The sequence below is a fragment of the Streptomyces sp. NBC_01198 genome, from assembly GCF_036010485.1.
In the GTDB taxonomy this organism is placed as follows: Bacteria; Actinomycetota; Actinomycetes; order Streptomycetales; family Streptomycetaceae; genus Actinacidiphila.
Genome location: NZ_CP108568.1, coordinates 6,767,178 through 6,823,493, shown reverse-complemented (window position 1 = coordinate 6,823,493; position 56,316 = coordinate 6,767,178). Strand labels below are relative to the sequence as shown.

Annotated in this window: 51 protein-coding genes, 1 pseudogene and 1 riboswitch (2 of these 53 running past the window's edge); of the genes and pseudogenes, 5 read left to right on the top strand and 47 right to left on the bottom strand. The window is 73.2% G+C overall.

Annotated features, from left to right (window positions below):
* The 10 genes from OG702_RS30390 to OG702_RS30345 all read right to left on the bottom strand — a co-directional run.
* A protein-coding gene (locus tag OG702_RS30390; RefSeq protein WP_327292139.1) for a hemolysin family protein crosses the window boundary here: on the bottom strand, positions 1-1,172 show its 5' portion. 160 nt of this gene lie to the left of the window's left edge; the window shows 1,172 of its 1,332 coding nt (coding positions 1-1,172); its start codon is at positions 1,170-1,172; its stop codon lies beyond the left edge, outside the window.
* A gap of 185 nt (positions 1,173-1,357) precedes the next feature.
* Positions 1,358-1,870 (bottom strand): PH domain-containing protein, encoded by a 513-nt coding sequence (locus tag OG702_RS30385; protein WP_327292138.1) that lies wholly within the window; start codon positions 1,868-1,870, stop codon positions 1,358-1,360.
* Complete coding sequence (hisG, locus tag OG702_RS30380; RefSeq protein ID WP_327292137.1) at positions 1,867-2,715, bottom strand: ATP phosphoribosyltransferase; 849 nt, start codon at positions 2,713-2,715, stop codon at positions 1,867-1,869. Before hisG ends, OG702_RS30385 begins: the two co-directional genes overlap by 4 nt.
* A 122-nt stretch (positions 2,716-2,837) precedes the next feature.
* The gene (locus OG702_RS30375) at positions 2,838-3,110 is read right to left on the bottom strand and encodes a phosphoribosyl-ATP diphosphatase (protein ID WP_327292136.1); all 273 of its coding nucleotides are present in this window, start codon (positions 3,108-3,110) and stop codon (positions 2,838-2,840) included.
* A 33-nt stretch (positions 3,111-3,143) separates the two neighbouring features.
* Positions 3,144-3,629 carry a 6,7-dimethyl-8-ribityllumazine synthase gene (gene ribH / locus OG702_RS30370; protein ID WP_327292135.1) on the bottom strand — a complete coding sequence of 162 codons (486 nt, stop codon included), beginning with the start codon at positions 3,627-3,629 and terminating at the stop codon, positions 3,144-3,146.
* Between the two features lie 2 nt (positions 3,630-3,631).
* The gene (locus OG702_RS30365; protein WP_327292134.1) at positions 3,632-4,963 is read right to left on the bottom strand and encodes a bifunctional 3,4-dihydroxy-2-butanone-4-phosphate synthase/GTP cyclohydrolase II; all 1,332 of its coding nucleotides are present in this window, start codon (positions 4,961-4,963) and stop codon (positions 3,632-3,634) included.
* Positions 4,960-5,652, bottom strand: coding sequence for a nicotinamide mononucleotide transporter family protein (locus tag OG702_RS30360; protein ID WP_327292133.1), 693 nt, complete (start codon positions 5,650-5,652; stop codon positions 4,960-4,962). The genes OG702_RS30365 and OG702_RS30360 overlap by 4 nt, the downstream gene beginning before the upstream one ends.
* Positions 5,649-6,296, bottom strand: a complete 648-nt coding sequence (locus OG702_RS30355; RefSeq protein WP_327292132.1) for a riboflavin synthase — start codon at positions 6,294-6,296, stop codon at positions 5,649-5,651. Before OG702_RS30355 ends, OG702_RS30360 begins: the two co-directional genes overlap by 4 nt.
* A gap of 1 nt (position 6,297) precedes the next feature.
* The gene (ribD, locus tag OG702_RS30350) at positions 6,298-7,575 is read right to left on the bottom strand and encodes a bifunctional diaminohydroxyphosphoribosylaminopyrimidine deaminase/5-amino-6-(5-phosphoribosylamino)uracil reductase RibD (RefSeq protein WP_327292131.1); all 1,278 of its coding nucleotides are present in this window, start codon (positions 7,573-7,575) and stop codon (positions 6,298-6,300) included.
* A 188-nt stretch (positions 7,576-7,763) separates the two neighbouring features.
* A riboswitch (FMN riboswitch) is annotated at positions 7,764-7,894 on the bottom strand.
* Between the two features lie 682 nt (positions 7,895-8,576).
* Positions 8,577-9,752, bottom strand: coding sequence for an ROK family transcriptional regulator (locus tag OG702_RS30345; RefSeq protein ID WP_327292130.1), 1,176 nt, complete (start codon positions 9,750-9,752; stop codon positions 8,577-8,579).
* Positions 9,753-9,820: 68 nt separating this feature from the next.
* Between OG702_RS30345 and OG702_RS30340 the strand changes: the two genes are divergently transcribed.
* Positions 9,821-11,029: an MFS transporter gene (locus tag OG702_RS30340; protein WP_327292129.1), complete on the top strand. Its 1,209-nt coding sequence runs from the start codon at positions 9,821-9,823 to the stop codon at positions 11,027-11,029.
* A gap of 285 nt (positions 11,030-11,314) precedes the next feature.
* Here the strand turns inward: OG702_RS30340 and OG702_RS30335 are convergent, their stop codons facing one another.
* Complete coding sequence (locus tag OG702_RS30335) at positions 11,315-12,157, bottom strand: helix-turn-helix transcriptional regulator (protein WP_327292128.1); 843 nt, start codon at positions 12,155-12,157, stop codon at positions 11,315-11,317.
* Between the two features lie 146 nt (positions 12,158-12,303).
* Between OG702_RS30335 and OG702_RS30330 the strand changes: the two genes are divergently transcribed.
* Complete coding sequence (locus OG702_RS30330) at positions 12,304-13,011, top strand: DUF5995 family protein (protein ID WP_327292127.1); 708 nt, start codon at positions 12,304-12,306, stop codon at positions 13,009-13,011.
* On the opposite strand, the gene OG702_RS30325 is transcribed toward OG702_RS30330, so the two are convergent.
* From OG702_RS30325 to rpe, 8 genes are all read right to left on the bottom strand, one after another.
* Entirely contained in the window at positions 12,972-14,675 is a 1,704-nt protein-coding gene (locus tag OG702_RS30325) for a flavin monoamine oxidase family protein (protein ID WP_327292126.1), read from the bottom strand. The two genes, OG702_RS30330 and OG702_RS30325, sit on opposite strands and share 40 nt — an antisense overlap.
* Positions 14,672-15,436, bottom strand: a complete 765-nt coding sequence (locus OG702_RS30320) for a carbon-nitrogen hydrolase family protein (protein ID WP_327292125.1) — start codon at positions 15,434-15,436, stop codon at positions 14,672-14,674. Before OG702_RS30320 ends, OG702_RS30325 begins: the two co-directional genes overlap by 4 nt.
* Before the next feature lie 242 nt (positions 15,437-15,678).
* Entirely contained in the window at positions 15,679-16,668 is a 990-nt protein-coding gene (locus OG702_RS30315; protein WP_327292124.1) for a PRC and DUF2382 domain-containing protein, read from the bottom strand.
* Positions 16,669-16,798: 130 nt separating this feature from the next.
* Positions 16,799-17,254: an Lrp/AsnC family transcriptional regulator gene (locus tag OG702_RS30310; RefSeq protein WP_327292123.1), complete on the bottom strand. Its 456-nt coding sequence runs from the start codon at positions 17,252-17,254 to the stop codon at positions 16,799-16,801.
* Positions 17,255-17,275: 21 nt separating this feature from the next.
* On the bottom strand, positions 17,276-18,724 hold the full coding sequence (locus OG702_RS30305) for a GuaB1 family IMP dehydrogenase-related protein (protein ID WP_327292122.1): 1,449 nt from the start codon (positions 18,722-18,724) through the stop codon (positions 17,276-17,278).
* Between the two features lie 86 nt (positions 18,725-18,810).
* Positions 18,811-19,110, bottom strand: a complete 300-nt coding sequence (locus OG702_RS30300) for a barstar family protein (protein ID WP_327292121.1) — start codon at positions 19,108-19,110, stop codon at positions 18,811-18,813.
* 90 nt (positions 19,111-19,200) lie between these two features.
* Positions 19,201-20,187, bottom strand: coding sequence for a sugar-binding transcriptional regulator (locus OG702_RS30295; RefSeq protein ID WP_327293431.1), 987 nt, complete (start codon positions 20,185-20,187; stop codon positions 19,201-19,203).
* A gap of 117 nt (positions 20,188-20,304) precedes the next feature.
* Positions 20,305-20,970, bottom strand: coding sequence for a ribulose-phosphate 3-epimerase (gene rpe, locus OG702_RS30290; RefSeq protein ID WP_327292120.1), 666 nt, complete (start codon positions 20,968-20,970; stop codon positions 20,305-20,307).
* 204 nt (positions 20,971-21,174) lie between these two features.
* On the opposite strand from rpe, the gene OG702_RS30285 reads away from it, so the two are divergent.
* Positions 21,175-23,280 (top strand): MMPL family transporter, encoded by a 2,106-nt coding sequence (locus OG702_RS30285; RefSeq protein ID WP_327292119.1) that lies wholly within the window; start codon positions 21,175-21,177, stop codon positions 23,278-23,280.
* A gap of 203 nt (positions 23,281-23,483) precedes the next feature.
* On the opposite strand, the gene OG702_RS30280 is transcribed toward OG702_RS30285, so the two are convergent.
* The 3 genes from OG702_RS30280 to def all read right to left on the bottom strand — a co-directional run bounded on the left by OG702_RS30280 (position 23,484) and on the right by def (position 26,561).
* Positions 23,484-24,935: an RsmB/NOP family class I SAM-dependent RNA methyltransferase gene (locus tag OG702_RS30280; protein WP_327292118.1), complete on the bottom strand. Its 1,452-nt coding sequence runs from the start codon at positions 24,933-24,935 to the stop codon at positions 23,484-23,486.
* A gap of 116 nt (positions 24,936-25,051) precedes the next feature.
* On the bottom strand, positions 25,052-25,984 hold the full coding sequence (fmt, locus tag OG702_RS30275; protein ID WP_327292117.1) for a methionyl-tRNA formyltransferase: 933 nt from the start codon (positions 25,982-25,984) through the stop codon (positions 25,052-25,054).
* Positions 25,985-26,015: 31 nt separating this feature from the next.
* Positions 26,016-26,561: a peptide deformylase gene (gene def, locus OG702_RS30270; protein WP_327292116.1), complete on the bottom strand. Its 546-nt coding sequence runs from the start codon at positions 26,559-26,561 to the stop codon at positions 26,016-26,018.
* Positions 26,562-26,723: 162 nt separating this feature from the next.
* Between def and OG702_RS30265 the strand changes: the two genes are divergently transcribed.
* Positions 26,724-27,176 carry a hypothetical protein gene (locus OG702_RS30265; RefSeq protein ID WP_327292115.1) on the top strand — a complete coding sequence of 151 codons (453 nt, stop codon included), beginning with the start codon at positions 26,724-26,726 and terminating at the stop codon, positions 27,174-27,176.
* Positions 27,177-27,238: 62 nt separating this feature from the next.
* Here OG702_RS30265 and OG702_RS30260 read toward each other — a convergent pair whose 3' ends face one another.
* The 15 genes from OG702_RS30260 to pyrR form a co-directional block, all read right to left on the bottom strand.
* The gene (locus OG702_RS30260; RefSeq protein WP_327292114.1) at positions 27,239-29,302 is read right to left on the bottom strand and encodes a primosomal protein N'; all 2,064 of its coding nucleotides are present in this window, start codon (positions 29,300-29,302) and stop codon (positions 27,239-27,241) included.
* A 298-nt stretch (positions 29,303-29,600) separates the two neighbouring features.
* The gene (metK, locus tag OG702_RS30255; protein ID WP_327292113.1) at positions 29,601-30,815 is read right to left on the bottom strand and encodes a methionine adenosyltransferase; all 1,215 of its coding nucleotides are present in this window, start codon (positions 30,813-30,815) and stop codon (positions 29,601-29,603) included.
* Between the two features lie 210 nt (positions 30,816-31,025).
* Entirely contained in the window at positions 31,026-32,294 is a 1,269-nt protein-coding gene (coaBC, locus tag OG702_RS30250) for a bifunctional phosphopantothenoylcysteine decarboxylase/phosphopantothenate--cysteine ligase CoaBC (protein WP_327292112.1), read from the bottom strand.
* 140 nt (positions 32,295-32,434) lie between these two features.
* Complete coding sequence (rpoZ, locus tag OG702_RS30245) at positions 32,435-32,707, bottom strand: DNA-directed RNA polymerase subunit omega (protein ID WP_033174507.1); 273 nt, start codon at positions 32,705-32,707, stop codon at positions 32,435-32,437.
* Between the two features lie 70 nt (positions 32,708-32,777).
* On the bottom strand, positions 32,778-33,401 hold the full coding sequence (gene gmk / locus OG702_RS30240) for a guanylate kinase (protein WP_327292111.1): 624 nt from the start codon (positions 33,399-33,401) through the stop codon (positions 32,778-32,780).
* Positions 33,402-33,438: 37 nt separating this feature from the next.
* Entirely contained in the window at positions 33,439-33,759 is a 321-nt protein-coding gene (locus OG702_RS30235) for an integration host factor (RefSeq protein WP_327292110.1), read from the bottom strand.
* A protein-coding gene (locus OG702_RS30230) for an IS5 family transposase (protein WP_442814681.1) occupies positions 33,756-34,549 on the bottom strand; the annotation gives its coding sequence in 2 pieces (ribosomal slippage) (positions 33,756-34,217 and positions 34,220-34,549; 792 coding nt in all). Before OG702_RS30230 ends, OG702_RS30235 begins: the two co-directional genes overlap by 4 nt.
* Positions 34,550-34,937: 388 nt before the next feature.
* The gene (gene pyrF / locus OG702_RS30225; protein ID WP_327292109.1) at positions 34,938-35,786 is read right to left on the bottom strand and encodes an orotidine-5'-phosphate decarboxylase; all 849 of its coding nucleotides are present in this window, start codon (positions 35,784-35,786) and stop codon (positions 34,938-34,940) included.
* Complete coding sequence (locus tag OG702_RS30220) at positions 35,783-36,892, bottom strand: quinone-dependent dihydroorotate dehydrogenase (protein ID WP_327292108.1); 1,110 nt, start codon at positions 36,890-36,892, stop codon at positions 35,783-35,785. Before OG702_RS30220 ends, pyrF begins: the two co-directional genes overlap by 4 nt.
* A 430-nt stretch (positions 36,893-37,322) precedes the next feature.
* Positions 37,323-40,634 (bottom strand): carbamoyl-phosphate synthase large subunit, encoded by a 3,312-nt coding sequence (gene carB, locus OG702_RS30215; RefSeq protein ID WP_327292107.1) that lies wholly within the window; start codon positions 40,632-40,634, stop codon positions 37,323-37,325.
* On the bottom strand, positions 40,627-41,760 hold the full coding sequence (gene carA / locus OG702_RS30210) for a glutamine-hydrolyzing carbamoyl-phosphate synthase small subunit (protein WP_327292106.1): 1,134 nt from the start codon (positions 41,758-41,760) through the stop codon (positions 40,627-40,629). Before carA ends, carB begins: the two co-directional genes overlap by 8 nt.
* Positions 41,757-42,389, bottom strand: coding sequence for a PH-like domain-containing protein (locus OG702_RS30205; RefSeq protein WP_327292105.1), 633 nt, complete (start codon positions 42,387-42,389; stop codon positions 41,757-41,759). The genes carA and OG702_RS30205 overlap by 4 nt, the downstream gene beginning before the upstream one ends.
* Positions 42,386-43,672, bottom strand: coding sequence for a dihydroorotase (locus OG702_RS30200; protein ID WP_327292104.1), 1,287 nt, complete (start codon positions 43,670-43,672; stop codon positions 42,386-42,388). Before OG702_RS30200 ends, OG702_RS30205 begins: the two co-directional genes overlap by 4 nt.
* Positions 43,673-43,674: 2 nt before the next feature.
* Positions 43,675-44,658, bottom strand: coding sequence for an aspartate carbamoyltransferase catalytic subunit (locus OG702_RS30195; protein WP_327292103.1), 984 nt, complete (start codon positions 44,656-44,658; stop codon positions 43,675-43,677).
* A 90-nt stretch (positions 44,659-44,748) separates the two neighbouring features.
* Complete coding sequence (pyrR, locus tag OG702_RS30190; protein WP_327292102.1) at positions 44,749-45,345, bottom strand: bifunctional pyr operon transcriptional regulator/uracil phosphoribosyltransferase PyrR; 597 nt, start codon at positions 45,343-45,345, stop codon at positions 44,749-44,751.
* Between the two features lie 185 nt (positions 45,346-45,530).
* Between pyrR and bldD the strand changes: the two genes are divergently transcribed.
* Positions 45,531-46,031 (top strand): transcriptional regulator BldD, encoded by a 501-nt coding sequence (gene bldD / locus OG702_RS30185; RefSeq protein WP_033174517.1) that lies wholly within the window; start codon positions 45,531-45,533, stop codon positions 46,029-46,031.
* Positions 46,032-46,545: 514 nt separating this feature from the next.
* Here the strand turns inward: bldD and fusA are convergent.
* The 10 genes and pseudogenes from fusA to aroC all read right to left on the bottom strand — a co-directional run.
* Positions 46,546-48,606 (bottom strand): elongation factor G, encoded by a 2,061-nt coding sequence (gene fusA / locus OG702_RS30180; protein ID WP_327292101.1) that lies wholly within the window; start codon positions 48,604-48,606, stop codon positions 46,546-46,548.
* Positions 48,607-48,936: 330 nt separating this feature from the next.
* Positions 48,937-50,388, bottom strand: a complete 1,452-nt coding sequence (locus OG702_RS30175) for a pyridoxal phosphate-dependent decarboxylase family protein (protein ID WP_327292100.1) — start codon at positions 50,386-50,388, stop codon at positions 48,937-48,939.
* A 112-nt stretch (positions 50,389-50,500) separates the two neighbouring features.
* A complete protein-coding gene (gene nusB / locus OG702_RS30170) occupies positions 50,501-50,926 on the bottom strand; it encodes a transcription antitermination factor NusB (RefSeq protein ID WP_327292099.1) in 426 nt (141 codons plus the stop codon).
* 2 nt (positions 50,927-50,928) lie between these two features.
* The gene (gene efp, locus OG702_RS30165; RefSeq protein WP_251490973.1) at positions 50,929-51,495 is read right to left on the bottom strand and encodes an elongation factor P; all 567 of its coding nucleotides are present in this window, start codon (positions 51,493-51,495) and stop codon (positions 50,929-50,931) included.
* Between the two features lie 55 nt (positions 51,496-51,550).
* Positions 51,551-52,657 (bottom strand): M24 family metallopeptidase, encoded by a 1,107-nt coding sequence (locus tag OG702_RS30160; RefSeq protein ID WP_327292098.1) that lies wholly within the window; start codon positions 52,655-52,657, stop codon positions 51,551-51,553.
* A gap of 222 nt (positions 52,658-52,879) precedes the next feature.
* Positions 52,880-53,746 (bottom strand): annotated as a pseudogene (locus OG702_RS30155) (AAA family ATPase); the annotation flags it as partial.
* Positions 53,691-54,131 (bottom strand): type II 3-dehydroquinate dehydratase, encoded by a 441-nt coding sequence (gene aroQ / locus OG702_RS30150; protein WP_327292096.1) that lies wholly within the window; start codon positions 54,129-54,131, stop codon positions 53,691-53,693. The pseudogene OG702_RS30155 and the gene aroQ, both read right to left, overlap by 56 nt.
* Complete coding sequence (gene aroB / locus OG702_RS30145) at positions 54,128-55,234, bottom strand: 3-dehydroquinate synthase (protein ID WP_327292095.1); 1,107 nt, start codon at positions 55,232-55,234, stop codon at positions 54,128-54,130. The genes aroQ and aroB overlap by 4 nt, the downstream gene beginning before the upstream one ends.
* Complete coding sequence (locus tag OG702_RS30140) at positions 55,231-55,758, bottom strand: shikimate kinase (protein WP_327292094.1); 528 nt, start codon at positions 55,756-55,758, stop codon at positions 55,231-55,233. The genes aroB and OG702_RS30140 overlap by 4 nt, the downstream gene beginning before the upstream one ends.
* Positions 55,755-56,316 carry the end of a chorismate synthase gene (aroC, locus tag OG702_RS30135; RefSeq protein WP_327292093.1) on the bottom strand. Its footprint extends 623 nt past the window's final position, so 562 of the gene's 1,185 nt are visible here — the last part of the coding sequence; the start codon falls outside the window, past its right edge; its stop codon occupies positions 55,755-55,757. The genes OG702_RS30140 and aroC overlap by 4 nt, the downstream gene beginning before the upstream one ends.

Below are 56,316 nucleotides of genomic sequence, written 5' to 3'. Positions count from 1 at the left end.
GCGACGGTCTCGTACGGTCCTTCCGGCGCGTCGAGGCCGATCCGGGCCAGGGTGTCGATCCGGCAGCCGCCGTCGGCGTCCCAGGCGGGGTGGCCGTTCTCCGGCGGGGCCTGCGCGAGGTCGGGCAGGTCGACGGCGTCGTGCTCGTCGCGCACCTCGCCGACCAGTTCCTCGACGATGTCCTCCAGGGTGACCACCCCGGCGGTGCCGCCGTACTCGTCCACGACGACCGCGATGGGCTGCTGGCTGCGGAGCAGGTCGAGCAGCGGCTGGGCGGCCAGCGTCTCGGGGACCAGCAGCGGCACGACCGCGATCCGGCCGACCGCGGTGCGGTCGCGCACCTCGGCGGGCACCGCGAGGGCGTCCTTGAGGTGGACCATGCCGACGATGTCGTCGAGCCGGGAGCGGTAGACCGGGAAGCGGGACAGGCCGGTGGCGCGGGTGAGGTTGAGGACGTCGGCCGCGGTGGCGGTGTCCTCCAGGGCGCTGACCCTGACCCGGGGGGTCATCACGTTCTCCGCGGTGAGGTCGGCGAGCGACAGGGTGCGGACGAACAGGTCGGCGGTGTCCTGCTCCAGCGTTCCGGCCAGGGCGGAGTGCCGGGCGAGCGAGACCAGCTCGGTGGGGGTGCGCGCGGAGGCCAGTTCGTCGGCGGGCTCCACGCCCAGCATCCGCACCAGGTGGTTGGCGGCGGAGTTGAGCAGCTCGATGACCGGCCGGAAGGCGCGGGAGAAGGCCCGCTGGGGTCCGGCGACCATCCTGGCGACGGCCAGCGGCCGGGAGACCGCCCAGTTCTTCGGGACCAGCTCGCCGATCACCATCTGGACGGCCGAGGCGGCCATCATGCCGCCCACGACCGCGACCCCGGGGGCCGCGCCGTCCGGTATCCCGGTGGCGCTGACCGGCCCGGTGAGCAGGTCGGCGAGTGCGGGTTCGGCCAGCATGCCGACGACGAGCGAGGTGATGGTGATGCCGAGCTGGGTGCCGGACAGCTGGAAGGACAGCTTGCGCAGGGCGGCGACCACGCCGGCCGCCCGCCGGTCACCCTCGGCGGCGGCGCGTTCCGCGGCCGGGCGCTCCACCGTCACCAGGCCGAATTCGGCGGCGACGAAGAAGCCGTTGGCGAGGATCAGGACGAAGGCGGCTGCGAGCAGCAGCAGTGACGTGCTCATGAGGCCGCCGCTCCATGGAACGGGGCGGGAGGGGCGGCGCAGGTATTACCGGACGGTTCGTCCATCGGGGTGTGAGTGTCACTCCTCGGTAGGTCGGGCGGTTCGGCGGGCGGCGCCGTCGTGGCACCGCCCGGATCCAGAGTAGCCAGTGCGGTCGCGGCCGCGTAGGACGGCAGGCGCCACTTTCACCCGGGACCGGCCCCGTCGCGCGGGTCGCGGTCCCTGGCCTCGCCGAGCGCTTCGACCAGGGCGCGCAGCCGCCGGGCGTCGCTGACGGCCTGCCGCCTGGCGATCCCCGGCTGGATGCCCATCACGGCCAGCGTGGTGCCGTCGGCCAGGTCCAGATGGACCCAGGCGTCGCCGGCCCGCAGCCGCACGGCCAGCACTTCGGCCCAGGCCAGCCGTCGCTTGACCGTGAGGTTCACCACGGTCAGGCCGCCGGCGTCCGCGACCGCCTTGGGGCGGCTGAGCAGCGTCAGCAGGGCCAGCGAGAGCACCCCGACGACCACCACGGTGATCCGGTCGCCGCTGCTCCACGGGGACGCCCCCTCGTGCGGCATCACCACCGCGAGGGTGCTGAGCGTGCCGAGCAGCAGCGTCCCCATGGTGAGCAGCACCACACGGGTGACCAGCGGCCGGAAGGTGACCGGCAACTGCGCGACGGCGGCCAGCGCGCGGTCGTCGCCGGCGGTGGTCACAGCCGGGCGGCGTGGATGCCGGTGGTGAGGATCGCCCGGGCGCCCAGGTCGTACAGCTCGTCCATGATGCGCTGGGCGTCGCTGGTGGGGACCATGGCGCGGACGGCGACCCAGCCCTCGTGGTGCAGCGGGGAGACGGTCGGCGACTCCAGGCCGGGGGTCAGCGCGACGGCCTTGTCGACGTGCTCGGCACGGATGTCGTAGTCCATCATCACGTAGCGCCTGGCGACCAGGACGCCCTGCAGCCGGCGCAGGAACTTCTGCACCTTCGGGTCGCCGGCGGGCGCGCCGGTGGGACGGACGACCACCGCCTCGGAGGCCATGATCGGCTCCCCGAAGGCCTCAAGGCCCGCGTTGCGCAGCGAGGTGCCGGTCTCCACCACGTCGGCGATGACCTGGGCGACGCCGAGCTGGATGGCGGTCTCGACGGCCCCGTCGAGGTGCACCACGGAGGCGGCCACCCCGTTGTCGGCGAGGTGCTTCTCCACGATGCCCTCGTACGAGGTCGCCACCGTCATCCCGCCCAGGCCGGCGACGCCGGTGGCGGTGCCGGGCCTGGCGGCGTAGCGGAAGGTGGAGCGGGCGAAGCCGAGCTGCAGGATCTCCTCGGCGCTCGCCCCGGAGTCCAGCAGCAGGTCGCGCCCGGTGATGCCGATGTCGAGGCGCCCGGAGCTGACGTAGATGGCGATGTCGCGCGGCCGCAGGTAGAAGAACTCCACGTCGTTGGCGCTGTCGAACAGCACCAGTTCCTTGGACTCCTTGCGCTGGCGGTATCCGGCCTCATGGAGCATGTCCGCCGCGGGTCCGGACAGTGAGCCCTTGTTCGGGACGGCGATGCGCAGCATGGGGTCTGGTTCCTTCGCTGTGAGTGCGGTGGGGTGGTGCTGTGGTGCCGGGTCGCTGTGGCGCCGGGGGGTTGCGGAGGTGCGCGTACGGCCCGCGCGGTGCGCCGCGCCGGCCGTACGGCTCACAGATGGGCGTAGACGTCGTCCAGGGAGATGCCGCGGGCGACCATCATCACCTGAACGTGGTACAGCAGTTGGGAGATCTCCTCGGCGGTGGCGTCGGCGCCTTCGTACTCGGCCGCCATCCACACCTCGGCGGCCTCCTCGACCACCTTCTTGCCGATCGCGTGCACGCCGCTGCCGACCAGTTCCGCGGTACGTGACGTGCTGGGGTCGCCGGTGGCGGCCTTGCGCTGCAGCTCGGCGAAGAGCTGCTCGAATGTCTTGTTGGCCATGGTGGTCCTAGCCTACGGGGAACCGCCCGCCGTTCACCGCCACGGTTCGGATAGTGAGCGGATCACCGCCGCGGTCGCCACCGCCGCGGTGACCGCTTCGTGGCCCTTGTCCTCGTTCGACCCGGGAAGTCCGGCGCGGTCCAGCGCCTGCTCCTCGTCGTCGCAGGTCAGCACGCCGAAGCCGACCGGGACACCGCTGTCCACGCTGACCTGCGTCAGCCCGGCGGTGACACCCTGCGAGACGTACTCGAAATGCGGGGTGCCGCCGCGGATGATCACCCCGAGCGCGACGACCGCGTCGTAGCCGCGGCCCGCCACCGCGCGGGCGACGACCGGCAGTTCGAAGCTGCCAGGCACCCGCAGCAGCGTCGGCTCCTCGATCCCGAGGTCGTGCAGCGCGCGCATCGCGCCGTCGACGAGGCCGTCCATCACCTGCGTGTGCCACTGCGCCGCGATCACCGCGACCCGCAGGTCGCCGCAGTTCTTGACGGTCAGCTCGGGGGCGCCCTTACCGCTCACTTCTACTTCTCTCCTCGCTCGGTTCCTGTGCTGCCCTCGGCGGTGCCGACGGGCGTGTGGGTGCGGCCAGCGCTCTCCAGCCAGGGCAGGTCGTGCCCCATCCGGTCGCGCTTGGTCCGCAGATACCGCAGATTGTGCTCCCCCGCCCCGACCTGCATCGGCTCGCGCCCCAGCACGTCGAGACCGTGCCCCACCAGCGCGCCGGTCTTGGCCGGGTTGTTGGTGATCAGCCGCAGCGAGCGCACCCCGAGGTCGGTGAGGATCCGGGCGGCGGCGCCGTAGTCGCGGGCGTCGGCGGGCAGGCCGAGTTCCAGATTGGCGTCCAGCGTGTCGCGGCCGCGCTCCTGGAGCTCGTACGCCCGCAGCTTGGACAGCAGGCCGATACCGCGGCCCTCGTGGCCGCGCAGGTAGAGCACCACCCCGCGGCCCTCCTCGGCGATCCGGCGCAGCGCGCCCTGCAACTGCGGCCCGCAGTCGCAGCGCTGCGAGCCGAAGACGTCGCCGGTCAGGCACTCGGAGTGCACCCGCACCAGGACGTCGGTGCCGTCGCCCAGTTCGCCGGCGACCAGCGCGATGTGCTCGACGCCGTCGTCGGTGCTGCGGTAGCCGTAGGCGCGGAAGTCGCCGAAGGCCGTGGGCAGCGTGGTGGCCGCCTCCCGGCGGACGCTCGGCTCCGACGAGCGGCGGTAGGCGATCAGGTCCTCGATGGAGATGATGGCCAGGCCGTGCTTGCGGGCGAAGGGCACCAGGTCCGGCAGCCGGGCCATGGTGCCGTCCTCCCGGGCGATCTCCACGATGGCCGCGGCCGGCCGCAGCCCGGCGAGCCTTGCCAGGTCCACGCCGGCCTCGGTGTGGCCGGCCCGCACCAGCACACCGCCGCTCCTGGCCCGCAGCGGGAAGACGTGCCCGGGGCGCACGAAGTCGGCGGCCACCGACGAGGACTCGGCCAGCAGCCGGATCGTCGCGGCGCGGTCGGCCGCGGAGATCCCGGTGGTCACCCCGTGCGCGGCACCGGCGTCCACCGACACGGTGAAGGCGGTGCGCATCGACTCGGTGTTGGCGCCCACCATCTGCGGCAGGTCAAGCCGGTCGAGGTCCGGCGGCTCCATCGGTACGCAGATCAGCCCGCGGCACTCGGCCATCATGAACGCCACGATCTCCGGGGTGACCTTCTCCGCGGCGACGATCAGGTCGCCCTCGTTCTCCCGGTTCTCGTCGTCCACCACCACGACCGGGCGTCCCGCCGCGATCTCCGCGATGGCCCGTTCCACCGGGTCGAGACCGAGGTCGGCCTCGTCGTACCAGTCGTCCTGCAGTGCGGTCACGGCACTCATGCCGTCACTCCTTCCGCGACGGTGGTGCTCGGCTTCGCCTGCGACGGCCCGTCAGCGGCCGGTGCGGCCCTGCGGGTCTGCTGCCACCAGGCGTACATCCCGGCGATCACCAGGACGAAGTAGACGATGTAGACCAGCCCGGAGAAGGGCAGGCCGCTGTGGAAGTTCAGCGGCACCCCGACCAGGTCGACGGCCAGCCAGGCGAACCAGAACTCGACCCAGCCGCGGGCCTGGGCGTACATCGCGGCCAGCGTGCCGACGAAGATGTACGCGTCCGGCCACGGGTTCCAGGACAGCTTCGGATACGCCAGGAAGAGCGAGGCGACCGCGACCGTGCCGACCGCGGTGGCCGCCACCAGCACCGCCCGCTCCCGCCAGGTGGCGAACCTCACGGTCAGCCGGCCGGAGGCGGCCCCGCCGCGCCGCCACTGGTACCAGCCCCACACCGCGACGGTGATCACCACGAACTGCTTGCCGACCCCGCCGCCGAGCTGCGCCGACCAGAAGGCCGCCACCAGCACGACGCCGGACAGCAGTTGGACCGGCCAGGTGAGCATCGCCCGCCGCCAGCCGAGCGCGAGCGCGCCCAGGCCCAGCAGGTTGCCGATCATGTCGGACCAGATGACGTGCTGGTCGAAGGCGGTGAAGGCCTCGCTGTTGAGCCAGTGCAGTACGCCGGTGTCGCTCATCGGGGATCCTCCCCGCTGCTCGGGGCCGGGGCGGGGGTCGAGGCGGTCGCCGGGGCCGGAGTGGTGAGCATGCGCTCGACGTATTTGGCGACCACGTCGACTTCGAGGTTCACCGGGTCGCCCGGCTGCTTGATGCCGAGGGTGGTCAGCGCGAGGGTGGTCGGGATGAGGCTGACGGTGAAGTAGTCGGCCGCCGCCTCGACAACGGTGAGGCTGATGCCGTCGACGGTGATCGAGCCCTTCTCCACCACGTAGCGGGTGAGTTCGGCGGGCAGCGAGATCTTCACGATCTCCCAATGCTCGGCCGGCGTGCGCTCGACGACCGTGCCGGTGCCGTCCACGTGGCCCTGCACCAGATGCCCGCCGAGCCGTCCGCCGAGCGCCATCGGGCGCTCCAGGTTGACCCGCGAGCCGGGGCGCAGGGCGCCCAGGCTGGAGCGGCTGAGCGTCTCGGCCATCACATCGGCGGTGAAGGTGCCGCCGCCGAACTCGACGACGGTCAGGCACACGCCGTTCACCGCGATCGAGTCGCCGTGCTTGGCGCCCTCGGTCACGACCGGGCCGCTCACGGTGAAACGCGAGGCGTCGGTCTGGTCCTCGACCGCGGTGATCTCACCCAGTTCTTCGACGATTCCGGTGAACACGTCACTTCTCCTGTGCGGCAGTGGGGACGGCGATGTGGGTGGGGGTGCCAGTGGGGACGGCGGTGATACGCAGGTCGGGCCCGAGGCGGGCGACATCGGTCACGTCGAGCCGCAACGCCTGCGCGATGGTGCTGATTCCTGCCGGGCCGAGGGCGGCGGGGCCGGCGCCGAGCAGCGCCGGCGCCAGGTAGCCGACGACCGCGTCGACGGCCCCGGCGGCCACGAACGCGCCGGCGAGGGTCGGCCCGCCCTCCAGCAGGACCGAGCGGACGCCGCGGGCGTGCAGTTCCGCGAGCAGGGTCGGCACGTCGAGGCCGGTGGGGGCGGTCTCCTTGGCTTCGGCCGGCTCGGTTTCAGCCGGCTTGAATTCCTCTGACCTGCTTTCGGCTGGCTTGCTTTCGGCCGGCCTGCTTTCGGCCGGCTTCGTTTCGTGGGCGGCCGGGCCCAGGTCGGGCGCGTACGGGAGGCGGAGGACGTCCACGCCGGGGAGGTGCGTGGTGTCGGCGTCCTTCGACACCGCGATCAGCGTCGGCGCGCTGTCGTCCAGCACGCGGGCGGCCGGGGTGACTTGCGCCCGGGAGTCCACCACCACCCGCAGCGGCTGCACCGCACCCTCGACGCCGCGCACCGCCAGGTGCGGGTCGTCGGCAAGCAGCGTGCCCGAGCCGACCACCACGGCGTCCGCCTCCGCCCGCAGTCGGTGCACGTCCGCACGCGACTCGGCCGACGTGATCCAGCGGCTGCTGCCGTCCGCGGCCGCGATCCGGCCGTCCAGCGTGGCCGCGTACTTCCAGCGCACGTACGGGCGGCCGCGGCGCACCGACGTCAGCCATGCGACGTTGACCGCCTCGGCCTCGGCCGCCAGCAGCCCGCTCTCCACGTCCACGCCCGCCGCCCGCAGCGTGGCCGCCCCGCCGGACGCGGCCGGGCTCGGGTCGGACACCGCGTGCACCACCCGGGCGACCCCGGCCTCGATCAGCGCCTGGGCGCACGGGCCTGTCCTGCCGGTGTGGTTGCACGGTTCGAGGGTCACCACGGCGGTGCCGCCGCGGGCCGCCTCGCCCGCCGCGCGCAGCGCGTGCACCTCGGCGTGCGGGCCGCCGGCCTTGCGGTGCCATCCCTCGCCGACGACGGCGCCCGTCGTGTCGAGAATCACACAGCCGACGACGGGGTTGGGGGCGGTGGCGCCCAGCGCGCGAGCCGACAACGCGATGGCCCGGCGCATCGCGTCGGCTTCGGTCGTGGCTGTGCCCGGGGTCGCGCCTCGGGCTGCGCCCATGGCTGTGCCTGGGGCACGGGGCGTGCCGTCGGGGCGCCGCCCGTCTGGGGTGTCCGTGGTGGCCACCGGGTCCTCCTGCCGCATCGGGCACGGACTCCGGGGTGAGCGGACGTCTCCACGTCCGGGGCACCGGCACGACGCGGGCCTGAGCGGCCCGCCCTGCGGCGGCGCACCGTTGTGAACGCCCGCCGCGCACTGCCTCCCATCCGGACTTTCACCGTCGGTCCAGGAATTTCACCTGGTCAACCGGCCGCTGGCTGCGGACGGGTCGCGGACTGTAACCGCCGGTTCGGAATTACACCGACCCCGGAGTGCGCAAACGTCACTGGTACGAGGTCCAGTCTGCCACGGGTTCCATGCTGGGCTCCAGGGGTTTTTTGCCCGCCCGCCCACCCGTGCGGGTGTTTTGTCGGGTGCGGGTGCCGCTGGTAGGTGGGTCGGTGCCGCCCCGGGGGTATCTCCTCGGCCTGCGCACCATGGCTCTTACGGGATGTTCCAGCGGGAGTTGTGCGCATGCCTGCGGGGACACCCCCGGACCGTCTCCTCCCCGCCGCCGGCGGCCCCCTGCCGACACTGGCTGAGGAGGAGGCGTCGGGACCTGCGCACCCCCTCCCGCACCCGCCCCCGGGGAAGGTGGATGACTCCCCGGGCACCCTTGCCGCGGGCGTCACGCCTGCCCGCACGAACGCCTGCGGCGCCCCCGCACGCACGGCCGTAACAGCCGCCGATGGCGGGCCACCCCCCACAAGAAGACCCGCAGACGACGTCGTATCCGCACGGGTCTGGGGGCTCCCCCACGCGGAGCCGTGGGGGAGGGTGGGAAACACCCCGCGCCGCCAGGCGCGGGAAACCCCCCACGGACGCGCACCCGCCGGCGGTGGCGGCCTGCACCCCGCACGGGCGTGCCCCCGCCCACGGGTGGCGGCCCGCCGGCGGTGGCGGGCCCCCGGGCCGCGGGCGCGGGCGCACCCCGCGACCGGGGCGGCCCCCTGGGGCGGGGGTCAGGCCGCAGGGGTGAAGAGGGTCTCCTGGGCGGAATCCATCGCCGTGATCACGGCACCGCGGAGGATGGGGCCGGCGGGGACCGCCGTGGGGCGGACCTCGGTGCGGAGGGGGGAGAGGCGGGAGAGGCGGGCCGAGACGCGCTCGGCCAGGTCGGGCCCACCGGCGGAGCCGACCTCGCCGGCCAGTACGACCTGCCCGGGGTCGAGCACGGCGCAGACCGCCGCCGCCCCGACGGCGATCCTGGCGGCGAGCTCGTCGAGGAAGGCCGGGGTGCCGGAGCGCACGGCAGCGGCGGCGGCCGCCGCGTCGGAGCCGGGGGCGGAAAGGCCGTGGGCGCGAGCCAGCTCGCAGACCCCGCGGCTGCCGACGAGCCCGTGGAAGCCGTCGTCGCAGTTCGTGGAGGTCGGCAGCCGCCCGCTCGCGGAGATCGGCAGGAAGCCGACCTCGCCGGCGCCGCCGGAGTTGCCGCGCCGCAGGCGCCCTTCGAGGACGAGGGCGGCTCCGACGCCGCCGCCGATCCAGAGCAGCACGAAGGTGTCCCCGGCGGCGCCGCCGCGTTCGCGCTGCTCGGCGATGGCGGCGAGGTTGACCTCGTTCTCCAGCAGGACGGGCACGCCGAGCCGGTTGCGTACCTCGTCGACGAGGTCGCCGTGCCACCCGGGGAGTTCGCCGTGGGTGCTGAGCCGGCCGGTGACCGGGTTGATCAGGCCGGGCGCGCCGAAGGCGACGGTGTGCAGGGGTTTGCCGGCGGCCGCGCCGAGGAGGAGGCCGACGCCGGCCTCGATGGTGCGGGCCGGGTCGGCGTCGGCGGGGACGGCCAGGTCGGCCCTGGCCTGGGTGCGGCCGAGGAGGTCGGCGATCTCGACGCCGATGCTGTCGATGCGGACGTCGAGACCGGCGACGTGCGTGCGGTGGGCGACGATGCCGTAGACGCGGGCGTTGGGGCCGCGCCGGGCGGCGCCGGACTCGCCGACGACCTCGATCAGGCCGGAGTCCTGGAGGCGCTCGACCAGGTCGGCGACGCTGGGCCGGGACATGCCGGTGAGTTCCTTCAGCTGCGCGGCGGTGAGCGGCCCTTCCTGCTGGAGCAGGCGCAGGGCGAGCCGGTCGTTGATCGCCCTGGCCGTACGCGGTGAGGCGTTGAGGCCGGGCTGCGCGCGGGTCACGGTCATGCCGGCGATCCTTCCAGACGGCCCCGGTGTCTTAACTTTCAGGCAGGCTTCCTGATAGTTTACCGCCCATGAGTCCTCCAGCGGCCCGGTGGGCCCCCGCGAAGGTACGCACCGCCCATATGGCGATCGCCACCATCTTCGCCGTGCATGGCGCGGTGCAGGGCACGTTCGCCACCCGGATTCCCTGGATCAAGGACCATCTCGGGCTCAGCGCCGGCGCGTTGGGCATCGCGCTGGTGTGTCCCGCGGTGGGGTCGATGCTGACGATGCCGCTGGCCGGGCGGCTGATGCACAAGCTCGGGTCGCGGACCGCGCTGCGGCTGCTGCTCGGGATGTGGTGCGCCGCGCTCGCCCTGCCGGCGCTGGCGCCCGGGCTGCCGTGGCTGTGCCTGTCGCTGCTGGTCTTCGGCGGCTCCGCCGGGATGGCGGACGTGGTGATGAACGCCCTCGGGGTGGCCGTCGAGGAGCACAAGGGCAAGTCGATCATGTCCGGGCTGCACGGGATGTGGAGCGTCGGCACCCTGACCGGCGCCGCGATCGGCGTGCCGGCCGCGCATGCGGGGCTTGACGGCCGGATCCATCTGGGTGCGGTGGCCGGCGCGCTGGTGGTGATCGGCTTCCTGGTGTGTGCCAAGGTGCCCGATCTGCACCCGGCGGCGGACGAGGCCGCGCCGCCGAGGTTCGCGCTGCCGCCGCGTGCGGCACTGGTGATCGGGGCGATCGGCTTCTGCGGGGTCTTCGCCGAGGGCGGCAGCGCCGACTGGTGCGCGGTCTACCTGCGCGACATCGCCAACGCCTCGCCCGCGGTGGCGGCGCTGGCGTACACCGCCTTCTCCTGCACGATGGCGACGGCCCGGCTGCTGGGTGACTTCGCGGTGCGCCGGCTCGGCGCGGTGACGGCGATCCGGGCCGGCGGGGTGGTCGCGACCGGCGGCGGGCTGCTGGTGGTGCTCTCGCACGCGCCGGTCCCGGCGATCGCCGGCTTCGCGCTGATCGGCGTGGGCATATCGGTGGTCGTCCCGCTGTGCTTCGCCGCCGCGGGGCGGAGCGGGCCGAATCCGAGCCAGGCCATCGCGGGTGTCGCGACCGTCACGTACACCTCGGGGCTCATCGCGCCCGCGGCGATCGGCGGGATCGCCGGCGCCAGCTCGCTGACGGTGTCCTTCACGCTGGTCACGGTGCTGACGCTGGGTCTGGTGGTGGGTGCGGGCGTCGTCCGGCCGACCGCGGTGAAGGTGGCGGGCTCGCCCTCGCCGGCCCACGTCACCGCCGACTGAGCCCGCCGGGTGGCAGGCGGGCCCGACCGGAGTGGGAGCCGGGGCGGTCTCGTCCGCCGCCCGGCGTCGTCATGGGGTGCAGCCGCGGGAGTGGTCGCAACGCGGCAGGTCAGGGGAGTTCGGCGGACGCGCACGGGGGAATCGCGCCCGCCGAACCGAGAACCACGGTACCGGCGCGCCCCGCCAATCGGGGAGCCCGCAACGGGCATTTCATTCCGCGGGATTACGCCATGGCACAGGCGCGCCGCCATCTTCCCTGCCCTGTCCGGGAGTTGACGGCACGGCTCAGCCGGTCGTCAGGTCCTGCATACCGACCACCCGCAGGAGTTGCAGCCGCTCGTACGCGGCGGTGCCGGGCCGGGCGGTGTAGACGATCAGCCGCTGGCCGTGTCCCGAGCTGAGCAGCACCTCGCAGTCCAGCTCCATCTCCCCCACGATCGGGTGCCTGATCCGCTTGGTGTCGGAGCGCCGGACCGCGACCTCGTGCTCGGCCCACAGCCGGGCGAAGAGCTCGCTCGCCGCGCGCATCTCGGCCACCAGGCCGGCCGCCCGCGGGTCGTCGGGGCGGGCGGCGAGCACCGCCCGCAGGTGCGCGACGTGGCTGCGGGCCAGCGTCTCGTGGTCCTCGGGCGGGAAGATGTCCATGCCGGAGGGCTCGGTGAAGGCCCGGCGTACGACGTTGCGCATCCCCGGCGGGCGGGTGGACACGTCGCCGAGCAGGGCGGAGGCCATGGCGTTCTGCACCAGGATGTCGCCGATGTCGCTGACGACCTGGGCGGGCGTGTCGTGCAGCCGGTCCAGGATCAGCAGCAGGCCGGGGCGTACGTACCCGCTGGAGCCGGTCTCCCGGGGCGGTTCCTCGCCCGCAAGGTGGAAGAGGTGGTCGCGCTCGTCGGTGGTCAGCCGCAGGGCGCGGGCGAGCGCGCCGAGCATCTGCCGGGACGGGTGCGGGCCGCGCGCCTGTTCGAGGCGGGTGTAGTAGTCCACTGACATCCCGGCGAGCTGGGCCACCTCCTCGCGGCGCAGGCCCGGGGTGCGGCGCCGGGCGCCGCCGCCCAGCCCCACGTCGGCGGGGGCCAGCCGGTCGCGGCTGCGGCGCAGGAAGTCGGCAAGTTCTGGTCGGTCCACCCCTCCAGCATGCGTCGTCCGCGCCCGGCTATCCAGGGCGTGGCACTCCCCCGATCAGCGGGTCGGTGTCCGCGGGGGTCCACCGGCGGTGACCGGCTGCGGCGTGCCGCGGGAGCCGGCGGCGCCGGGTGCGCAGACTGGGACGCATGATGACGGATGTGGGCGGTGTGCTCGACCGGATGCGAGGGGTGGACGCGGGGCTGCCGCACGGCGACGGGGTCGCCGTCTTCAACCGGGTCTATGTCGCGGTGACCGAGGAGGTGCGGCGGCGGCTGGCCGCCGGGGACTTCGCGGACCGGGTGGCCGCCGCCGAGCTGGCCGTACGGTTCGCCGGGCGGTATCTCGCGGCGGTGGCTGACGACGCGGCGGGCCGCAGGGCGCCGGCGTGCTGGCGGCCGCTGCTGCGGCTGCGCGCCCACCCGGGCATCCGGCCGCTGCAGTTCGCGTTGGCAGGTATCAACGCCCATGTGGGCCACGACCTCGCGCTGGCGGTGCTGGACACCTGCCGGGCGACGGGCCGCGAACTGCCGGAGCTCGAAGCGGACTTCGACCGGGTCGGTGAGGCGCTGACGGTGATCGAGGTGGAGGTCAGGGAGCTGCTGATGCCGGGCCCTGACGTGCTGGAGGCGGCCGATCCGCTGACGCATCTGGTCGGGTCGTGGTCGCTGGCCAGGGCCAGGGACGCCGCCTGGGCGGCGGCCCGGCTGCTGTGGGCGCTGCGCCGCAGCGACGACGCCTTCGAGGAGTGCGTGAGCCGGCTGGACGCCGGCGTCGGGCTGGTCGGCCGGCTGCTGCTGACGCCGGTGGGCGGGCGTCAGTCCTCGGGCAGCAGGACGGGCGCGATCTCCTCGTAGCGGTCGCCGGGGCCCGGGTTGAGCGGGTCGGTGCCGCCGCCGAGGTGGTGCATGACGCCCCACACCGCGTTCAGCGCGGTCTGCACGGCGCCTTCGGCCCATCCGGCGGTCCAGGAGATGTCGTCGCCGGCCAGGAAGAGACCGCGCCGGTCGGCGGGCAGCGCGTCCTGCATGAAGTGGGTGAACAGCCGCCGCTGGTAGCGGTAGTGACCGGGCAGGTTGGCCTTGAAGGCGCCCATGAACCACGGCTCGTTCTCCCATGACACGGTCACCGGGTTGCCGATGATGTGCTTCCTGATGTCGACGCCCGGGTAGATCTCGCCGAGCGACTTGAGCATCACCTCCATCCGCTCGTGCGCGCTCAGCGGCAGCCACTTCAGGCTGTCGTCGCACCAGGTGTAGGACAGGCAGATCGCGGCGGGCCGGTCGGGGCCGTCGTCCAGCAGGTAGGTGCCGCGGGTCATCCGGTCGGTCAGCGTCATCGACAGGGTGTCGCGGCCGGTGCGCGGGTCCTGGTCGAGCCAGAACGGACGGTCGACGGGCACGAAGAGCTTGCTGGACTCCATGTAGTGGGTGCGCTCCATCGCCGTCCAGTGGTCGATCGGGAAGAGCGCGTCGTCGCAGGAGATCCTCGACAGCAGCAGCCAGGACTGGGCGGTGAAGACCGCCGCCTTGTACGAGCGCAGGTCGCCGGTGGCGTCGGTGACGGTGATCCGGTTGCCTGCGGTGCGGTGCAGGCCGGTGACGGCCGGGCGCGGCTCGCCGCCGTGCAGCGAGGCGAGCGAGGTACCGCTCGGCCAGTGCACGGCCTTGTCCGGGGCGCGTTCCCACAGCCGCTGCGGGAGCTGCTGGCTGCCGCCGACGATGCCGCGGTGGTCGTCGTCGGCGCCGGTGTAGACCACCCGCAGGATCTCCAGGATGGAGTTGGGGAAGTCGGTGTCCCAGCCGCCGGTGCCGAAGCCGACCTGGCCGAAGATCTCCCGGTGCCGGAAGGACCGGAAGGCCGGCGAGTCGCACAGGAAGCCGTAGAAGGTCTGGTTGTCCAGTTTCTCCACCAGCGCCGACCAGATCGCCCGGATCGCCGGCACGTCGCGCTCGCGCAGCGCGCGCTGCATGGCGGAGAAGTCGGCGCCGTCCTCCAGGCAGGCGTTCCAGGCGTGCATGACCTGGTGGTAGACCTCCGGCAGGTCAGCCACCGAGGTGGCGTAGTGCGACTCCCCCTTGAGGTCGACGACCGTGGAGGGGGTGCAGGGCGCCAGTGGGTTGGGGAAGGGCCTGGTGACCAGCCCGACCAGGTCCACGTAGTGCTGGAAGGCGGTGGAGGACGGTGGGAAGCGCATCGCGCCCAGCTCGGCGGTCAGCCCCGGGTCGCATCCGTCGAAGCCGACGGTACGCAGCCGGCCGCCGATCCGGTCGGCCTCGTAGACCACCGGGCGCAGGCCCATCGTCAGCAGCTCGTAGGCGGTGACGATGCCGGACAGGCCGCCGCCGATGACCGCGACCTCGGTGCCGTGCTCGGCGGGCGGCACCGAGCCGAGCCCGGCGGGGTGGGCGAGGAAGTCGTCGTAGGCGTAGGGGAAGTCCGGGCCGAACATGGTGATGGGCGGTTCGGTCTGCGCCGCGATGTGCTGCTCGTCGTGGACGGCGGTGGGCACGGACGTCATGGGCGGGGGCTCCTGGCGGGGCTGCGGTAGAGATCGGGGCGGCGGTCGGTCAGGTACGGCGTGGCCGCCCGCGCGTCGGCGTTGCGTGCCGGGTCGACCTCGGCGATCAGCAGCTCGGGCCCGGATCCGGCCCGGGCGCGTATCTCGCCGTCGGGTCCCGCCAGGCAGCTCAGCCCGGCGAAGTCGTGGTCGCCCTCCGGGCCGCAGCGGTTGGCGTAGGCGATGTGCAGGCCGTTCTCGTACGCCCTGGCGGGGACGAGCACCCGCGGCACGAACTCGTAAGGGCGCATCAGGGCGGTGGGCACCGCGAGCAGTTCGGTGCCGGCCAGCGCGTGCGCCCTGACGGCCTCCGGGAATTCGACGTCGTAGCAGATCAGCAGGCCGATCCTGACGCCGTCCAGGTCGGCCTGGACGACCAGCCGGTCGCCGGGGGTGAAGGCGGCGCGCTCCTGGTCGCCGTACAGGTGGGTCTTGCGGTACGCCGCCAGCGTCGCCCCGTCGGGGCCGGTCAGCCGGGCGGTGTTGAAGACGGCGGAGCCGTCCCGTTCGGGCCCGCCGTGGACGACGGCGACCCCGTGCCGGGCGGCGATCTCCCCGACCATGTCGTCCGCCGGCATCGCGCCCCGCAGCCCGCGTGCGTAGCCGGTCAGCGACAGCTCGGGCGTGACCAGCAGCCGGGCGCCGTGCCCGGCCGCCTCCGCCGCCGCCGCGTCCAGCGCGTCGGGTCCCGGGGCGATCCCCTGGGCGATCGCGATCCGCAAGGCGGCCTCTTTCTGCTGGTCAGGCGGGGTACGGGGGCACCTTCGACGCTAACGGCTGCCGCCCGCGCAGGGAAGGGCCGAACATTGCGCCTGCGGGCGCGATCCGTTGCGTCTCGGGCCGCCTGCGCGGTGATTCGTTGCGCGACGGCGGCTCCGGGCGTCGTGCGGTGCCCGCCGGGGCCGAACGCGGCGGCGCCCGGACGCCTCCGGGGAGGGGTCCGGGCGCCGTGCGGGGCCGGCGGTCAGCGTTCCGGGCGGCCGCCCCGGCTCGGGTCGTCGGTACCCGGCAGGGCATCGCTCGGCTCGTCCATGTCGGCCTCGATCCGCTCCTTGCGGACCCGCCCGTGCACCTTCTTCTGCTCGACGTGCTCCTCGACGCGCATCCGTACCCGCTCCTTGGCGACGACCTCGGTCTCCACCACGGGGCTCTCCTCGTGCAGCGTCACGAAGCGTTCCGCCTCGCTGATGTCGGCTCCCGAGCGCAGCGCCTCGCGGTCGGTGGCGCTGAGGGGTTCGCGTTCGAGCTTGACCTCCTCGTGCCTGACCGGCACGGTCTGCTCGACCTCCTCGACCTCGACGTACTTGTGCAGCCGGGCCTTCCCCGCGGCGTGCCGTTCGACCTTGACGTGCATCTCCTCCTCGGAGCGCGTCATGGCGTCGGCCTCGGCTTCGACGTCGCCCGCGCCCAGCCGCTCCGCGGAGCCGCTGCGGCCGGCCGCGTAGGCCGCGCCCGATCCGGCGCCGGCGGTGGTGGTCTTGTCCATGTCGGGGGTGCCGGTGTCCGCGTCCCGGGTGGTGTCGGTGTCCATGTCACCGCCGGGCTTCATGGCCGCCGCGGTGCCCGCGCCCGCAGCAGCCCCTGCGGTGCCTGCCGCCGCCGGGGCCGTCCCGGCGTCCATGTCCTTCTCGCCGGTCCGCTCGATGCCGTAGTAGCGGTAGAGGTGCTGTTCCTCCTCGACCGACAGGTGGCCGCCGGAGTCGACGTCCACGTTGGGAGCGCCCTTGATCTTCTCCTTCGGGTACGGCACCTCCAGATGGTCCTGGACCAGCCGCGCGGAACGGGTCGGCACGAAGGTCTCGTTGCTGCCGAAGAACCCGGTCTTGACCGTCACCCACTCGGGGTTTCCGGACTTGTCGTCCAGGTACATGTGTTTGGCATCGCCGACCTTCTTGCCTTCGGCGTCATGGACCGGATGGCCCACCACCTGGGGTATCTGTTCGCGCGTGATCATGTCGCCTCCTCGGGGCTGCCGTGACCTGGGAACGGTCAATGAACGGATTACCCGGGAGATTCCGGCAAAACCCAGAAATACGGACAAAATCCATAAACAGTGGCATGACTTGGTAAAGCCGCAGGTCGGATCAGCCGGGACTGCCCGCGCCATAGCGGCGGAGCAGCGGCGAGAGCACCAGCACCGACTTCGTACGGGTCACGAACGGCTCACCGGCGATACGTTCCAGTACCTGCTCGAAGTGCCGCACGTCGGCGGCGAAGACCTGCACCACCGCGTCCGCCTCGCCGGTCACGGTCGAGGCGGACGCCACCTCGGGGTAGCGGGACAGGCCCCGCCTGATGTCCGCGGGCGAGGTGTTGTGGCGGCAGTACAGCTCCACCAGCGCCTCGGTCTGCCAGCCGAGCGCGGCCGGGTCGACCCGTACGGTGAAACCGGTGATGGCGCCCGCCGCCAGCAGCCGGTCGACCCGGCGTTTGACGGCGGGCGCCGACAGGCCCACCTCGGCGCCGATGTCGGCGTAGGAGCGGCGGGCGTCGACGGCCAGGGCGTGGACGATGCGTTCGTCGAGTTCGTTCAGCGGCACGAGCCCCGACGCTACCTCCGGCTACTGCCAGCTGGCGTGCAAGGGCTTGCCCTCGGCGTATCCCGCGGCGCTCTGGATGCCGACGACGGCGTTGCGCGCGAACTCCGCGAGCGACCCGGCACCGGCGTAGGTGCACGAGCTGCGCACCCCGGCGATGATCGAGTCGATCAGGTCCTCCACACCGGGCCGCGCCGGGTCGAGGAACATCCGCGAGGTGGAGATGCCCTCCTCGAACAGCGCCTTGCGCGCCCGGTCGTAGGCCGACTCCTCGCTGGTGCGGTTGCGGACCGCGCGGGCCGAGGCCATCCCGAAGGACTCCTTGTACAGCCGCCCGTCCGCGGCCTGCTGCAGGTCACCGGGCGACTCGTAGGTGCCGGCGAACCACGAGCCGATCATCACGTTGGACGCGCCGGCCGCCAGCGCCATCGCCACGTCCCGCGGGTGCCGCACCCCGCCGTCCGCCCACACGTGCTTGCCGTACTTGCGGGCCTCCGCGGCGCACTCCATGACCGCGGAGAACTGCGGGCGGCCCACCCCGGTCATCATCCGGGTGGTGCACATCGCGCCGGGGCCCACCCCGACCTTCACGATGTCGGCGCCCGCCTCGATCAGGTCGCGCACCCCCTCGGCCGCGACCACGTTGCCCGCGACCAGCGGCACGCCGGGGTCCAGCGCCCGGACCGCGCGCACCGCGGCGATCATCGACTCCTGGTGGCCGTGCGCGGTGTCCACCACCAGGGTGTCCACGCCGGCCTTGAGCAGCTGGGCGGCCTTGCCCGCCACGTCGCCGTTGATGCCCACCGCGGCGGCGATCCGCAGCCGGCCGTCGGCGTCGACCGCCGGCTGGTAGAGGGTGGCGCGCAACGCGGCCGTACGGGTGAGGATGCCGACCAGCCGGCCGTCCGCGTCGACCGCGGGGGCGAGCTTGCGGTGCCCGTCGACCAGCCGGTTGAAGGCCTCCCGCGGGTCGATGCCCGCGTCCAGCACCAGCAGGTCGGTGGACATCACCTCGGACAGCTGGGTGAAGCGGTCCACGCCGGTCAGGTCGGACTCGGTGACCACGCCGACCGGGCGGCCGTCCTCGACCACCACGCCGGCCCCGTGCGCCCGCTTGGGCAGCAGCGACAGCGCGTCGGCGACGGTCTGGCCGGGCGCCAGGGTGATCGGGGTGTCCAGCACGAGATGGCGCTGCTTGACATAGCCGACCACGTCGGCGACGACGTCGATCGGGATGTCCTGCGGGATGACGACCAGGCCGCCGCGGCGGGCCACCGTCTCGGCCATCCGTCGGCCGGCGATGGCGGTCATGTTCGCCACCACCAGCGGAATGGTGGTGCCCGTCCCGTCGGGGGACCTGAGGTCCACCCCCTGGCGGGAGCCCACCGCGCTGCGGCTCGGCACCATGAAAACGTCGTCGTACGTCAGGTCGTACGGAGGCTGCAGATCGTTGAGGAAACGCACGTACTTCATATTTGCATGTGCGAGGCGGCGCTGCCTACGGATGAACATCCGGCTCTTGCCGGCGCCGGCTGTCCGTTCCTCCAGCCGCCCCCCGGTCAGTCCTCCAGGACGACCGAGAGCTCGGTGTCGGTGTCCCGCCAGAACAGCTCGGCGTCCCGCAGGATGTCCTTCACGATCCGCCACTCGCGCGGCAGCGCCTCCGCGTAACCGTGCCAGTCGCGGACGTGCAGGTGCCGGCGACCGCCGGGTTCCACCGGCCACCAGGACAGATCGGTGAGGCAGTCGGCGAGGGAGTCCCAGTTGCGGCCGAACCAGTCGGGCAGGGCCAGGTCGGCGGTGCACCGATCCATGAACGCCTGCCGGTCGCCGACGCCGGCCAGGTCGAGCACGAGCATGCGCCGATGCTGCCACAGCAGGTCACCGGCGGCGCGGCAGCGCGCCCGGGTGCGGCGGGGCGCTCTTCGCGCCGGTGCGGCGGGGGGCTCTCAGGACCCGTCGGGGTCGGCGCGGTCCAGCGCCGGGCGGCGGGCGGCCGCGGTGGAGCGCAGCAGCTGGTCGGCGGCCGCGGTGTCGGTGACCAGGCTGGTGACCAGGCCGGAGCGCAGCACCGCGTCGATCGCGGCGGCCTTGCGCGTACCGCCCGCGATGGCCAGCACCTCGGGGATGCGCCGCAGCCGGTCCGCGTCGATGGTGATGCAGCGTTCGCCCAGGTCACGGCCGACCCGGCGGCCCTGGGAGTCGAAGAGGTGGGAGGACATCTCGGCGGCCACCCCGAGCCCGGCGTAGTGCTCCCGCTCGGCGTCGGTGAGCGCGTCGTGCACGGTGGAGATGCCGGCCTCCCACGAGCCGACCGAGACCACCGCGACGGTCACCTTGTCGTAGTAGCCCATCGCCGCCGCGATGCCGCTCTGGGCCCGCAGCGCGGCCGCGGTCGCCGGGTCGGCGAGCACCATCGGGGCGTACAGCGGGTGCGCCTCGCCGCCGGAGACCGCCGCCGCGGTGCGTACCGCCTCGACCGAGCCGCGCTCGGCGGTGCCCACGTCGTAGACCCCGGTGAGCTGGACGACAGTGCAGGGGGCGAGCCGGTCCAGCGCGTTGGCCATGGTGATGATGGAGCGCCCCCAGGCCAGTCCCAGGACGTCGCCGTCACTGACCAGCTCGCCGAGCAGGCCGGCGGCCACCGCGCCCAGATTCTCCGGGTCGGGCGCGTCCGCCTGGTCGGCCGGGGTCTGCACGACGACCGCGTGCCGCAGCCCGTAGTGCGCGCGCAGCGCGTCGGAGCGCTCGGCGTCCAGCTCGGCGGGGACCCGGATCTCGATCCGCACCAGGTCGCGTTCGAGGGCGGTCTCCAGCACCCGGGCCACCTTGAAGCGGCTGACGCCGAACTCCTCGGCGATCTGGATCTTGGACTTGCCCTCCAGGTAGAAGCGACGCGCCATCGCCGCCGCCTGGACCATCTCTCCGGGGCCCATGCGCACGTGCGTGCGACCTGTGCTCACGTCGGTTCTCCCCAGTTGCCCAGCTGATCGGCTCCCTGCCCATCCTCGCAGACGCCGGGGGTTACGGGCGCGTAGCCCAAAGGTCCGCGGTCAGTGCCGGTGGACCCCGGCGGCCTGCTCGCGCAACGCCCGTACCGCCGCCGCCGGGTCGTCGGCGCCGTAGACCGCGGTGCCGGCCACGAAGTTGTCGGCGCCCGCCTCGGCGCAGCGCTCGATGGTCTCGGCGGACACCCCGCCGTCCACCTGCAGCCACAGGTCGAGACCGTGCCGTTCGATCAGCGCCCGGGTGCGGCGGATCTTGGGCAGCATGATGTCCAGGAACTGCTGGCCGCCGAAGCCCGGCTCGATGGTCATGATCAGCAGCATGTCCAGCTCCGGCAGCAGGTCCTCGTACGGCTCGATCGCCGTGGCGGGCCTGAGTGCCATCGCGGCGCGGGCGCCCTTGGCGCGGATCTCCCGGGCGATACGGACCGGGGCGGCGGCCGCCTCGGCGTGGAAGGTCACCGAGGAGGCGCCCGCCTCGACGTAGGCCGGCGCCCAGCGGTCCGGGTTCTCGATCATCAGATGGCAGTCGAGTGGCGTACCCGTCGCCTTGCGCAGCGACTCCACGACCGGCAGACCCAGCGTCAGGTTCGGCACGAAGTGGTTGTCCATCACGTCGACATGGAGCCAGTCAGCGCCCTCGACGGCCTTCGCCTCCTCGGCGAGCCGGGCGAAGTCCGCGGAAAGGATGCTGGGGCTGATCTGCACGCTCATACGCCCAGCAAACCAGATCCCGGACCCCCGGGAAAACCCGGTCCACCGCCCCGCCGAACGCGCTGCGTGACCGGCTCCTGGCGCATCCGCGAACTCCCGGACGGGAAGCGCACGCCGGTGCGATGCTGTGGCCCTGCCGCCCTCCGCCGCACACGCACCGGGGGGCACGGGGGCACCACCGAGCGGATCTGGGGGATCACGCGGATGGCGGGCGGAGCGGGACGGATGGCACACCTGGTGTGCGGGCGGCGCGGCAAATGGGTCGTCCTGGCGCTGTGGCTGATCGTGCTGGTGGCGCTCGCGCCGCTAGCGCAGAAGCTGACGGACGCGGAGAAGAACGACGCGGCCAGCTGGCTGCCGGGCAAGGCGGAGTCGACCAAGGTCCTCGCCCTCCAGAAGGACTTCGTCCCCGAGACCTCCCCCGCGGTGATCGTCTACACCCGGCCCGGCGGCCTCACCCCGGCCGATGTCGCCGCCATCGGCCGGAACACCGCCACGATGCGCGCGATGACCGCCCACGGCATCACCGGCACCCGAACCGTCGGCCCGCTGCTCGACCGCAAGGCGGCGCCGCGCGCCGCCCAGGTCATCGTGCCGATCACCGTCGAGAAGAGCGGCTGGACCTCGCTCCAGGACGCGGTCGACGACCTGCGGGCCACCGCGACGAAGGACTCCGGCGGGCTCCAGGCGCACATCACCGGGCCCGGCGGTTACGCCGCCGACTCCAGCAAGGCCTTCGCCGGCATCGACGGCACCCTGCTCTATGCGGCACTCGGCGTGGTCGTGGTGATCCTGCTGATCACCTACCGCAGCCTCAGCCTGCTGCTGATGCCGGTGCTCTCGGTGGTCGCGGCCCTCTTCACCGCCGAGGCGCTCATCTACCTGCTGGCCAGGCACGCAGGCCTGGTGGTCAACGGGCAGAGCGCGGGCATCCTCACCGTGCTGGTCTTCGGCGCCGGTACGGACTACGCGCTGCTGCTGGTGGCCCGCTACCGGGAGGAACTGCGCCGCCACGACGACCGGCACGAGGCGATGGCGCTCGCCCTGCACCGGGCAGGCCCCGCGGTCATCGCCAGCGCGGCGACCGTCGCGCTGAGCATGCTGTGCCTGCTGGCCGCGGACATGAACTCCACCTCGGGCCTCGGGCCGGTCGCCGCGGTCGGCGTCGCGGTCGCCCTGCTCGCGATGATCACGCTCTTCCCCGCGCTGCTGGTGATCGTCGGGCGCTGGGTCTTCTGGCCGGCCGTCCCGCACGTCGGCACCCCCGAGCCGACCAGGACCGGGGTGTGGGCGCGGATCGGCGGCCGGATCAGCGTCCGGCCGCGCATGGTCTGGGTGACCACGGTGGTGGTGCTCGGCGGGCTCGCCCTCGGCCTCTTCGCCCTCAAGGCAGACGGCCTGTCCGGTGCGGACACCTTCACCAACACCCCCGACTCGGTCGTCGGGCAGCGCGTCCAGGACCGCTACTTCCCGGCCGGCGGCGGCCAGCCGATGGTCGTCGTCGCCAGCGCGGGCACCGCCGCCCAGGTGGGCGCCGCGCTCCGGGCGCTCCCGGGCGTCGTCCCCGCCTCCGTCGGCACCCCGCAGGGCATCACCACCCAGAAGAACGGCCGGGTCTACCTGGAGGCCACCCTCGCCGACCGCCCCGACAGCAAGGCCGCGGCCGCCACCGTGGGCCGGGCGCGCGCCGCCCTGCACAAGATCCCCGGCGCCGACGCCGAGGTCGGCGGCGGCACCGCCGTCCAGAAGGACACCGCGCACGCGTCCACCCGGGACGACAAGCTGCTCATCCCGCTGATCCTGCTGGTCGTGCTGGTGATCCTGGGGCTGCTGCTGCGCGCCCTGGTCGCACCGCTGGTACTGATCGCGACGGTGGTGCTGTCCTTCGCCGCGGCGCTCGGCGTCAGCTCCCTCGTCTTCCGGCACGTCCTCGGATACGCCGGCGAGGACACCGCCTTCCCGCTGTTCGTGTTCGTCTTCCTGGTCGCCCTCGGCATCGACTACAACATCTTCCTGATGACCCGTATCCGGGAGGAGAGCGCTGCGCTGGGCACGCGGGAGGGGGTGCGCACCGGGCTCGCCGCCACCGGCGGCGTCATCACCTCGGCCGGTCTGGTGCTGGCCGGGACGTTCGCCGTGCTCGGCACACTGCCGGTGGTGGGCTTCGCGGAGATCGGCTTCGCCGTGGCTTTCGGGGTGCTGCTCGACACGTTTGTCGTGCGGTCGGTGCTGGTCTCTGCGATTGCGCTCGACCTGGGTGACCGCATCTGGCTCCCCTCACACCTGACGCGCACCTCCCCGCACCCCTGAGGGGGGTGCCACCTGCGGTGGCGGCGCCTCCTTCCGGCGTCCCGGGCTGAGCGCGCAGTTCCCCGCGCCCCTGGGGGCTTGGCCTGTGGGCAGAGGGTGAGCGTTTGTCAGGGGCGCGGGGAACTGCGCGACTAGCCACGACGGCGCGGCAGGCGGACGCTCACCGCAGGTGGCACTCACCCCCGGGAGCGCGGGCCGCAGGCTCAGGCGGTGCGGCGGAGGAGGGAGAGATACATCGCGTCCGTGCCGTGGAGGTGGGGCCAGAGCTGGACGTCGGGGCCGGGGCCCAGGGAGGGGACGCCCGGGAAGAAGGGGCGGGCGTCGAGCCAGTCGGCGGCACCGTCGCCGGAGGCGGAGGCCGCACCGAGGACGTCCCGGACGACCGCGGCGGTCTCGGCCGGATGCGGCGAGCAGGTGGCGTAGGCCACGACCCCGCCCACCCGCACCGCGCGCAACGCCTCCGCAAGCAGCCCGCGCTGCAGGGGCGCGAAGTTCTTCACGTCCTGCTCGCGCCGCCGCCACCGCGCCTCGGGCCTGCGGCGCAGCGCGCCCAGACCGGTGCAGGGCACGTCGACCAGCACCCGGTCGAAGGACCCCGGCGCCCACGCGGGACGCGTACCGTCGGCCACCACGACCTGGTAGGGGCCGGGATTGCCGGCCAGCGCGCGGGACACCAGCCTCGCCCGGTGCGGCTGCTTCTCCGCGGCGACCAGCGTGGCACCGCGCCCGGCCGCGAGTCCGGCCAGCAGGGCGGCCTTGCCGCCGGGCCCGGCGCATCCGTCGAGCCAGCGCTCGTCGCGGCCGGCGAGCGGCACCGCGGCCAGCGCGGCGGCCACCAGCTGGCTGCCCTCGTCCTGGACGCCCGCCCGGCCCTCGCGTACCGCGTCCACCGCGGCGGGGTCGCCGCCTTCGGCGAGGCGTACGGCGTAGGGCGACCAGCGGCCCGGCTCGGTCGAGCCGTCGGGCAGCGACGCGGCGAGCTCGGCGGCCGTGGCCCTGCCGGGCCGGGCCACCAGCGTGACCTCGGGCCGCTCGTTGTCGGCGGTCAGCAGGTCCTCGATGCCGGCCCGGCCGCCGCCGAGCGCGTCCCACAGCGCGGAGACGACCCACCGGGGGTGCGAGTGCACGACGGCGAGGTGCTGCTCTGCGTCCTCGTCGTAGGGCGGCGCCACCTGGTCGAGCCAGCCGGCCAGGTCCTGCGCGGCGACCCGCCGCAGCACGGCGTTGACGAAGCGCGCCCGGCCCTCCCCCAGCACCACCCGTGCCAGGTCGACGGTCGCGGAGACCGCCGCGTGGGCCGGGATCCGGGTCGCGAGCAGCTGGTGCGCCCCCAGGGCCAGGACGTCGAGCACCGGAGGGTCGACCTCGCGCAGCGGCCGGTCCACGCAGGCGGCGAGCACCGCGTCGTACGTCCCCTGGTGCCGCAGCGTGCCGTAGACCAGTTCCGTCGCGAGCGCCGCGTCCCGCCGGTCGAACTCCCGGCCCTTGGCCACCGCTTCCCGCTCGGCGGCACGCAGCAGCCCCGGCAGCACGAGGTTGGCGTAGGCGTCCCGCTCGTCGACGGCCCGCAGCGCCTCGAACGCGAGCACCCGTACCGGGTCCCGCTGCGGGCGCCGGTACGGTGTGCCCTGTGGGCGGCGCTGCTGGTCTTTCACGTTCAATGTGCTCCGCATCCTCGTCCTCGACCCCGGCCAGCCTACGTCCTGGGCGCCGGGCCTTGTCCGGCACAGGGCCGCTGGCCCCGGCGTCCGGCCCCGGCGCCCGGCACCGCCTAGCGGCCGAGGACCGTGCCCGCGGGCAGGTGGGTGCCGCGGGCCCAGTCGGCGGCGGGCATCCGCTTCTTGCCCTGGGGCTGGACCTCGCCGAGCAGCACCGCGTGGCTCCCGGTGCCGACGTGCACGGCGTTCTTGCCGGCCGACAGCTCACCAGGTGCCAGGTCCGTACGCTCGGGCGCCGGGGAGACGGGGCCGAGCTTGAGGCGCTCACCGTTGATGAGGGTCCAGGCGCCGGGCGCCGGAGTGCAGCCCCTGACCAGGCGGTCGACCCGCAGCGCGGGCGCCGCCCAGTCGACGGCCGCGTCCTCGACGGTGATCTTGGGCGCCACCGTGATGCCCTCGTCGGGCTGCGGCCTCGCGGACAGCCGCCCGTCCTCGATGCCGTCCATGGTGGCCACCAGCAGTCCCGCCCCGCTCACCGCGAGCCGTCCCAGCAGGTCGCCGCTGGTGTCGGTGCCGCGGATCTCCTCCGTGACGACCCCGTAGACCGGGCCGGAGTCGAGCCCCTGCTCGATCAGGAAGGTCGACGCCCCGGTGACCTCGTCGCCGGCCATCACCGAGTGCTGCACCGGGGCGGCGCCCCGCCAGGCAGGCAGCAGCGAGAAGTGCAGGTTGACCCAGCCGCGGGCGGGCACGTCGAGCGCGACCTTGGGCAGCAGCGCACCGTAGGCGACGACCGGGCAGCAGTCGGGGGCGATCTCCCGCAGCCGGGCGAGGAAGTCCTCGTCCCGGGGCCTGGCCGGCTTGAGCACCTCGATCCCGGCGGCCGCCGCCCGCTCGGCGACGGGGCTGGCGACGAGCTTGCGCCCGCGGCCCGCCGTCGCGTCCGGCCGGGTCACGACGGCGGCGACCTCGTGCCGCCCGGAGGCGATCAGGGCGTCGAGCGCGGGTACGGCGACCTCGGGGGTGCCGGCGAAGACGAGCTTCATCGTGCGGGGTGTGCCTCTCGGATCGACGGTGTCACAGAGCAAGGCCCGGCGTGCCGTGCGGGGAGATCCTGACCTGCGGCGCGGACTCCCCCGCCCACTCGGCCTGCTGGATCGCCAGCATCGCCGCCGCCCGCTGCTCGGGATCGAGCCGGTCGACGAAGATGATGCCGTCCAGGTGGTCGGTCTCGTGCTGGATGCAGCGGGCCAGCCGCTGCGTGCCCTCCACGGTGACCGGCTCGCCCCACATGTCGACGCCCCGGGCGACCACGCCGAACGCCCGCCGGCAGTCGTACCTCAGCCCGGGCAGCGACAGGCAGCCCTCGGGGCCGTCCTGCTCCTCCTCGGTCAAGGTCAGCTCCGGGTTGATCAGATGGCCCAGCTCGCCGTCCACGAAGTAGGTGAACACCCGCAGCGACACGCCCAGTTGCGGAGCGGCCAGGCCCGCGCCCGGGGCGGCCTGCATCGTCTCGGTCAGGTCCTTGACCAGGGTCCGCAGTTCCGCGTCGAAGGTCGTGACCGGCTGCGCGGTCATGCGCAGCACCGGGTCACCGAACAGGCGGATGGGCTTGACGGTCACGGGGGGCTTCTCCTGCCGGACGGGGACGGCTGCCGATTCTAGTTGGGCCCGCACCAGGGGGTGTACACCGGCCGCACGCCCCCGGGGCGTGACTCCGAGGGCCGGTGGCGCGTTGGTCAAGAGAGTTTGACCCATGTAACCGTCGGTTGGAGAGGCCTGTTGATGCCCGACCACGCAACCCCTGACGCCCAGGCGCGGGCAAGTCTGCACCTGCTGGTGCGGGACATCGAAAGGGTCCGCCGGCAGGTGGATGCGCTGCGGACCCTCACCGCTCAACTGGGGAATGTGTACCGGCCGCGGCGCAGCGGCCCCACGGCCGGCTTCGTGGTCTACGGCCGCGCGCCCGCCCCCACCGTGCGGCTCGCGCAGGAACTCCGCGACAGCGTCGAGACGCTGGTCACCGCGGCGGTCGAGTTCGACCGCTCGCTCGGCTTCTCCTGGGACGCGGTCGGCTCCGCACTCGGGGTGACCAAACAGGCGGTGCACCGCCGCTACGGGGGGCGTCGGTCGGCCGCGCCCCCGTCCTCAGCGGCGGAGGAGCAGCCGCTGCCCACGGTGCCGGCGGCCCGCTCCATGCCGACCGACCCCGTACTGCCCAGCCCGCGCAACGGCTGAGCCGCCGGACTCCCTGCTGCCCCGCCGCCCCGTCGCCCCGTCGCCCGGAACGGGGGGGCGGGCTACCCGATGTCCGTCGGGTCGAGGCGGACGGCGACCGGGTCGCCGCCGCCCCGGGTGGCACGGGCCACCTGCCCGGACTTGAGCGCCGCGGCCAGCGCGGCGCCGTTCCCCGGGGGGACGCGCAGCAGCAGGCGTTCGCCGCCGGACGGCGTCGGCACCGGCCCGAGCTGGTCGGTGCCTGGCGGCAGCCGCACCAGTGCGAGGAGCTCGGCCACGGCGGCGGCCGGTCCGCTGACCGACGCCATCCGCGACACCGGCGGGAAGCGCAGCTCGGCGCGTTCGGCCAGTTCGCGCACCGCGTGCCCGGCCGGATCCCACCGTACGAGCGCCTGCACGGGCCGCAGCGTCGGCTCGGCGAGCACCAGCACCGTGCCGCCCTCCTCCGCCGAGCGCACCAGCGCGGCCGCCGCGGCCCAGCGGCGCAGCGCCTCCTCCCCGGCGCGCAGGTCGGGCCGGCTGAGCAGCGCCCAGCCGTCGAGCAGCAGGGCGGCCGCGTAGCCGGGGGCGTCGGCCACCGGCTCGGCGCCCGGCGTGGCGATGACCAGGGCGGGCGCGGCGCCGACCGAGGCGAGCACGGTGTCGCGCCCCGAGGTCCGCACCGGCACCTTGGGGAAGGCCTGGCCCAGCTCCTCCGCGGTCCGCCTGGCCCCCACCACCTGGGCCCGCAGCCGGAACCCGCCGCACTCCTGGCAGTGCCAGTCGGCCGCGGGCCGCCCGCACCACCCGCAGGACGGCGTACCACCCTTGTCACGCAGCTCCAGCGGACCGGCGCAGGCCGCGCACCTGGCGGCCGCGCGGCAGGAGTCGCAGGCGAGCCTGGGGACGTAGCCGCGCCTGGGCACCTGGACGAGGACCGGGCCGCGGGCGAGGGCGTCACGGGTGACCTGCCAGGCCAGCGAGGGCAGCCGGGCCGCGCGGGCGGCGGCGTCCCTGGCCTGGTCGGCGTCGCCGACGGTACGGATCAGCGGCGCCGCGGCCCGTACCTGCTCGCGGGCGGCGGCCAGCGGCAGCGCCCAGCCGCTGTCGACGAGCTGCGCGCCTTCGACGGTGCCGGTGAGGCCGCCGAGCAGGAAGGCGGTGCGCTCCTCCGCGGCCCGCAGCAGCAGGACGTCCCTGGCGTGCGGCTGCGGGGCGTGCGGTTCCGCGTGGCTGGAGTCGCCGTCGTCCCAGAGCGCGACCAGGCCCAGGTCGGCGACGGGCGCGAACATCGCCGCCCGGGTGCCGACGACCGCGCGGACCGCGCCCCGGCTGACCGCCAGCCAGCGGCGATACCGCTCCTCCGGGCCGGCGTCGGCGGTGAGCATCACGTGCCGGCCGTCACCGAGCAGGTCGGTGAGTGCGGCGTCGGCGCGGGCCACGGAGCGCCCGTCGGGCAGCACGGCCAGCGCGCCGCGCCCCGAGGCGAGCGTGGCCGCCATGGCGCGGGCCAGCTCGGCGGGCCAGTGCGGACCCGGCAGCGCCAGCCAGACCGCCCGGGGGATGTCGCCGCGGGCGAGGGCCTGCAGATACGCGGGCCCGGTGGCGTAACGGGCCCAGCTGTCGGGCTCCGGCACCGGCGGCGCCGGCAGCGGATCGGGCGAGGGGTCCCGCTCGGCGCGGGCCATCCGCGGCGGTACGGCGAGCTGGACGACGTCGGCGAGGGCGCCCGCGTAACGGTCGGCGACCTGCCGGCACAGCGCCAGCAGCGACGGGGTCAGCACGACCTCGGCGGACAGCACCTGGGCCAGCGGTGCGAGCGGGCCGGTGTAGTCGCTGTCGGCCCGGCGCTCGACGACGAAGCCGTCATGGAGGGTGCCGCCCTCCCGGCGCCCCTTCACCACCCGGGCGCCGAACCGCACCCTCACCCGGACCCCGGGCTGGGCGTCCGCGTCCATCGCGGCGGGTACGGCGTAGTCGAAGAACTGGTCCAGGTGCAGCAGCCCCTTGTCGACCAGCACCCGCGCCACCGGGAGCCCCTCGGCCAACTGCGCTCCGCGCCAGGTGCGGGGTTTGGCCTTGGCTTCGCGCGCCGTGGCGCGGATCAGAGCCAGCTGCTCGGGCGCAGGGCCTTCTTCGGCGGTCACCGTCCGATTCTTACAGACCGCACCGACACGACGTTTTTTGTCCTGGGGCGCCTAAGGGGGTTGCCACTTGCGGTGGCGTCGCGCCTTTCCCGCCACGGGGGCTGAGCGCGCAGTTCCCCGCGCCCGCGAAAAACGCGCACCCTCTGCGCAGAGGGCAAGCCACCAGGGGGCGCGGGGAACTGCGCGACAAGCCACGACGGTGCTGCAGGCGAAACGCCACCGCAAGTGGCACCCACGCAGGGGCTCGGAGGGAGCAGCGGGGCGCCCCCGCGCCGGGTGGGGCGGGGGCGCCGGGGGCCTAGAGGCCCGCGGCCAGGCGGAGGGCGTCGACGCGGTCGGTGCGCTCCCACGTGAAGTCGGGGACCTCACGGCCGAAGTGCCCGTACGCCGCCGTCTGCGCGTAGATCGGCCGCAGCAGGTCGAGATCGCGGATGATCGCGGCCGGCCGCAGGTCGAAGACCTGGCCGATGGCCTGCTCGATCTTCTCGACGTCGACACTCTCCGTGCCGAACGTCTCCACGAAGAGCCCGACCGGCTCCGCCTTGCCGATGGCGTAGGCGACCTGGACCTCGCAGCGGGCGGCGAGGCCGGCCGCCACCACGTTCTTGGCCACCCAGCGCATCGCGTACGCGGCGGAGCGGTCGACCTTGGACGGGTCCTTGCCGGAGAAGGCACCGCCGCCGTGGCGGGCCATGCCGCCGTACGTGTCGATGATGATCTTCCGGCCGGTGAGGCCCGCGTCACCCATCGGGCCGCCGATCTCGAAGCGTCCGGTCGGGTTGACCAGCAGCTTGTAGCCCTCGGTGTCGAGCTTGATGCCGTCGTCGAGCAGCGCCTTGAGCTCGACCTCCACCACGAACTCGCGGATGTCGGGGGCGAGCAGCGACTCCAGGTCGATGTCGGAGGCGTGCTGCGAGGAGACCACGACGGTGTCGAGGCGGACGGCCTTGTCGCCGTCGTACTCGATGGTGACCTGGGTCTTCCCGTCGGGGCGCAGATACGGGATGGTGCCGTTCTTGCGGACCTCGGTGAGGCGCCGGGAGAGCCGGTGGGCCAGGGTGATCGGCAGCGGCATCAGTTCGGGCGTCTCGTCGGAGGCGTAGCCGAACATCAGGCCCTGGTCGCCGGCGCCCTGCTTGTCCAGGTCGTCGCCGTCGGCGGCGCCCTCGACCCGCTTCTCGTACGCGGTGTCGACGCCCTGCGCGATGTCGGGGGACTGCGCGCCGATGGACACCGAGACGCCGCAGGAGGCGCCGTCGAAGCCCTTCTTCGACGAGTCGTAGCCGATGTCGAGGATCTTGTTGCGTACCAGGGTGGCGATGTCCGCGTAGGCGGTCGTCGTCACCTCGCCCGCGATATGCACCTGGCCGGTCGTGATCATCGTCTCCACGGCGACCCGGGATGTCGGGTCGGCCGTCAGGAGTGCGTCGAGGATCGTGTCGCTGATCTGGTCAGCGATCTTGTCGGGGTGGCCCTCGGTGACGGACTCCGAGGTGAAGAGGCGGCGGGACACATCGCTCCCTGGGGTTGCAGCGGCTGCTGGCTGAATCTTTGGCGGAGCACACAGGGCTGCGCCCGGCGCTCCGGCGCCAGTTTATCGGTCGCACCGCCCGGGCGGGCACGGCATCTCGTTCCTTGGATATGCCAACCTGCGCACCGCCGCGTCCGGCAGTACGACGATAGATCCCGAAGAGCGGATACATCAGGTGATTTGCCCGTTTCGCTACGGCCGATCGGAGGAATTCCGCCCGGACCCCGCCGGCAGCCGGGCCGCGACCAGGTCCCACACCGTGTCGGCGAGCGCTTCCTTCGGGCCGAACGGGACCGGGGTCTCGCTGCCGTCGGCGCCCAGCACCACCGCCTCGTTGTCCTCGCTGCCGAACGCCCGGTCCTCCCCCACCTCGTTGACCACCAGCAGGTCACAGCCCTTGCGGGCGAGCTTCCCGCGGCCGTTGGCCAGCGCGTCGTCGGTCTCGGCGGCGAAGCCGACGACCACCTGTCCGGTACGCGGCCGGTCCCCGGACAGCTCGGCGAGGATGTCGGGGTTGCGGGTCAGCGCGATGGGCGCGGGCTCCTCGCCGTCCTTCTTCTTGATCTTGGCGGTGGCGTAGACGGTGGGCCGGAAGTCGGCGACCGCCGCCGCCATCACGACCGCGTCCGCGTCGCCCGCGGCCTTGAACACCGCCTCGCGCAGCTGGGCCGCGGTGCCGACGGCCACCACGTCGGCGCCGGCCGGGTCGGGCAGCGCGGTGTTGGCGGCGACCAGGGTCACCCGGGCGCCGCGGGCGACCGCGGTACGGGCCAGCGCGTAGCCCTGCTTGCCCGAGGAGCGGTTGCCGAGGTAGCGAACCGGGTCGAGGGGTTCCCTGGTGCCGCCCGCGCTGACCACCACGTGGCGGCCGGCCAGATCCCGCGGCAGGGCGCCGCGGGCCATCACCCGGCGGCAGACCTGGTGGATCTCGGCGGGGTCGGGCAGCCGGCCCTTGCCGGTGTCGACACCGGTGAGCCGGCCGACCGCGGGCTCGATCACGACGGCGCCGCGGCGGCGCAGGGTGGCGACGTTCTCCTGGGTGGCCGGGTGCTCCCACATCTCGGTGTGCATCGCGGGGGCGAAGACGACCGAGCAGCGGGCGGTGAGCAGGGTGTTGGTGAGCAGGTCGTCCGCCAGGCCGTGGGCGGCCCTGGCCAGCAGGTCGGCCGTGGCGGGGGCGACCACCACCAGGTCGGCGTGCTGGCCGATCCTGACGTGCGGCACCTCGTGGACGCCGTCCCAGACCCGGGTGGAGACGGGGTTGCCGGACAGCGCGGACCAGGTGGCCTCGCCGACGAAGTGCAGGGCGGAGTCGGTCGGCACCACCGTGACGTCGTGCCCGGACTCGGTGAAGCGGCGCAGCAACTCGCAGGCCTTGTAGGCGGCGATTCCGCCGCCCACCCCGAGCACCACCCGTGGCCTGCCGCCCGCCGTGTGCCCGCCGTCAGCCTCGCGCGTCATCGTCTCTCCCGCCGGTGTCGAAGGAACCGCTCCTCCCATGACACACCACGGGCCCGGCGGTCGCGCCGCCGGGCCCGTGGGTGATGCCGTAAGGACGTGCTGTACCGAAGCCGTACGGAATGTCCTGTGAGCGCGAGCGCTCAGTGTGCGGGGGCCTCCACAGCCTCCGAGGTCAGCAGACCCGCGTTGATCTCGCGCAGCGCGATCGAGAGCGGCTTCTCGTGGACGTGGGTGTCCACCAGGGGGCCGACGTATTCCAGCAGGCCCTCGCCCAGCTGGGAGTAGTACGCGTTGATCTGGCGGGCACGCTTGGCCGCGTAGATCACCAGGCTGTACTTGGAGTCGGTGGCTTCGAGCAGCTCGTCGATCGGCGGGTTGATGATGCCCTCGGGCGTGGTGATGGAAGAGGACACGCTCTACCTACCCCTACTGATTGGATGATGCCGGCCGGTGAAAGACCGGCTGGGACGAACACAAGATCGTTCAGACAATCTCCATCAAGGCTAGCAGCTCACGTGCTACATCCTCGACGGAGGTGTTGACAAGGGTCCGGTCGAACTCGGACTCGGCGGCCAGTTCGACCCTCGCGGTGACCAGTCGCCGCTCGATCACCTCGGGCGACTCGGTGCCGCGGCCGGTGAGCCTGCGGACCAGCTCGTCCCAGCTGGGCGGGGCGAGGAAGACCAGATGGGCGTCGGGCATCGACTCGCGGACCAGCCGGGCACCCTGGAGGTCGATCTCCAGCAGCACCGGCTCGCCCGCGGCGAGCTTGTCGAGCACCGCGCGACGCGGGGTGCCGTAGCGGTGGCCGGCGAATTCCGCCCACTCCAGCAGTTCGCCGTTCGCGACGAGTTTGTCGAACTCGTCATCGTCGACGAAGAAATACTGCACACCGTGCTGTTCGCCGGGGCGCGGCCTGCGGGTGGTCGCCGACACCGAGAGCCAGACCTCGGGGTGCACCGTGCGCAGGTGCGCGACGACCGTGCTCTTGCCGACCCCGGAGGGGCCGGAGAGCACGGTCAGCCGCGGACGTCTGACCGGGGGGGTCGGAGCGACCCCCTGCGAAGCGAGGGGGCGTGTTGCCCCCCGGGAGACTGCAGAGCTCATGGAGCGATTATCCCTGGTTCCCGGACGTGCCGGGACCTCAGGCGGGGGTACCGCCGAACTCGCGCTCCAGGGACGCGATCTGGTTCGAGCCAAGACCGCGCACTCGGCGGCTCTCGGAGATGCCGAGCCGTTCCATGATCTGCTTGGCGCGCACTTTCCCGACACCGGGGAGGGATTCGAGCAGGGCGGAGACCTTCATCTTGCCGATGACGTCGTTCTCCTGGCCTTGCTTGATGACCTCGTGCAGGGAGGCGCCGGAGTGCTTGAGCCGGTTCTTGACCTCGGCGCGCTCCCGGCGAGCCGCAGCGGCCTTTTCGAGCGCGGCAGCGCGCTGTTCAGGGGTAAAAAGTCGTCTCATTTGGTGAGTCTGCGGTAGCAGATGAGAGTGCAGGCGATGCTGGCGAAGGCGAGGAAGTGCTCGGCTTTGCGTTCGTACCGGCGGTGCAGACGGCGGCATCCGGCCAGCCAGGCCATGGTGCGTTCGACGGTCCAGCGATGACGACCGAGGCGTTGGGAGGACTCGATGCCTTTGCGGGCAATGCGGTGCGTGATCCCGCGTAAGGCGAGCCATCTGCGCAGGTGGTTGTAGTCGTAGCCCTTGTCCGCGTGCAGTTTGGCGGGATGCCGGCGACGCGGACCGCGCTGGGAGCGGATCGGCGGAATGCCGCAGACCAGTGGGATGAGGGCCTGGCTGTCGTGCAGGTTCGCCCCCGAGATCCCGACGGATATGGGCAGACCGGTCCGCTCGGTGATCAAGTGGATCTTCGAGCCGTACTTGCCCCGATCGACAGGATTCGGACCTGTCAGGTCCCCCTTTTCAGAGCCCGCATGTTCACCGAGTCGATCGCGCAGCGACTCCAGTCCAGCCCGCCGCGTGCGCCGAGTTCGTCCAGGACCAGGCGGTGAAGCTTGGCCCACACCCGGGCCTTGCTCCATTCGGTGAACCGGCGGTGGGCCGTGGGTCCCGATGGTCCGAAGGAAGGCGGCAACTGCCTCCAGGTACAGCCGGAGGTGGCGACGAACACGATGGCCGCCAGCACCTCGCGGTCTCCGTACCGACGCCGGCCGCCACCCTGCGGCCGCGACGGCGCAGGCGGCACGACCCTCTGGAAAAACTCCCACAGTTCATCTGGCACCAGGCGCTCCACGATCCCCACGACCGCAGATTACCGAACTTCCAAATGAGACGACTTCTAAGGGGCGGAAGAGCCACGCCTACGTCACCTCGGATGTAGAGCAATCGGATATGGACCGTGTGAAACACACTCACCCCGCACCTGCGGGATGAAGAGCCGCGCGGGTGAACTGCGCGCTCCTGTCGGAGACTAGCGGTCCGGACGGCTCAAGTCAGCGAGAACAGACGAAAAGTCCTGGTCAGCCTTCATCCGACGGGATATTTGGGACAAAGCGGAACAGGTCGCAGGCCCAATGTCGCAGGTGGTTGAAACCGGCCCTTTTTCGGTTCGATATTCGACCGGATTACCGGAGGGTATTACCGCACTATTGCCCCGCCCTTCGGGCCTTCCGAAGATCGCTTCAGGCCCCTTCGAAGGCCGCGCGCACCTCGTCCGCGTATCGCGAAGCCGCATCGCGCAGAGCGGACACGTCGGGGCCCCGGCTGAGCACTCCGCGACTCACACTCGGCAGCACATTGCCGAGGGCGGCGCCGAAGACCCCGGGAAGATCGGTCGGGGTCGCACCCTGGGCGCCGACGCCGGGGGCCAGCAACGGCCCGTTCACCGCCAGGTCCACGCCGGCCTCGCCGAGCGTCGCGCCGACGACCGCGCCGACAGAGCCGAGCGGAACGGCGCCGGCGTTCTCCGCCTTGATGTCGTCGAGCATCAACTGCGCGACCGAACGGCCGTCGCCCGCCGTCGCCCGCTGCACCTGCGCGCCCTCCGGGTTCGAGGTCAGCGCCAGCACGAAGACGCCGGAGCCGGAGATCCGCGCCGCGTCGAGCGCGGGCCGCAGCGAGCCGAAGCCCAGGTAGGGGCTGACGGTGAGCGCGTCGCTGAACAGCGGCGAGTCCTTGTCCAGATACGTGGCGGCGTAGGCGGCCATCGTCGAGCCGATGTCGCCGCGCTTGGCGTCCATCAGCACCAGCGCGCCCGCCTGCCGGGCCGCGGACACCGCCCGTTCCAGCACCGCGACACCGGCGGAGCCGAAACGCTCGAAGAACGCGGACTGCGGTTTGACGACCGCGACCTGCTCCCCCAGCGCCTCCACCACGGTCATCGTGAAGCGCTCCAGCGCCACGACGCCGTCGCCGAGACCCCAGTCCGCCAGCAGCGAGGCGTGCGGGTCGATGCCCACGCACAACGGGCCGCGGGTGTCCATGGCACGGCGCAGCCGCGCGCCGAACGCCTCCGGGTGCTCGGTCGTCATGAGGTGGCCTTCCTGGTGTCGGCGCCGACCGCGTCGGCGAGGGTGGCGTACGGGCTCGCGGCCAGCCGGGCCGCCAGCCCCCGGTGGACCGCGCGCATCCAGAAGGGGCCCTGGTAGATGAAGGCGCTGTATCCCTGTACGAGCGTGGCACCGGCGAGGATGCGCCGCCAGGCGTCCTCGGCGTTCTCGATGCCGCCGACGCCGACCAGCGTGATCCGGTCGCCGACCCGCGCGTACAGCCGCCGCAGCACGTCCAGCGAGCGGTCCTCCAGCGGGGCGCCGGACAGCCCGCCGGTCTCCGCGACCACCGCCGGGTCCGAGGTCAGTCCGAGGCCTTCGCGGGCGATCGTGGTGTTGGTGGCGATGATGCCGTCGAGACCCAGCTCCACCGCGAGGTCGGCCACCGCGTCCACGTCGGCGTCGGCGAGGTCGGGTGCGATCTTGACCAGCAGCGGCACCCGGCGCTCGGTGACCGTACGGTCGGCGGCCTCCCGTACGGCCGTGAGCAGCGGCCGCAGGGCCGCGGTGGCCTGCAGGTCGCGCAGCCCGGGGGTGTTGGGCGAGGACACGTTGACGACCAGGTAGTCGGCGTATCGGGCCAGCCGCTCGGCGGAGGTCACGTAATCCTGTACGGCCTCGCCCTCCGGGACGACCTTCGTCTTGCCGATGTTGACGCCGACGGTGGTCGGGAAGACCACCCGCCGGGCGGCGAGCCGGGCGGCGACGGCGGCGGAGCCGTCGTTGTTGAAGCCCATCCGGTTGATCAGCGCGCGGTCGCCGACCAGGCGGAACAGCCGGGGGGCCGGGTTGCCCGGCTGCTGCCGGGCGGTGACGGTGCCGATCTCGACGTGGTCGAAGCCGAGCATGGACATGCCGTCGATCGCGACGGCGTTCTTGTCGAAGCCGGCGGCCAGGCCGAACGGGCCGCGCATCTCCCGCCCGAACGCGAGGGTCCGCAGCCCCGGGTGCCGCGGAGCCGCGGCCGCGGCGACCGCCGCCCGCACCACGGGGATCCTGGCCGCGGCCCGGATCCACCGGAAGGCCGTCCGGTGGGCGGATTCGGCGTCCATCCGCCGGAACACCACCCGAAAGAACAGGTCGTACACGCCCTCACCTTTGTCTCCTACGATGCGCCCCTCCGGGCGCGACGATTCCGCGATTCCCCCTCACGGCGGGGTGCACCCCACCACGGGCGCGGGGAACTACGCGCCCAGCCCGAACGGTGGCGCGCTGTCCGAGCGGCTCGTTGCGCCCCGCAGGGGCGCGGGGAACTTCGCGCGCAACCCACCACCGGCCGGTGGTCCGGCACGGACCGAGCAGCCCCTTTCGGCCGGTGACGACCCGCGCCCCCGGTGGGGGCCGGTCGCGCAGTTCCCCGCGCCCCTGGTGGGCACCCCCCTGCGCAAGGGGACCGCACCAGCCACCGCGGCCCGCGGAAGCGCACTCCCCCTGCGCAAAAGGGACCCACCGACCACCGCGGCCGGTGGAAGCGCACCCCCTGCGCAAGGGGAGCCGCACAGCCGGCCCAGCCGGAGGCTATTCGGCTCGACTCGCCGTAAGGCGACTGGCGTGGTCCTGCAAGGAGCACACCCCTATGTCGCCACGCGTCAACGCGTCGATGCCCTGTACCGCCGCCGCCAGCGCCTGGACCGTGGTCAGGCAGGGGATGCCGCGGGCCACTGCCGCCGTGCGGATGTCGTAGCCGTCCAGGCGGCCCCCCGTGCCGAACGGGGTGTTGACGATGAGGTCGATCTCGCCCTCGTGGATGAGGGTCACCACCGTCGGCTCGCCGGCGGGTCCGACTCCCTCGGACTGCTTGCGCACGACCCGCGCCGGGATCCCGTTGCGCCGCAGCACCTCCGCGGTGCCCGAGGTGGCCAGGATCTCGAAGCCGTGCTCGATCAGCGCGCGGGCCGGGAAGATCAGCGCGCGCTTGTCGCGGTTGGCGATCGAGACGAAGGCGCGGCCCTTGGTGGGCAGCGCACCGTACGCGGCGGCCTGGGACTTGGCGTAGGCGGTGCCGAAGACCGCGTCGATGCCCATGACCTCGCCGGTGGAGCGCATCTCCGGGCCGAGGATGGTGTCGACCCCGCGTCCCTGGACGTCGCGGAAGCGGCTCCAGGGCAGCACCGCCTCCTTGACGGAGATCGGCGCGTCCAGCGGCAGCGTGCCGCCGTCGCCGGTGGCGGGCAGCATGCCCTCGGCGCGCAGTTCCGCGACGGTCGCGCCGAGCGAGATGCGGGCCGCGGCCTTGGCGAGCGGCACCGCGGTCGCCTTGGAGGTGAAGGGGACGGTGCGGGAGGCACGCGGGTTGGCCTCCAGCACGTAGAGGATGTCCCCGGCCAGTGCGAACTGGATGTTGATCAGGCCCTGCACCCCGACACCGCGGGCGATCGCCTCGGTGGAGGCGCGCAGCCGCTTGATGTCGTGGCCGCCCAGGGTGATCGGCGGCAGCGCGCAGGCGGAGTCGCCGGAGTGGATGCCGGCTTCCTCGATGTGCTCCATGACGCCGCCGAGGTAGAGCTCCTGGCCGTCGTAGAGCGCGTCGACGTCGATCTCGATGGCGTCGTCGAGGAAGCGGTCGACCAGGACCGGCCGGTCGTCGCCGATCTCGGTGGACTCGGCGATGTACGAGGCCAGCCGGGTCTCGTCGTAGACGATCTCCATGCCGCGGCCGCCGAGCACGTAGGAGGGCCTGACGAGCACCGGGTAGCCGATCTCGTCGGCGATGGCCTTGGCGCCGGGGAAGGACGTGGCGGTGCCGTGCTTGGGCGCGGGCAGCCCGGCGGCGGCCAGTACCCGGCCGAAGGCGCCGCGGTCCTCGGCGAGGTGGATGGCCTCGGGCGAGGTGCCGACGACGGGCACGCCGTTGTCCTTGAGCGCCTGTGCCAGGCCGAGCGGGGTCTGCCCGCCGAGCTGCACGATGACGCCGGCCACCGGCCCGGCCAGGGTCTCGGCGTGCACGATCTCCAGCACGTCCTCCAGGGTGAGCGGCTCGAAGTACAGCCGGTCGGAGGTGTCGTAGTCGGTGGAGACGGTCTCGGGGTTGCAGTTGACCATCACGGTCTCGTACCCGGCGTCGTGCAGCGCGAAGGAGGCGTGGACGCAGGAGTAGTCGAACTCGATGCCCTGGCCGATCCGGTTGGGGCCGGAGCCGAGGATGATCACGGCCGGCTTGGTGCGCGGGGCGACCTCCGTCTCCTCGTCGTAGGAGGAGTAGAAGTACGGGGTGTCGGCGGCGAACTCGGCGGCGCAGGTGTCGACGGTCTTGTAGACCGGGCGGATGCCGAGCGCGTGCCGCACCTCGCGGACGACCTCCTCGCGCAGGCCGCGGACGGCGGCGATCTGGGCGTCGGAGAAGCCGTGCCGCTTGGCGTCGGCGAGCAGTTCGGGGTCGAGCCGGTCGGCGGCGGCCAGCGCCTCGGCGTGCTCGTGGATCAGGAAGAGCTGGTCCACGAACCACGGGTCGATCCTGGTGGCGGTGAAGACCTCCTCCTGCGTCGCACCCGCCCTGATCGCGGCCATCACGGTGTTGATCCGGCCGTCGGTGGGGACGCCGGCCAGCGCGAGCAGTTCGGCCTTGTCGCCGACGGGGGCGGTGAAGTCGAACTGCGAGCCCTTCTTCTCCAGCGAGCGCAGCGCCTTGTTCAGCGCCTCGGTGAAGTTGCGGCCGATCGCCATCGCCTCGCCGACCGACTTCATGGTGGTGGTCAGGGTGGCGTCGGCGGCCGGGAACTTCTCGAAGGCGAACCGCGGCACCTTCACCACCACGTAGTCGAGGGTGGGCTCGAACGACGCCGGGGTCTTGCGGGTGATGTCGTTGGGGATCTCGTCGAGGGTGTAGCCCACCGCGAGCCGGGCGGCGATCTTGGCGATCGGGAAGCCGGTGGCCTTGGACGCCAGCGCCGAGGAGCGGGAGACCCTGGGGTTCATCTCGATGACGATGACCCGGCCGTCGTCGGGGTTGACGGCGAACTGGATGTTGCAGCCGCCGGTGTCGACGCCGACCTCGCGGATCACCGCGATGCCGATGTCGCGCAGCGTCTGGTACTCGCGGTCGGTGAGCGTCATCGCGGGGGCGACGGTGATGGAGTCGCCGGTGTGGACGCCCATCGGATCGAAGTTCTCGATGGAGCAGACGACCACGACGTTGTCGTGCCGGTCGCGCATCAGCTCCAGCTCGTACTCCTTCCAGCCCAGGATGGACTCCTCGAGCAGCACCTCGGTGGTCGGCGAGAGGGTCAGGCCCTGCCCGGCGATGCGGCGCAGCTCGTCCTCGTCGTGTGCGAAGCCGGAGCCGGCGCCGCCCATGGTGAAGGAGGGGCGGACCACCACGGGGTAGCCGCCGAGGGTGTCGACGCCGGCCAGCACGTCGTCCATGGAGTGGCAGATCACCGAGCGGGCGGACTCGCCGTGGCCGATCTTGTCGTGCACCGCCTCGACCACGCCCTTGAACAGCTCGCGGTCCTCGCCCTTGTTGATGGCCTCGACGTTGGCGCCGATCAGCTCGACGCCGTATTCGGCCAGCGTGCCGTCCTCGTGCAGCGAGATCGCGGTGTTCAGCGCGGTCTGGCCGCCGAGGGTGGGCAGCAGGGCGTCGGGGCGCTCCTTGGCGATGATCTTCGCGACGTATTCCGGGGTGATCGGCTCGACGTAGGTGGCGTCGGCGATCTCCGGGTCGGTCATGATCGTGGCCGGGTTGGAGTTGACCAGCACCACCCGCAGCCCTTCGGACTTCAGGACCCGGCAGGCCTGGGTGCCGGAGTAGTCGAACTCGGCGGCCTGCCCGATGACGATCGGACCCGAGCCGATGACCAGGACGGACCGGATGTCGGTGCGCTTAGGCACGCTGGGCCTCCATGAGCTCGATGAAGCGGTCGAACAGATACGCGGCGTCGTGCGGGCCCGCGGCGGCCTCGGGGTGGTACTGGACGCTGAAGGCCGGCCGGTCGAGCAGCCGCAGCCCTTCCACCACCTGGTCGTTGAGGCAGACATGGCTGACCTCGGCGCGCCCGAAGGGGGTGTCGCTGACCCGGTCGAGCGGTGCGTCCACGGCGAAGCCGTGGTTGTGCGCGGTGACCTCGACCTTGCCGGTGGCGCGGTCCTGCACGGGCTGGTTGATGCCGCGGTGGCCGTACTTGAGCTTGTAGGTGCCGAAGCCGAGCGCCCGGCCGAGCAGCTGGTTGCCGAAGCAGATGCCGAACAGCGGGGTGCTGCGGCCCAACACCTCCTGGATGACGCCGAGTTCGGCGGTGGCCGGGTCGCCGGGGCCGTTGGACAGGAAGACGCCGTCCGGGGCGACGGCGTAGACGTCCTCGACGGTCGCGGTCGCGGGCAGCACGTGCACCTCGATGCCGCGCTCGGCCATCCGGTGCGGGGTCATGCCCTTGATGCCGAGGTCGAGGGCGGCGACGGTGAAGCGCCGCGGGCCGATCGCCGGGACGACGTACGCCTGCTCGGTGGCGACCTCGGCGGACAGGTCGGCGCCGGTCATCTCGGGGGCCTGCCGGACCCGGGCGAGCATGGTCTCGTCGTCGGCGAGGGAGTCGCCGGAGAAGATGCCGACCCGCATGGCGCCGCGCTCGCGCAGGTGCCGGGTCAGGGCCCGGGTGTCGACGCCGCTGATGCCGACGACGCCCTGTGCGGTGAGCTCGTCGTCCAGGGAGCGCCGGGAGCGCCAGCTGGACGGCACGCGCGCCGGGTCGCGTACGACGTAGCCGGCGACCCAGATGCGGGAGGACTCGGGGTCCTCGTCGTTGACGCCGGTGTTGCCGACGTGCGGGGCGGTCATGACGACCACCTGGCGGTGGTACGAGGGGTCGGTCAGCGTCTCCTGGTAGCCGGTCATGCCGGTGGAGAAGACCGCCTCGCCGAAGGTCTCCCCCACCGCTCCGTAGGCGCGGCCGCGGAAGATGCGGCCGTCCTCCAGGACGAGTACGGCGGGTGCGGTGGCCGCCCGGGTGGAGGTCGTCATTGTGCGCCTTCCTTCTCGTGTTGCCTGCTGCCCGGCCTGGTGTCGGTGAAGACGACGACGCTGTCGCCACTGAGCCGGTTGATCTGCTCGACCCACGCCGGGTGCTCGGCGGACCGGTCGGAGCGGAAGCCGGAGTCGATGAGGGTGCCGCCGTGCTCCCAGGTGACGACCAGCAGGCCGCCCTCGGTGAGCACCTTGCCCGCGATGCCCTTGTCGAGCCGGGCGCCGCGCAGGGCGGCGACGGGTACGAAGAAGCCGGGGGCGCCGGTGCGGTCCACGTCCAGGCCCTGCTCGGTGAGGGTGAGCGCGGCCCGGCTGCGGACGCCGAGGCCGTGGGCGACGATCCGGTCCAGCCACTGCCCCGCGGTGGTGCTGCCGTGGTAGCGGCCCTCCGTCGACAGCAGCGCCTCGCCGGGGGTTTCGGGGGCCTGCGGGAGGGCGGGCAGGCCGCCCTGCAGGGTGCGGCGCCACTGCCAGCCCTGCCGCATCAGCCAGTAGACAAGGCCGACGAAGAGGAGCAGGCCGACGATCCAGCCGATCCTGTCGGTCCAGTCGGTGACCTTCGCCGAGTGCTTCCCGTCGCCCTGTGCGGAGGCGAGCGCGGTGGCGAGCTGCGTAACAGGTGTCATGTGAGCTTCCCGTCCATGACCGTGGCGCGGCCCCGCAGGAAGGTGGCGACGACGCGGCCCGGCAGCTCGCGGCCCGCGTACGGGGTGTTGCGGCTGCGGGAGGCGAAGCCCGCGGGATTGACCACCCCACGGTATGCGGGATCGAGCAGCACCAGATTCGCGGGCTCACCGGCGGCGACCGGCCGGCCGTGCCCGGCGAGCCGGCCGATGGCGGCGGGCCGGGACGACATCCGGTCGGCGACGCCGGCCCAGTCCAGCAGGCCGGTGTCGACCATGGTGTGCTGGACCACCGACAGCGCGGTCTCCAGGCCGACCATGCCCATCGCGGCCGCGGCCCACTCGCAGTCCTTGTCCTCGTGCGGGTGCGGGGCGTGGTCGGTGGCGACGCAGTCGATGGTGCCGTCGGCGAGCGCCTCGCGCAGCGCCATGACGTCGGCCTCGGTGCGCAGCGGCGGGTTGACCTTGTAGACCGGGTTGTACGAGCGGACCAGCTCGTCGGTCAGCAGCAGGTGGTGCGGGGTGACCTCGGCGGTGACGTCCCAGCCCTTGGACTTGGCCCAGCGGACGATCTCCACCGAACCGGCGGTGGACAGGTGGCAGATGTGCACCCGGGAGCCGACGTGGGCGGCCAGCAGCACGTCACGGGCGATGACCGACTCCTCGGCGACCGCCGGCCAGCCGGTCAGGCCCAGCTCGCCGGAGACGGTGCCCTCGTTCATCTGGGCGCCCTCGGTGAGCCGCGGCTCCTGGGCGTGCTGGGCGACGACGCCGCCGAAGGCCTTCACGTACTCCAGCGCCCTGCGCATGATGACGGCGTCGTCCACGCACTTGCCGTCGTCGGAGAAGACCCGCACCTGGGCGGCGGAGTCGGCCATCGCGCCCAGCTCGGCGAGCTGCTTGCCCTCCAGGCCGACGGTGACGGCGCCGACCGGCTGGACGTCGCAGTAGCCGGACTCCCTGCCGAGCCGCCAGACCTGCTCGACCACGCCGGCGGTGTCGGCGACCGGGAAGGTGTTCGCCATGGCGTGCACGGCGGTGTAGCCGCCGGCCGCGGCGGCCCGGGTGCCGGTCAGCACGGTCTCTGAGTCCTCGCGGCCGGGCTCGCGCAGATGGGTGTGCAGGTCGACCAGGCCGGGCAGCAGGACGTACCCGGCGGCCTCGACGACGGTGGCTTCGCCCGCGTCGAGGTCCGCGCCGACCTCGGTGACGGTGCCGCCGCTGATCAGCACGTCCTGGATGGCGCCGCCGAGGATCTTCGCCCCGCGGATCAGGGTGTCGCTCATGGTTACTTGCTCTCCTCGGTGCGGGCGCTGTCGGATCGGTCGGTGCTGATGGCCGGCTCGGAGCCGCCGAGCAGCAGGTAGAGCACCGCCATCCGGGTGCTGACGCCGTTGGCGACCTGCTCGACCGCGGTGCAGCGCGGCGAGTCGGCGACCTCGGCGGTGATCTCCATACCGCGGTTCATCGGCCCGGGGTGCATGACGATGGCGTGCTCGGGCAGCACCGCCATCCGCTGGCCGTCCAGGCCGTAGCGGCGGGCGTACTCGCGCTCGGTGGGGAAGTAGGCGGCGTTCATCCGCTCGCTCTGCACCCGCAGCATCATCACCGCGTCGGACTTCGCGAGCACCGCGTCCAGGTCGTACGAGACCTCGCAGGGCCAGTTCTCGACGCCGATCGGCAGCAGGGTGGGCGGCGCGACCAGGGTGACCCGGGCGCCGAGGGTGGTCAGCAGCAGCACGTTGGAGCGGGCGACCCTGCTGTGCAGGATGTCGCCGACGACGGTGACCCGGCGGCCGTCCAGGTCGCGGCCGACAGCGGACAGGTGGCGGCGCATGGTGAAGGCGTCGAGCAGCGCCTGGGTGGGGTGCTCGTGGGTGCCGTCGCCGGCGTTGACGACGGAGGCGTTGATCCAGCCTGAGGTCGCCAGCCGGTGCGGGGCGCCGGAGGAGTGGTGCCGGATGACGACGGCGTCGGCGCCCATCGCCTCCAGGGTCAGGGCGGTGTCCTTGAGCGACTCGCCCTTGGACACCGAGGAGCCCTTGGCGGAGAAGTTGATCACGTCGGCGGACAGCCGCTTGGCGGCCGCCTCGAACGAGATACGCGTCCGCGTCGAGTCCTCGAAGAACAGGTTGACGACGGTGCGGCCGCGCAGGGTCGGCAGTTTCTTGATCGGCCGGTCGGCGACGCGGGCCATCTCCTCGGCGGTGTCGAGGATCAGCAGGGCGTCGTCACGGGTGAGGTCGGCGGCCGAGATCAGGTGGTGCTTCATCGGGGTCTCCGGGGGTGCTTGGGCCTGGCGGGGCGGCGAGCGGGCATGCGGCGGCGCAGGACCCCTGGCCGGGGCCCTGGCGTGGCGGCGCTATTCGTCCGCGGCAGTGCCGGTGCGCGCGCCGGGCTCGCGCTGGCCGAGCAGGACGCTGTCGCGCCCGTCGTGCTCGGCAAGCAGGACCCTGACGGTCTCGCGCTGCGAGGTCGGGAGGTTCTTGCCGACGTAGTCGGCCCTGATCGGCAGCTCGCGGTGCCCGCGGTCGACCAGCACGGCCAGCTGCACCGCGCGGGGGCGGCCGATGTCGTTGAGCGCGTCCAGCGCGGAGCGGATGGTGCGGCCGGAGAAGAGCACGTCGTCCACCAGGACGACGAGCCGGCCGTCGATGCCGTCGCCGGGGATGTCGGTGGCCGCCAGTGCCCGGGGCGGGTGCAGCCGCAGGTCGTCGCGGTACATCGTGGTGTCCAGCGAGCCGACGGCGGCCTCGCGGCCGGTGATCTCGGCGAGCTTGCCGGCCAGCCGGCGGGCCAGGAACACCCCTCGGGTGGGGATGCCGAGCAGCACCACGTCGTCGGCGCCCTTGGCGCGTTCGACGATCTCGTGGGCGATACGGGTCAGGACGCGGGCGATATCGGGTGCTTCGAGCACCGGGCGGTCCTGCGGGCCTGCTGTCGTGCGGTCTTCGACCATGGGTCGGGGACCTCCTTCCCCGCCTCACGGGACGGGCGTTAAAGGACGTCGGGGGTACAGCTAAACGCTATCAGGTGCCGCAGACCGCCCAGGTCAGAGACCGGTCGGACCCTTTCGGCTTGACGAGCACGGATTACGCTGCGTAACCTCACAGTGAGTCACCGAGTTTCCGTCCGGGGAGCCATATGTCCAGCGATTACGCCAAACAGCTCGGAGCCAAGCTCCGCGCCATCCGCACGCAGCAGGGCCTTTCTCTGCACGGTGTCGAGGAGAAGTCCCAGGGCCGCTGGAAGGCAGTGGTCGTGGGGTCGTACGAGCGCGGCGACCGTGCCGTGACCGTGCAGCGCCTCGCCGAGCTCGCCGATTTCTACGGCGTGCCCGTGCAGGAACTGCTGCCGGGTACGACCCCCGGCGGGGCCGCAGAGCCGCCGCCGAAGCTCGTACTCGACCTTGAGCGGCTGTCCCAGGTCCCGCCGGAGAAGGCCGGGCCGCTGCAGCGGTACGCGGCCACGATCCAGAGCCAGCGCGGCGACTACAACGGCAAGGTGCTGTCGATCCGGCAGGACGATCTTCGTACGCTCGCCGTGATCTACGACCAGTCGCCGTCGGTCCTCACCGAGCAGCTCATCGGGTGGGGTGTCCTCGACGCGGACGCCAGGCGGGCTGTCCAGCACGAAGAGGGCTAGCGCCCGGCTTTATCCGCAAACCTGCAGAAACGTCCCGCCGCCCGGCCCGACCCCGTCCCCCGGGGCTCCGCCCCGGGCGGCCCCACCCTTCCCCCGCGCGCCACGTGCGGCGAGCCGTCGCCCTCACCACCCCCCTGGCCGACCGCGCACGCCCCCGCGCCCCGGGGTGAGTGCCCCGTGCGGCCCGCACTCGCCTGCCGCGCCACCGTGGCTGTTCGCGCAGTTCCCCGCGCCCCTGCGGGGCTCGTGTCCTCCCCCGCAGAGGATGCGTGCCTGGCAGGGGCGCCCTCTGCCGCAGAGGGCAAGCTTCAGGGGCGCGGGGAACTGCGCGACCAGCCACGACCGACCCAAAGGCGGCAAACAACCCCAAGGGCCACCCACCCAGGGCTCCGCGTGGGGGTACCCCCACGCGGAGCCGCGGGGAGAACGGCGCGACAGGCAGCCACCCGCCCAGGGGCGGTCCGCCCCCGCGAGGGGCGGCCCCTCCCCCCGGGTCGGGGGAAGGGGCTGGGGCCTAGGAAGGCCTGGTAGGGGCGTAGCCGCGCGGGTGGGTCGAGAAGGTGCCGCGGCCTTGCGTGCGCCCGCGGAGGGACCCGGCGTAGCCGAAGAGCTCAGCCAGTGGCACCGTCGCCGAGACGACCGTGCTGCCCGCCAGGGCGACGGAGCCGGAGACCCGGCCGCGGCGGGCCGCGAGGTCGCCCAGGACACCGCCGACCGATTCGTCCGGCACCGTGGCGGTGACCTCGACGACCGGTTCGAGCAGCTGCATCACGGACGCCCGCAGCGCCTCCTGGAGGCCGGCCCGGCCGGCCGTGCGGAAGGCCATCTCCGAGGAGTCCTTCTGGTGGGTCGCGCCGTCCGTCAGCGTGACCCGCACGCCGGTCACCGGGTGACCGCCGAGGGGCCCCTCGGCGAGCGCGTCCCGGCAGCCGTTCTCGACCGCCCGCACGTACTCGCGCGGCACCCGCCCACCGGTCACCGTGGACGTGAACACGAACTCCTCCTCCCCCGCGGCCGCGACATGCGGCGCGACGTCGATGACGATGTGCGCGAACTGCCCGGCCCCGCCGTCCTGCTTGACGTGCCGGTGGACGTGGCCGGTCACCCCGCGCAACACGGTCTCCCGGTAGGCGACCTGCGGGCGGCCGACCGCGATCTGCAGCCCGTGGGCGCGGCGGATCTTCTCCACCGCGACCTCCAGGTGGAGTTCGCCCATCCCGGCCAGCACCAGCTGGCCGGTCTCCCGGTCGGTGCGTACCGCGAGCGACGGGTCCTCCTCGACCAGCCGGGCCAGCGCGGCGACCAGCCGCTCGGTGTCGGCGTTGCGGCCGGCCTCGACGGCCAGCGAGACCACGGGCGCGGCCGCCGCCGGCGGTTCGAGCACCAGCGGAGCGGCCGGCGCGCACAACGTGGCGCCGGCTCCTGCGGACTTGGGCCCGACGACGGCGACGATGTCACCGGCCACCGCCCGGTCCATCTCCGCGTGCCGGTCGGCCTGGACCCGCAGGATGCGGCCGATCCGTTCGTTCCTGCGCGGTCCTGCGTCCAGCACGGTGTCCCCCTTCCTCAGCGTTCCGGAGTAGATCCGCAGATACGTCAGCCGCCCGGTGGCGCTCGCGGTGACCTTGAACACCAGCCCGGCGAAGGGCGCCGCCGGGTCGGCGGGCCGTTCCGCGGGCAGGCCGCCGGCCGTGCCGCTGACCGCCGGGACGTCCAGCGGTGACGGCAGGTAGGCGGTGACGGCGTCGAGCAGCGGCTCGACACCGCGGTTGCGGTAGGCCGAGCCGCACAGCACGACCACGGCCTCGCCGCTGCGGGTGAGGTCGCGCAGTGCGGTGGTCAGCGTCGCCGCGCTCACCGGGCCGCCCGCGCAGAACTCCTCCAGCGCGGCCGGGTGCAGTTCCGCCGCCGTCTCCTCCAGCAGCCGGCGGCGCCGCCGCGCCTCGGCCAGCAGGTCGTCGGGCACCTCGCTCACGGCGTAGGTGTCGGCGCAGTCCGCCCAGACCAGCGCGCGCATCGCGATCAGGTCGACCACGCCGGTGAAGCCGTCCTCGCGGCCGATCGGCAGCTGGACGACCAGCGGTACGGTGTGCAGCCGCCGCCGGATGGAGTCGACCGCGGTGTCGAGGTCGGCGCCCGCCCGGTCCAGCTTGTTGACGAAGGCGATCCGCGGTACGCCGTACCGGTCGGCCTGCCGCCACACCGACTCGCTCTGCGGTTCGACGCCCGCGACGGCGTCGAAGACGGCGATGGCGCCGTCGAGCACCCGCAGCGCGCGTTCGACCTCGTCGGCGAAGTCGACGTGTCCCGGTGTGTCGATCAGGTTGATCCGATGGCCGGCCCAGTCGCAGCTGACGGCCGCCGCGAAGATGGTGATGCCACGGTCGCGCTCCTGCGGGTCGAAGTCGGTGACGGTCGTGCCGTCGTGGACCTCACCGCGCTTGTGGGTGGCGCCGGTGAGGTAGAGGACCCGCTCGGTGACGGTGGTCTTGCCCGCGTCCACATGGGCGAGGATGCCGAGGTTGCGGACGGCGGCGAGCGGGTTGGCGGTCTGGCGGTCGTGGGTGCTGCGCACGGCCCTGGGCCTTTCTGGTGATCAGGGGAGAAGGGCGGGCGCGATTCCCCGGGCGCACCGGGCTCCAGCCGCCGGCGGTGGGCCGGCGGGTCAGGGGCGGGGGTACGTCAGGGGGTCCGGGGCCGGCCGCGCAGCCGGCGCCGGAGGCGCGAAGACACCAGAATCACCTTGTGCCGTGACGGGGGGACGACGGCAGCGCTGCGGTTGCGCACGGCCGGCTCCCCTCACTCGTCGACGCGCGCGCCACACGGTGTCGTCGGCGCGCGATTCCACCGGGAGAGTAGCCGACGGCCGTCGCGCCGGGCACCCGGTTTTCGCCGCAGGTGCGGCTCAGCCCGCGTAGAGCCGGGAGATCACTTCGGGCAGCAGACGTTCCGTCAGGGGTGCGGGCAGCGCCTGGAGTACGGCGAGCACCGGTGCCATCCGCTGCGGGAGGGAACCGTCCGCGCCGACGCCGGCGACCTCCAGGGCGAGCGCGACCTCGGCCGGGCCGAGGGTGGCCGGGTCGAGGGCGGCGGCGATCTGCGCGATGCCCGGGTCGACGGTGACCGGGCCGAGGGCGCGGGCCCGGTCCACCGCCGCGGCGAGCTCGGCCAGCAGGTCCGCGATCCGGGCCGGGTCGGCGACCGCCGCGGTCACCGTCAGGTGCAGGTTCGCCGGTGACCCGGCGAAGGCGGGCTGCGGCTGGAGATACCAGCCGCGCAGCCGCATCTCGTCGGCGACGACGAAGGGGTCGAGCCCCGGCTCGTCGGCGGCGACCGCGACCAGCGAGGCGTCGGGGGCGCCGAGCACCCGCAGGCCGTCGATCCGCCCGATGCCGTCCACCAGCCGCCCGGTCGCCTCGTGGACCCGCCGGGACAGCTCGACGTATCCGGTGGTGCCGACCTTGTGCAGCACCGCCCAGGCGGCGGCGAGCGGCCCGGCGGACTTGGTGCCCTGCAGCGTCGCGTTGACCACCGGGTAGCCGGGCCAGGAGGCGTGCGCGAACCAGCCGTGCCGGCGCAGTTCCGCGTCCCGGAACAGCAGCACGGAGGCGCCCTTGGGGGTGTAGCCGTACTTGTGCAGGTCGACCGACAGGGAGCTGACGCCCGGCACGGACAGGTCGAACGGCGGTGGCGGCGCGATGCCGTCCGCGAGCCTGCGGTGTCCCAGGTACCAGCCGCCGATGCAGGCGTCGACGTGGCACAGCACGTCCCGCTCGGCGGCCGCGGCGGCGACGTCCCGCACCGGGTCGACGACGCCGTGCGCGTACGAGGGCGCGGAGGCCACGACCAGGGCGGTGTGCGGGGTGAGGGCGGCGGCGACGTCCTGCGGCCGGACGCGGAAGGTGCCGGGGTCGACGGGGACGGTCACGGTGGCGAGCCCGAACAGCGCGGCGGCCTTGTGGAAGGCGGCGTGCGCGGTCTGCGGCAGCACGATCTCCGGGGCGGTGACCCCGCGGGTCCTCGCGGCGTGCTCGCGGGCGGTCAGCACGGCGAGCAGGCAGCTCTCGGTGCCGCCGCTGGTGAAGGTGCCCGCGGTGGCCGGGCCGCCGCCGAGCAGCCGGGCGGCCTGCCCGACGATGTCGTTCTCCAGCGTGACGACGCTGGGGAAGGCGGTCATGTCCAGGCCGTTGACGCCGGCGAAGGCGGCCTGCGCCGCGGCGGCCAGCTCGTCGAGGCCGGCGAGCCCGGAGTCGTAGACGTACGCCATGGTGCGGCCGCCGCGTACCGGCAGGTCGGCCGCCCGCAGCTCGGCGAGCCGGGCCAGGATCGTGTCGTCGTCGCCTGCCGCATGGTCCATGCGGCAGGAATCTAGGCCAGGACCCGCGGCACACACCAGGCCCGAAGCAGAATATTGTTCACCTTCTGCTGTCGGGCCTGGTCAGGGGTGGTACGCGGGCCAGAGACGCGGGCTAGCGCGGCAGGGTCGGCTTGAGCTCCATCAGACGCCCGAGCAGCCCGTTGACGAACGACGGGGACTCCTCGGTGGAGAACTCCTTGGCCAGCTGCACCGCCTCGTCCAGCACGACCGCGTCGGGGACGCCGTCCTCCCAGATCAGCTCGTACGCGCCGAGGCGCAGCACGTTGCGGTCCACGACCGGCATACGGTCCAGCGTCCAGCCCACCGCGTGCGTGGACAGCAGGTCGTCGATCGGGTCGGCGTGCGCCGTGTACCCCTCGACCAGCTGCATCGTGTACTCGGTGACCGGCGGCTGCCGGTCGTCGGTCCGGGCGAGCCGGATCCAGTCCGCCATGACGGTCACCGGGTCTGCACCCCGCTGGTCCGCCTCGAAGAGGATCTGGAAGGCACGCTTGCGGGCCTTGTTCCGGGCAGCCACGGTTAGCTGTTCACCCGGCCGAGGTAGTCGCCGGTGCGGGTGTCGACCTTCACCTTTTCACCCGTGGTGATGAACAGCGGGACGCCGATCTCGTAGCCGGTCTCCAGCCGGGCCGGCTTGGAGCCGCCGGTGGAGCGGTCGCCCTGCACGCCGGGCTCGGTGTACTCGATGACCAGCTCGACGGAGGCGGGCAGCTCGATGTACAGCGGCGAGCCCTCGTACATCGCGACGACGGCCTCGAAGCCTTCGAGCAGGTAGTTGGCGGCGTCGCCGACGACCTCGGGGGTGACCGTGATCTGGTCGTAGGTCTCGGTGTCCATGAAGACGAAGTCGCTGCCGTCCTTGTAGGAGAACTGCATGCCGCGCTTGTCGACGTTGGCGGTCTCGACCTTCACACCCGCGTTGAAGGTCTTGTCGACGACCTTCCCGGAGAGCACGTGCTTCAGCTTGGTGCGCACGAAGGCGGGGCCCTTGCCGGGCTTGACGTGCTGGAACTCGACTACGGTCCAGAGCTGGCCGCTGTCGAGCTTGAGCACGAGGCCGTTCTTGAGGTCGTTCGTGGTGGCCACGGTTGCGGAATCTCCTGAAAGTGCTGCTTCGGGGACCGCGGAGACCCGCGCCCCGTCACAGGGCGAGGAGTTCCTTGGTCGTGATGGTGAGGAGCTCGGGCCCGCCGTCCGCCAGGGGGCGTACGACGAGCGTGTCGTCGATGCGGACACCGCCGCGGCCCGGAAGGTGGACCCCCGGCTCGACGGTGACCGGCACGCAAGCGTCCAGTTTACCCATGGCCGCAGGGGACAACTGAGGGTCCTCGTCGATTTCCAGGCCCACACCGTGGCCGGTCCACGTCGCCACCCCGCCGCCGTGGCCCGCGGCGAGCAGTGGCTGGCGGGTCGCCCGGTCGACGTCACGGCAGGCCACACCCGGTGCCAGGGCCTCGCGGCCGGCCCGCTGGGCGTTGAAGACCAGGTCGTACAGATCGATCTGCCAGCCCGCCGGAGCCGTGCCGATGACGAAAGTACGGCCCACCTCACACCGGTAGCCGCGGTAGCACGCGCCGAGGCGGACGGTCAGGAAGTCGCCCTCCTCGACCCGCCGGTCGGTCGGCACGTGGCGGGGGGTGCCGGAGTGCGGGCCGGTGCCCACGGAGGTGGGGAAGGCGGCGCTGTCGGCGCCGTGGTCGACCAGGCGGCGCTCCAACTCCAGCGCGAGGTGCCGCTCGGTGCGGCCGACCAGGATCGACTCCAGCAGCTCGCCGAGTGCCTGGTCGGCGATCTCGGCTGCTATCCGCAGGGCGGCGATCTCGTGCTCGTCCTTGACCAGGCGCAGCTGCTCGACGGCTCCGCCGAGGTCGGAGAGCGGCAGGGCGTCGGCCACCGAGCCGATGGCGCGGTGGCGCGCCACGGTGAGGTGGTGCTCCTCGACGGCGAGGGAGTCGGCGTTGCGCTCCCGGGCCAGGGTCGCCGCGGCGACGGCCGCGTCGCCGTCCGGTGACGGCAGCACCGTCGAGCGCAGGTCGGCGGGGTCGGCGGCGGCCTGGTCCTCCGGCGGCGGCCGCAGATGCACCAAGGTGTCCTCAGGACCGGGGCCGACGAGCAGCGCGGAGCCGGGCGGCGCGTAGCCGGCCAGATACCGTACGTTCGCCGGTCGCGTCACCAGCGCGGCACCCAGCCCTGCCGCCGCGCACCGCTCGCGCAGCCGGTCCCTGCGGGTCGCATGCACCTCGGCCATGCCGTGAGCTTATGGCGCCCACTCACCCTCCGCCCGTTTTCGCCCCCCGAAGGGTTGCCAAGCCCCTCCTGGCACCTTGGCCCCAGAGGGCCCCTCTCTTCTCTTCCCCCGGGCGCGGGGGACCGCGTCGCCACCGGGAGGGGGCAGCTGCGGTCGTCTCCGGACGACGGGCCGGTGGGGGCTGGGCGCGCGCCCCTGTGGGGCGCCCTCTTGCGTAGGGGGCTACCAGACCGGGGGGCCCTGGATGCTGCGGGCCACTACGCGGTCGAGGGCTGCGGCGGCGGCCGGCACGTCGAGGTGGGAGTTGTCGATGATCGGGAGGCCGGATCCGTACCAGCCGGCCATGCGGCCGTGGATGCGGGCGACCTCCTCGTCGGACAGACGCCGGTTGCCGCTGCGTTCGGCGTTGCGGGTCAGGACGATGTCGAGGCCGGGGAGCAGGACCACCGGGAGCAGGCCGGGGCCGACGTGCCGCTTCCAGCCGCCGAGGCCGACCGCGGGGCGGTCGGGGAAGACGGCGTCGTCGATGATGCAGGACACCCCGTTGGCCAGGAAGTTGCGGGCGGCGAAGCCGCAGGTGCGGCGGGCGAGGCGGTACTGCGCCTCGGAGTGCTCGTTCCAGCCGGCCTGCGGGTCGGCGAAGCCGGACCGTACCCACTCGCGTACGTCGTCCAGGCTGATGTGCGCGGTCGGGGCGCCGCGGTTGTCCGCCCAGTGCCGGGCGATCGTCGTCTTGCCCGCGCCGGCCGCGCCGATCAGCAGGACGGCCACCGGGCCGTGCGCGCCGCCGGACAGCGAGCCGTTGCCGTCGGGGGCCGGCAGGTGCACGGGGGCCGCGGCGGGCAGCGGGAACTGCCCTGTGACGCTTACGGCGGGCGGCGTCGGCCCTCCGCCGGGCTGCGGCGCCCCCACAGCGTGCTGCATCTCGGCCGACTCCATCTCGTGCGGTGTGCGCTGCCGCGCGGGTTGACATGGAACGGTACCGTTCCCGGGCGCTCTTTGCTGAACGCCCGGGAATCCTCCGGGTGCCCGGCTACGCCGGGGCGGCGTCCGCCAGCGACTGGAGGGCGAGCCGGTAGGAGCCGAGCCCGAAGCCGGCGATCGTGCCCGAGGCCACCGCCGCGATCACCGAGGTGTGCCGGAAGGCCTCGCGGGCGTAGGGGTTGGAGATGTGCACCTCGATCAGCGGCGCGGTGCGCTGCGCCGCCGCGTCGCGCAGGCCGTAGGAGTAGTGGGTGAAGGCACCGGGGTTGAGGACCACGGGAACGCGGCCGTCGGCGGCCTCGTGGAGCCAGCCGATGAGCTCGGCCTCGTCGTTGGTCTCGCGGACCTCCACGTCGAAGCCGAGGTCCGCGCCCGCCTTGCGGCACTCCTCGACCAGGCCCGCGTAGGACGTGGAGCCGTAGACGTCGGGCTCGCGGGAGCCGAGGCGGCCGAGGTTGGGGCCGTTGAGCACCAGGACGGGGCGGGTCACCCGGACACCTCCCCGTAGGCGGCGAGCAGCACCGCCGGGTCGGGGCCCTCCAGGACGGCGGGCTTGCCCAGGCCGTCGAGGACGATGAAGCGCAGCAGGTCGCCGCGGGACTTCTTGTCGACCTTCATGGTCTCCAGCAGCCGGGGCCACTGGTCGCCGCGGTAGGTCAGCGGCAGGCCGACCGCGCCGAGGACGGCGCGGTGCCGGTCGGCGGTGGCGTCGTCCAGCCGGCCGGCGAGCCGGCCGAGCTCCGCGGCGAAGACCATGCCGACGGAGACGGCGGCGCCGTGCCGCCAGTTGTAGCGCTCGTTCTTCTCGATGGCGTGCGCGAGCGTGTGGCCGTAGTTGAGGACTTCCCGCGGCCCGGACTCCTTGAGGTCGCCGGAGACGACCTCGGCCTTGACCCGGATCGCGCGCTCGACCAGCTCGGCGGTGTGCGCGTACCGCGGGCTGCGGGCGGCCTGCGGGTCGGCCTCGATCAGGTCGAGGATCGCCGGGTCGGCGATGAAGCCGGCCTTGATGATCTCGGCGAGCCCGCTGACGTAGTCGTGCTCGCCGAGCGAGTCGAGTGCGGCCAGGTCGCAGAGCACGCCGGCGGGCGGGTGGAAGGCGCCGACCAGGTTCTTGCCCTCGGCGGTGTTGATGCCGGTCTTGCCGCCGACGGCCGCGTCGACCATGCCGAGCACGGTGGTGGGGACGGCGATCCAGCGCACCCCGCGCAGCCAGGTCGCGGCGACGAAGCCGGCCAGGTCGGTGGTGGCGCCGCCGCCGACGCCGACGATGACGTCGGTGCGGGTGAAGCCGGACTGGCCGAGTGCCTTCCAGCAGTAGGCGGCGACCTCGGCGGTCTTGGCCTCCTCGGCGTTGGGCAGCTGGATCGCGATGGCCTCGAAGCCCTGCTCGGCGAGGTCCTCGCGTACCGCCTCACCCGTGCCGGCCAGCGCCTCGGGGTGCAGCACGGCCACCCGCCTGGCCGGGCCGATCAGCCCGGGCAGCTCGCCGAGCAGCTGGCGGCCGATGAGCACGTCGTACGCGTGCGTGCCCGCGGTCCCGGCGACGGAGATCCGGACGGGGGGGTCGATCAGGGGGTGGTTCTCGCTCATGCGTCCTTCAACTGGAGTGCGTCGAGGACGGCTTCGGCCACGTCCTCGGGGGTGCCGTCGTCGGTGCCGACCACGGCCCTGGCGACCTCGGTGTAGAGCGGGCGGCGCCGTTCCATCAGCTCGCGCCAGCTCTGCCGCGGGTTGACCGCGAGCAGCGGGCGGGGGGCGTCGAGGCCGACCCGGTGGACGGCGGCGTGCAGGCCGACGTCGAGGAAGACCACCGGCAGTCCGGCGAGCAGCGCCCGGGTGCCGCCGTCCATGATCGCGCCGCCGCCCAGCGACAGCACCCCGTCGTGGCCGGCCAGCGCCTCGCGCACGGCGGTACGTTCCAGGTCGCGGAAGTGCGCTTCGCCCTGGTCGATGAAGATCTCCGGGATCGGGCAGCCCGCGGTGGCCTCGATGTCGGCGTCGGTGTCGCGGTAGCCGACGCCGAGCCGGTCGGCGAGGATCCGGCCGACGGTGGTCTTGCCCGCTCCGGGCGGGCCGACGAGGACGACCGCGGGGGGGCCGGCCGGGGCGTTCACCGGACGACCAGGTGGTCGAGGTAGCTCTCGATGCTGCGCCGGGTCTGCGCGACGGAGTCGCCGCCGAACTTCTCGGCCACCGCGTCGGCGAGCACCAGGGCGACCATCGCCTCGGCGACGATGCCGGCGGCGGGCACCGCGCAGACGTCGGAGCGCTGGTGGTGGGCCTGCGCGGCCTCGCCGGTGACGACGTCGATGGTGGCCAGCGCGCGCGGGACGGTCGCGATGGGCTTCATCGCGGCGCGGACCCTGAGCAGTTCGCCGGTGCTCATGCCGCCCTCGGTGCCGCCGGAGCGCCCGGTGGCGCGGCGGACACCGTCGGGTCCCGGCAGGATCTCGTCGTGCGCCTGGGAGCCGGGGACTCGGGCGAGGCCGAAGCCGTCGCCGACCTCGACGCCCTTGATCGCCTGGATGCCCATCAGCGCCCCGGCCAGCCGGGAGTCGAGCCTGCGGTCCCAGTGGACGTGCGAGCCGAGGCCGACCGGCACGCCGTAGGCGAGGACTTCGACGACCCCGCCGAGGGTGTCGCCGTCCTTGTGGGCCTGGTCGATCTCGGCG

What these genes read in the sequence shown, in the direction of transcription:
- hisG (WP_327292137.1), bottom strand. Translation starts at nt 2,715, where the DNA reads ATGCTGCGCATCGCCGTCCCGAACAAGGGCTCACTGTCCGGACCCGCG.
- OG702_RS30375 (WP_327292136.1), bottom strand. Translation starts at nt 3,110, where the DNA reads ATGGCCAACAAGACATTCGAGCAGCTCTTCGCCGAGCTGCAGCGCAAG.
- OG702_RS30365 (WP_327292134.1), bottom strand. Translation starts at nt 4,963, where the DNA reads ATGAGTGCCGTGACCGCACTGCAGGACGACTGGTACGACGAGGCCGAC.
- OG702_RS30360 (WP_327292133.1), bottom strand. Translation starts at nt 5,652, where the DNA reads ATGAGCGACACCGGCGTACTGCACTGGCTCAACAGCGAGGCCTTCACC.
- ribD (WP_327292131.1), bottom strand. Translation starts at nt 7,575, where the DNA reads ATGGGCGCAGCCCGAGGCGCGACCCCGGGCACAGCCACGACCGAAGCC.
- OG702_RS30345 (WP_327292130.1), bottom strand. Translation starts at nt 9,752, where the DNA reads ATGACCGTGACCCGCGCGCAGCCCGGCCTCAACGCCTCACCGCGTACG.
- OG702_RS30340 (WP_327292129.1), top strand. Translation starts at nt 9,821, where the DNA reads ATGAGTCCTCCAGCGGCCCGGTGGGCCCCCGCGAAGGTACGCACCGCC.
- OG702_RS30330 (WP_327292127.1), top strand. Translation starts at nt 12,304, where the DNA reads ATGATGACGGATGTGGGCGGTGTGCTCGACCGGATGCGAGGGGTGGAC.
- OG702_RS30325 (WP_327292126.1), bottom strand. Translation starts at nt 14,675, where the DNA reads ATGACGTCCGTGCCCACCGCCGTCCACGACGAGCAGCACATCGCGGCG.
- OG702_RS30315 (WP_327292124.1), bottom strand. Translation starts at nt 16,668, where the DNA reads ATGATCACGCGCGAACAGATACCCCAGGTGGTGGGCCATCCGGTCCAT.
- OG702_RS30305 (WP_327292122.1), bottom strand. Translation starts at nt 18,724, where the DNA reads ATGAAGTACGTGCGTTTCCTCAACGATCTGCAGCCTCCGTACGACCTG.
- OG702_RS30300 (WP_327292121.1), bottom strand. Translation starts at nt 19,110, where the DNA reads ATGCTCGTGCTCGACCTGGCCGGCGTCGGCGACCGGCAGGCGTTCATG.
- OG702_RS30295 (WP_327293431.1), bottom strand. Translation starts at nt 20,187, where the DNA reads ATGGGCCCCGGAGAGATGGTCCAGGCGGCGGCGATGGCGCGTCGCTTC.
- rpe (WP_327292120.1), bottom strand. Translation starts at nt 20,970, where the DNA reads ATGAGCGTGCAGATCAGCCCCAGCATCCTTTCCGCGGACTTCGCCCGG.
- OG702_RS30285 (WP_327292119.1), top strand. Translation starts at nt 21,175, where the DNA reads ATGGCGGGCGGAGCGGGACGGATGGCACACCTGGTGTGCGGGCGGCGC.
- fmt (WP_327292117.1), bottom strand. Translation starts at nt 25,984, where the DNA reads ATGAAGCTCGTCTTCGCCGGCACCCCCGAGGTCGCCGTACCCGCGCTC.
- OG702_RS30265 (WP_327292115.1), top strand. Translation starts at nt 26,724, where the DNA reads ATGCCCGACCACGCAACCCCTGACGCCCAGGCGCGGGCAAGTCTGCAC.
- coaBC (WP_327292112.1), bottom strand. Translation starts at nt 32,294, where the DNA reads ATGACGCGCGAGGCTGACGGCGGGCACACGGCGGGCGGCAGGCCACGG.
- gmk (WP_327292111.1), bottom strand. Translation starts at nt 33,401, where the DNA reads ATGAGCTCTGCAGTCTCCCGGGGGGCAACACGCCCCCTCGCTTCGCAG.
- OG702_RS30235 (WP_327292110.1), bottom strand. Translation starts at nt 33,759, where the DNA reads ATGAGACGACTTTTTACCCCTGAACAGCGCGCTGCCGCGCTCGAAAAG.
- pyrF (WP_327292109.1), bottom strand. Translation starts at nt 35,786, where the DNA reads ATGACGACCGAGCACCCGGAGGCGTTCGGCGCGCGGCTGCGCCGTGCC.
- carA (WP_327292106.1), bottom strand. Translation starts at nt 41,760, where the DNA reads ATGACGACCTCCACCCGGGCGGCCACCGCACCCGCCGTACTCGTCCTG.
- OG702_RS30205 (WP_327292105.1), bottom strand. Translation starts at nt 42,389, where the DNA reads ATGACACCTGTTACGCAGCTCGCCACCGCGCTCGCCTCCGCACAGGGC.
- OG702_RS30200 (WP_327292104.1), bottom strand. Translation starts at nt 43,672, where the DNA reads ATGAGCGACACCCTGATCCGCGGGGCGAAGATCCTCGGCGGCGCCATC.
- OG702_RS30195 (WP_327292103.1), bottom strand. Translation starts at nt 44,658, where the DNA reads ATGAAGCACCACCTGATCTCGGCCGCCGACCTCACCCGTGACGACGCC.
- pyrR (WP_327292102.1), bottom strand. Translation starts at nt 45,345, where the DNA reads ATGGTCGAAGACCGCACGACAGCAGGCCCGCAGGACCGCCCGGTGCTC.
- bldD (WP_033174517.1), top strand. Translation starts at nt 45,531, where the DNA reads ATGTCCAGCGATTACGCCAAACAGCTCGGAGCCAAGCTCCGCGCCATC.
- OG702_RS30175 (WP_327292100.1), bottom strand. Translation starts at nt 50,388, where the DNA reads ATGGACCATGCGGCAGGCGACGACGACACGATCCTGGCCCGGCTCGCC.
- OG702_RS30160 (WP_327292098.1), bottom strand. Translation starts at nt 52,657, where the DNA reads ATGGCCGAGGTGCATGCGACCCGCAGGGACCGGCTGCGCGAGCGGTGC.
- aroB (WP_327292095.1), bottom strand. Translation starts at nt 55,234, where the DNA reads ATGAGCGAGAACCACCCCCTGATCGACCCCCCCGTCCGGATCTCCGTC.